Origin of the sequence: Megasphaera sp. SW808 (assembly GCF_012027795.1) — a bacterium.
Classification (GTDB): domain Bacteria; phylum Bacillota; class Negativicutes; order Veillonellales; family Megasphaeraceae; genus Megasphaera; species Megasphaera stantonii.
This window is the reverse complement of the sequence record NZ_SJOT01000011.1, coordinates 1-57,671: the sequence shown is the minus strand read 5'-3', so window position 1 is coordinate 57,671 and position 57,671 is coordinate 1. Positions and strand designations below refer to the sequence as shown.

At 55.1% G+C, this 57,671-nt stretch carries 53 protein-coding genes, 1 tRNA gene and 1 other annotated feature; of the genes, 5 read left to right on the top strand and 49 right to left on the bottom strand.

What is annotated here, in order from left to right:
• Positions 1 to 550: 550 nt before the first annotated feature.
• From E0L13_RS05970 to E0L13_RS05960, 3 genes are all read right to left on the bottom strand, one after another.
• Positions 551 to 736, bottom strand: a complete 186-nt coding sequence (locus E0L13_RS05970) for a hypothetical protein (protein ID WP_168060990.1) — start codon at positions 734 to 736, stop codon at positions 551 to 553.
• 204 nt (positions 737 to 940) lie between these two features.
• A complete protein-coding gene (locus tag E0L13_RS05965) occupies positions 941 to 1,738 on the bottom strand; it encodes an Rpn family recombination-promoting nuclease/putative transposase (RefSeq protein ID WP_168060988.1) in 798 nt (265 codons plus the stop codon).
• A gap of 207 nt (positions 1,739 to 1,945) precedes the next feature.
• Positions 1,946 to 2,929, bottom strand: a complete 984-nt coding sequence (locus E0L13_RS05960; RefSeq protein WP_168060985.1) for a YeiH family protein — start codon at positions 2,927 to 2,929, stop codon at positions 1,946 to 1,948.
• Between the two features lie 110 nt (positions 2,930 to 3,039).
• Between E0L13_RS05960 and E0L13_RS05955 the strand changes: the two genes are divergently transcribed.
• Positions 3,040 to 3,936: a LysR family transcriptional regulator gene (locus E0L13_RS05955; protein WP_240924669.1), complete on the top strand. Its 897-nt coding sequence runs from the start codon at positions 3,040 to 3,042 to the stop codon at positions 3,934 to 3,936.
• Between the two features lie 83 nt (positions 3,937 to 4,019).
• On the opposite strand, the gene leuB is transcribed toward E0L13_RS05955, so the two are convergent.
• The 4 genes from leuB to E0L13_RS05935 form a co-directional block, all read right to left on the bottom strand.
• A complete protein-coding gene (gene leuB, locus E0L13_RS05950; RefSeq protein WP_168060983.1) occupies positions 4,020 to 5,087 on the bottom strand; it encodes a 3-isopropylmalate dehydrogenase in 1,068 nt (355 codons plus the stop codon).
• A gap of 2 nt (positions 5,088 to 5,089) precedes the next feature.
• Positions 5,090 to 5,578 (bottom strand): 3-isopropylmalate dehydratase small subunit, encoded by a 489-nt coding sequence (locus E0L13_RS05945; RefSeq protein ID WP_168060981.1) that lies wholly within the window; start codon positions 5,576 to 5,578, stop codon positions 5,090 to 5,092.
• Position 5,579: 1 nt separating this feature from the next.
• Positions 5,580 to 6,839, bottom strand: coding sequence for a 3-isopropylmalate dehydratase large subunit (gene leuC, locus E0L13_RS05940; RefSeq protein ID WP_168060978.1), 1,260 nt, complete (start codon positions 6,837 to 6,839; stop codon positions 5,580 to 5,582).
• A 70-nt stretch (positions 6,840 to 6,909) separates the two neighbouring features.
• The gene (locus E0L13_RS05935) at positions 6,910 to 8,541 is read right to left on the bottom strand and encodes a 2-isopropylmalate synthase (RefSeq protein WP_240924668.1); all 1,632 of its coding nucleotides are present in this window, start codon (positions 8,539 to 8,541) and stop codon (positions 6,910 to 6,912) included.
• Between the two features lie 187 nt (positions 8,542 to 8,728).
• Positions 8,729 to 8,972, bottom strand: a binding site (T-box leader).
• A 218-nt stretch (positions 8,973 to 9,190) separates the two neighbouring features.
• Here E0L13_RS05935 and E0L13_RS05930 point away from each other — a divergent pair.
• Together E0L13_RS05930 and E0L13_RS05925 are read left to right on the top strand one after the other, a co-directional pair.
• Positions 9,191 to 9,265: transfer RNA gene (locus E0L13_RS05930), tRNA-Arg, on the top strand.
• 63 nt (positions 9,266 to 9,328) lie between these two features.
• The gene (locus tag E0L13_RS05925; protein ID WP_168060976.1) at positions 9,329 to 10,060 is read left to right on the top strand and encodes a type I 3-dehydroquinate dehydratase; all 732 of its coding nucleotides are present in this window, start codon (positions 9,329 to 9,331) and stop codon (positions 10,058 to 10,060) included.
• Between the two features lie 90 nt (positions 10,061 to 10,150).
• On the opposite strand, the gene E0L13_RS05920 is transcribed toward E0L13_RS05925, so the two are convergent.
• From E0L13_RS05920 to secA, 27 genes are all read right to left on the bottom strand, one after another.
• The gene (locus E0L13_RS05920; RefSeq protein ID WP_168060974.1) at positions 10,151 to 10,861 is read right to left on the bottom strand and encodes a TIGR03936 family radical SAM-associated protein; all 711 of its coding nucleotides are present in this window, start codon (positions 10,859 to 10,861) and stop codon (positions 10,151 to 10,153) included.
• Complete coding sequence (locus tag E0L13_RS05915) at positions 10,836 to 12,725, bottom strand: TIGR03960 family B12-binding radical SAM protein (protein ID WP_168060972.1); 1,890 nt, start codon at positions 12,723 to 12,725, stop codon at positions 10,836 to 10,838. The genes E0L13_RS05920 and E0L13_RS05915 overlap by 26 nt, the downstream gene beginning before the upstream one ends.
• A gap of 18 nt (positions 12,726 to 12,743) precedes the next feature.
• The gene (gene rodA, locus E0L13_RS05910; RefSeq protein WP_168060970.1) at positions 12,744 to 13,844 is read right to left on the bottom strand and encodes a rod shape-determining protein RodA; all 1,101 of its coding nucleotides are present in this window, start codon (positions 13,842 to 13,844) and stop codon (positions 12,744 to 12,746) included.
• 12 nt (positions 13,845 to 13,856) lie between these two features.
• Positions 13,857 to 14,861 (bottom strand): AAA family ATPase, encoded by a 1,005-nt coding sequence (locus E0L13_RS05905; protein WP_168060968.1) that lies wholly within the window; start codon positions 14,859 to 14,861, stop codon positions 13,857 to 13,859.
• A 39-nt stretch (positions 14,862 to 14,900) separates the two neighbouring features.
• On the bottom strand, positions 14,901 to 16,772 hold the full coding sequence (mrdA, locus tag E0L13_RS05900) for a penicillin-binding protein 2 (protein WP_168060966.1): 1,872 nt from the start codon (positions 16,770 to 16,772) through the stop codon (positions 14,901 to 14,903).
• Positions 16,773 to 16,788: 16 nt separating this feature from the next.
• A complete protein-coding gene (gene mreD / locus E0L13_RS05895) occupies positions 16,789 to 17,298 on the bottom strand; it encodes a rod shape-determining protein MreD (RefSeq protein WP_168060964.1) in 510 nt (169 codons plus the stop codon).
• A complete protein-coding gene (mreC, locus tag E0L13_RS05890; protein ID WP_168060962.1) occupies positions 17,295 to 18,215 on the bottom strand; it encodes a rod shape-determining protein MreC in 921 nt (306 codons plus the stop codon). Before mreC ends, mreD begins: the two co-directional genes overlap by 4 nt.
• Positions 18,216 to 18,217: 2 nt before the next feature.
• Positions 18,218 to 19,258, bottom strand: a complete 1,041-nt coding sequence (locus E0L13_RS05885; protein ID WP_168060960.1) for a rod shape-determining protein — start codon at positions 19,256 to 19,258, stop codon at positions 18,218 to 18,220.
• A gap of 166 nt (positions 19,259 to 19,424) precedes the next feature.
• Positions 19,425 to 20,291: a S1-like domain-containing RNA-binding protein gene (locus E0L13_RS05880; RefSeq protein ID WP_087477496.1), complete on the bottom strand. Its 867-nt coding sequence runs from the start codon at positions 20,289 to 20,291 to the stop codon at positions 19,425 to 19,427.
• 1 nt (position 20,292) lies between these two features.
• Complete coding sequence (gene rsfS / locus E0L13_RS05875; RefSeq protein WP_087477497.1) at positions 20,293 to 20,670, bottom strand: ribosome silencing factor; 378 nt, start codon at positions 20,668 to 20,670, stop codon at positions 20,293 to 20,295.
• Between the two features lie 27 nt (positions 20,671 to 20,697).
• Positions 20,698 to 21,705, bottom strand: a complete 1,008-nt coding sequence (locus tag E0L13_RS05870; RefSeq protein WP_240924667.1) for an LCP family protein — start codon at positions 21,703 to 21,705, stop codon at positions 20,698 to 20,700.
• The gene (gene yqeK / locus E0L13_RS05865; protein ID WP_168060958.1) at positions 21,698 to 22,300 is read right to left on the bottom strand and encodes a bis(5'-nucleosyl)-tetraphosphatase (symmetrical) YqeK; all 603 of its coding nucleotides are present in this window, start codon (positions 22,298 to 22,300) and stop codon (positions 21,698 to 21,700) included. The genes E0L13_RS05870 and yqeK overlap by 8 nt, the downstream gene beginning before the upstream one ends.
• The gene (gene nadD, locus E0L13_RS05860; protein WP_087477499.1) at positions 22,258 to 22,899 is read right to left on the bottom strand and encodes a nicotinate-nucleotide adenylyltransferase; all 642 of its coding nucleotides are present in this window, start codon (positions 22,897 to 22,899) and stop codon (positions 22,258 to 22,260) included. Before nadD ends, yqeK begins: the two co-directional genes overlap by 43 nt.
• A complete protein-coding gene (locus E0L13_RS05855; protein WP_162860315.1) occupies positions 22,886 to 23,047 on the bottom strand; it encodes a hypothetical protein in 162 nt (53 codons plus the stop codon). Before E0L13_RS05855 ends, nadD begins: the two co-directional genes overlap by 14 nt.
• Positions 23,047 to 24,294, bottom strand: a complete 1,248-nt coding sequence (locus E0L13_RS05850; RefSeq protein WP_168060956.1) for a glutamate-5-semialdehyde dehydrogenase — start codon at positions 24,292 to 24,294, stop codon at positions 23,047 to 23,049. Before E0L13_RS05850 ends, E0L13_RS05855 begins: the two co-directional genes overlap by 1 nt.
• Positions 24,295 to 24,306: 12 nt before the next feature.
• Positions 24,307 to 25,437, bottom strand: coding sequence for a glutamate 5-kinase (gene proB / locus E0L13_RS05845; RefSeq protein ID WP_168060953.1), 1,131 nt, complete (start codon positions 25,435 to 25,437; stop codon positions 24,307 to 24,309).
• Positions 25,438 to 25,449: 12 nt separating this feature from the next.
• Positions 25,450 to 25,743 (bottom strand): YhbY family RNA-binding protein, encoded by a 294-nt coding sequence (locus tag E0L13_RS05840; RefSeq protein WP_107195267.1) that lies wholly within the window; start codon positions 25,741 to 25,743, stop codon positions 25,450 to 25,452.
• Between the two features lie 14 nt (positions 25,744 to 25,757).
• On the bottom strand, positions 25,758 to 27,029 hold the full coding sequence (gene obgE, locus E0L13_RS05835) for a GTPase ObgE (RefSeq protein ID WP_168060951.1): 1,272 nt from the start codon (positions 27,027 to 27,029) through the stop codon (positions 25,758 to 25,760).
• Positions 27,030 to 27,210: 181 nt separating this feature from the next.
• Complete coding sequence (locus E0L13_RS05830; protein ID WP_168060949.1) at positions 27,211 to 28,365, bottom strand: S41 family peptidase; 1,155 nt, start codon at positions 28,363 to 28,365, stop codon at positions 27,211 to 27,213.
• Positions 28,366 to 28,377: 12 nt separating this feature from the next.
• Entirely contained in the window at positions 28,378 to 29,571 is a 1,194-nt protein-coding gene (locus tag E0L13_RS05825) for a M23 family metallopeptidase (protein WP_087477505.1), read from the bottom strand.
• Positions 29,572 to 29,574: 3 nt separating this feature from the next.
• A complete protein-coding gene (gene ftsX, locus E0L13_RS05820) occupies positions 29,575 to 30,462 on the bottom strand; it encodes a permease-like cell division protein FtsX (protein ID WP_087477506.1) in 888 nt (295 codons plus the stop codon).
• Positions 30,452 to 31,138, bottom strand: a complete 687-nt coding sequence (gene ftsE, locus E0L13_RS05815; RefSeq protein ID WP_087477507.1) for a cell division ATP-binding protein FtsE — start codon at positions 31,136 to 31,138, stop codon at positions 30,452 to 30,454. Before ftsE ends, ftsX begins: the two co-directional genes overlap by 11 nt.
• 38 nt (positions 31,139 to 31,176) lie before the next feature.
• Positions 31,177 to 32,313 (bottom strand): polysaccharide pyruvyl transferase CsaB, encoded by a 1,137-nt coding sequence (gene csaB, locus E0L13_RS05810; RefSeq protein WP_168060947.1) that lies wholly within the window; start codon positions 32,311 to 32,313, stop codon positions 31,177 to 31,179.
• Positions 32,306 to 34,363: a DUF5693 family protein gene (locus E0L13_RS05805; protein WP_168060945.1), complete on the bottom strand. Its 2,058-nt coding sequence runs from the start codon at positions 34,361 to 34,363 to the stop codon at positions 32,306 to 32,308. Before E0L13_RS05805 ends, csaB begins: the two co-directional genes overlap by 8 nt.
• A gap of 13 nt (positions 34,364 to 34,376) precedes the next feature.
• Complete coding sequence (locus tag E0L13_RS05800; protein WP_107195274.1) at positions 34,377 to 35,063, bottom strand: LmeA family phospholipid-binding protein; 687 nt, start codon at positions 35,061 to 35,063, stop codon at positions 34,377 to 34,379.
• Positions 35,064 to 36,201, bottom strand: a protein-coding gene (prfB, locus tag E0L13_RS05795) for a peptide chain release factor 2 (protein WP_239478010.1) whose coding sequence is annotated in 2 segments (ribosomal slippage) — positions 35,064 to 36,128 and positions 36,130 to 36,201 — 1,137 coding nt in all. Because the reading frame shifts where the segments join, the coding sequence is not laid out codon by codon here.
• 87 nt (positions 36,202 to 36,288) lie between these two features.
• The gene (gene secA, locus E0L13_RS05790) at positions 36,289 to 38,763 is read right to left on the bottom strand and encodes a preprotein translocase subunit SecA (RefSeq protein WP_087477512.1); all 2,475 of its coding nucleotides are present in this window, start codon (positions 38,761 to 38,763) and stop codon (positions 36,289 to 36,291) included.
• Between the two features lie 250 nt (positions 38,764 to 39,013).
• Between secA and E0L13_RS05785 the strand changes: the two genes are divergently transcribed.
• A complete protein-coding gene (locus E0L13_RS05785; RefSeq protein ID WP_168060943.1) occupies positions 39,014 to 40,570 on the top strand; it encodes a nitrite/sulfite reductase in 1,557 nt (518 codons plus the stop codon).
• A gap of 77 nt (positions 40,571 to 40,647) precedes the next feature.
• Here E0L13_RS05785 and E0L13_RS05780 read toward each other — a convergent pair whose 3' ends face one another.
• The 12 genes from E0L13_RS05780 to E0L13_RS05725 form a co-directional block, all read right to left on the bottom strand.
• Positions 40,648 to 41,763: an alanine racemase gene (locus E0L13_RS05780; protein WP_168060941.1), complete on the bottom strand. Its 1,116-nt coding sequence runs from the start codon at positions 41,761 to 41,763 to the stop codon at positions 40,648 to 40,650.
• Positions 41,764 to 41,784: 21 nt separating this feature from the next.
• A complete protein-coding gene (locus tag E0L13_RS05775; RefSeq protein WP_168060939.1) occupies positions 41,785 to 43,140 on the bottom strand; it encodes a GntP family permease in 1,356 nt (451 codons plus the stop codon).
• A gap of 257 nt (positions 43,141 to 43,397) precedes the next feature.
• Positions 43,398 to 43,799 carry a CGGC domain-containing protein gene (locus E0L13_RS05770; protein WP_168060937.1) on the bottom strand — a complete coding sequence of 134 codons (402 nt, stop codon included), beginning with the start codon at positions 43,797 to 43,799 and terminating at the stop codon, positions 43,398 to 43,400.
• A 31-nt stretch (positions 43,800 to 43,830) separates the two neighbouring features.
• Positions 43,831 to 45,168, bottom strand: a complete 1,338-nt coding sequence (locus tag E0L13_RS05765) for an MATE family efflux transporter (protein WP_168060935.1) — start codon at positions 45,166 to 45,168, stop codon at positions 43,831 to 43,833.
• 127 nt (positions 45,169 to 45,295) lie between these two features.
• On the bottom strand, positions 45,296 to 46,024 hold the full coding sequence (locus E0L13_RS05760) for a DNA repair protein RecO C-terminal domain-containing protein (protein ID WP_107195277.1): 729 nt from the start codon (positions 46,022 to 46,024) through the stop codon (positions 45,296 to 45,298).
• Positions 46,011 to 47,351, bottom strand: coding sequence for a hemolysin family protein (locus tag E0L13_RS05755; protein WP_168061008.1), 1,341 nt, complete (start codon positions 47,349 to 47,351; stop codon positions 46,011 to 46,013). The genes E0L13_RS05760 and E0L13_RS05755 overlap by 14 nt, the downstream gene beginning before the upstream one ends.
• A 12-nt stretch (positions 47,352 to 47,363) precedes the next feature.
• Positions 47,364 to 48,266: a GTPase Era gene (gene era / locus E0L13_RS05750; protein WP_087477518.1), complete on the bottom strand. Its 903-nt coding sequence runs from the start codon at positions 48,264 to 48,266 to the stop codon at positions 47,364 to 47,366.
• 9 nt (positions 48,267 to 48,275) lie between these two features.
• Positions 48,276 to 48,674 (bottom strand): cytidine deaminase, encoded by a 399-nt coding sequence (locus tag E0L13_RS05745; RefSeq protein ID WP_168060933.1) that lies wholly within the window; start codon positions 48,672 to 48,674, stop codon positions 48,276 to 48,278.
• A complete protein-coding gene (gene ybeY / locus E0L13_RS05740) occupies positions 48,674 to 49,147 on the bottom strand; it encodes an rRNA maturation RNase YbeY (protein WP_087477520.1) in 474 nt (157 codons plus the stop codon). Before ybeY ends, E0L13_RS05745 begins: the two co-directional genes overlap by 1 nt.
• 14 nt (positions 49,148 to 49,161) lie before the next feature.
• Positions 49,162 to 50,064 (bottom strand): PhoH family protein, encoded by a 903-nt coding sequence (locus E0L13_RS05735; protein WP_232818723.1) that lies wholly within the window; start codon positions 50,062 to 50,064, stop codon positions 49,162 to 49,164.
• A gap of 77 nt (positions 50,065 to 50,141) precedes the next feature.
• Positions 50,142 to 51,095 (bottom strand): TIGR01212 family radical SAM protein, encoded by a 954-nt coding sequence (locus E0L13_RS05730; protein ID WP_087477522.1) that lies wholly within the window; start codon positions 51,093 to 51,095, stop codon positions 50,142 to 50,144.
• A 3-nt stretch (positions 51,096 to 51,098) separates the two neighbouring features.
• The gene (locus tag E0L13_RS05725; RefSeq protein WP_168060931.1) at positions 51,099 to 52,856 is read right to left on the bottom strand and encodes a B12-binding domain-containing radical SAM protein; all 1,758 of its coding nucleotides are present in this window, start codon (positions 52,854 to 52,856) and stop codon (positions 51,099 to 51,101) included.
• 208 nt (positions 52,857 to 53,064) lie between these two features.
• Here E0L13_RS05725 and nadE point away from each other — a divergent pair, with 208 nt between their 5' ends.
• Positions 53,065 to 54,966, top strand: coding sequence for an NAD(+) synthase (nadE, locus tag E0L13_RS05720; RefSeq protein WP_168060929.1), 1,902 nt, complete (start codon positions 53,065 to 53,067; stop codon positions 54,964 to 54,966).
• Positions 54,967 to 55,183: 217 nt separating this feature from the next.
• On the opposite strand, the gene E0L13_RS05715 is transcribed toward nadE, so the two are convergent.
• From E0L13_RS05715 to E0L13_RS05705, 3 genes are all read right to left on the bottom strand, one after another.
• A complete protein-coding gene (locus tag E0L13_RS05715; protein ID WP_168060923.1) occupies positions 55,184 to 55,327 on the bottom strand; it encodes a hypothetical protein in 144 nt (47 codons plus the stop codon).
• A gap of 348 nt (positions 55,328 to 55,675) precedes the next feature.
• Positions 55,676 to 57,394 carry a phage terminase large subunit gene (gene terL / locus E0L13_RS05710; RefSeq protein WP_168060927.1) on the bottom strand — a complete coding sequence of 573 codons (1,719 nt, stop codon included), beginning with the start codon at positions 57,392 to 57,394 and terminating at the stop codon, positions 55,676 to 55,678.
• Positions 57,363 to 57,569 (bottom strand): hypothetical protein, encoded by a 207-nt coding sequence (locus tag E0L13_RS05705; RefSeq protein WP_168060925.1) that lies wholly within the window; start codon positions 57,567 to 57,569, stop codon positions 57,363 to 57,365. Before E0L13_RS05705 ends, terL begins: the two co-directional genes overlap by 32 nt.
• Between the last annotated feature and the right edge of the window lie 102 nt (positions 57,570 to 57,671).

Below are 57,671 nucleotides of genomic sequence, written 5' to 3'. Positions count from 1 at the left end.
AATACATGATATTTCGCCTGATTTCTATATTTTTCAACACCATCTATGCAGAAAACACATCGTCCTTAATCCTGCACGTTCGTCAGAAGCAAAGGCACTGATGCTTTTTTCTTTTCCATCTCATGCTTAAACATGCGCAATGCATGCATATTATTAAACACATTAGTCCACCCCATAACAATTACCGTATACAGGTATATTTCTATAGATTCAGCAGGTATACTGATGCTGTTTCTTTAGTACGTAAAAGGATAATATACAGTAATTTATTACATGATAAAAAGAATTTCATTTTACATACTGTCGAATCGCCGCACTGTATCTCCCATGCCGTATAAGCAATATGCCCGCCTATAATTCTATGCAGGAGGCTTCTTCCGTACAAAATATGAACGCATGGCTCATCCCTCTTTGTTTAAAAACCTGACAGCTTATATTAAACCGTCATACTGCGCCGCCATACTTCGTCAATTATACGGCTTTATCCCGACTTTCTCTGCGAGATCCACCTATAAAACAAGACGTCTGCTTGCGCAGACGCCTTATACAACTATAACAGATGATTCTTCTTGCCTAGTTCTGTAATATATTCTACTGAAACTCTTGCATATTTTGCTATGGTTTCTTTCGCAACCCCATCTTTCAGCATCGCCAATATCATCTGCAACCGTTCTTCTTCTCTGCCCTCTTCCCGGCCAAATTGTCTTTGTCTCTCTAATTCCATTGCCAGCGTCACATATTCTCGCCTCGTTTCCTTGTGTTCCTTAACTCGTATTACTTCTCTTTCTACGGCCTTTACAAATGCGCCTTCTGCTGCCTTGCCGTCTACGTACCGCAGAAAAGCCCGTACGTCCGGATCCAGCGTATCGTTGTCGCCGCAGCAAAAGAATACGTCATCCTATAAAATAAGACGTCTGCTTACGCAGACGCCTTATATCAGCTACAACAGGTGATTCTTCTTGCCTAGTTCTGTAATATATTCTACTGAAACTCTTGCATACTTTGCTATGGTTTCTTTCGCAACCCCATCTTTCAGCATCGCCAATATCATCTGCAACCGTTCTTCTTCCCGGCCAAATTGTCTTTGTCTCTCTAATTCCATTGCCAGCGTCATATATTCTCGCCTCGTTTCCTTGTGTTCCTTAACTCGTATTACTTCTCTTTCTACGGCCTTTACAAATGCGCCTTCTGCTGCCTTGCCGTCTACGTACCGCAGAAAAGCCCGTACGTCCGGATCCAGCGTATCGCTGTCGCCCTTGCTGTTCAGGAATATCTTCGTTCCCTCGTCGCCCAGCTCCAGCCCTTCGGTTTCAATGCACCGATTTCTAAATGTATACATAGGCAGTCCTGCATCGAAGGCATCAAAGGTACAAATAAATATGATATAAGACGGTCTGAGCTTATTATACACTTCGCCTTTTTTCAGCATATCCATATCTATCATAGCCTGATAATAGCGCGTCCGTTTCGCCAATCCGCTGTCCTGCTCATCAGTACACTGCATTTCAATGTTAAATACCCGTCCTGTATCGTCTTTAACATACACATCCAGGCGTACGCTCTTGCTGTCCAACCGGATATCAATCGCCTTTTCCGTATCGGGATAGGTAATATCGGCTATCTTAATTTGCAGTATTTTCTCAATCAAATACTGACACAAGCGCTTATTGCGCATAACCTTTTGAAATAAGAAATTGTCCTGTATAGTCAGTTCTTCCCAGTTCTTGATCCGCTTCACTTGTAGTATACCAAACAACTGTACGCCTTGGCAATGCATTACCTATGCCAAAATCGCAGTATACCTATATAGAAATATGGTCTGCAGTGCAGCTGCCCGTTTTCCCAGGCAGACAAGCCGGAAGCAGCAAAATATGCTCCTTCTCCCTAGGCTGTATTCTGCAGAGAAAGAGCATATATGAGACGTGTTTGCTGACGATGCCGCGGGCTATATCAGGCCCGTCATGTGCTGCACGATAAGGCTGACGGCCGACACGCTGAACCAACAGACCAGGCCCAGCAATATCGGCCGGATACCGTTTCGGACTAAGGAACGCAGGTTGGTACGCAGGCCGATGGCCGTCATGGCTACGATGATCATGAATTTCCCCAGCTGACCCAGAAAATGAGATACGTCCGCCGGCAGGATACCGATCGTATTGACGACAGAGGCTACGACGAACCAGGCGATAAAGTACGGAAATACTTTTTTCAAGCTGAACGTGCTGCCCTGGGCGTCATCGTGCTTGCGGCGAGCCATGATAACCGCCATGACCAGGCAGACCGGCACGATCATAAGGGCCCTGGTGAGTTTCGTAATGGTTGCCAGACTGCCTGCTGTATCGCTGTACGAATAACCGGCGGCGACAACGGACGACGTGTCGTTGATGGCCGTGCCGGCCCACATGCCGAAGCCGGCGTCGCTCATGCCCATGAGATGCCCCAAAAATGGAAAGATGAACACGGCGGCAATATTGAACAGGAATATAGTTGAAATAGAAAAGACCACGTCCTTTTCCTTCGCCTCAATGACCGGCGCCACGGCGGCAATGGCTGAGCCGCCGCAAATGGCCGTACCGGCGCCGATGAGGGTCGTCGTCTTAAATTCCAGATGAAGAAGCCGGCCGACGACGATAGCCACGAGAAAGGCCGTCGCCAGCGTACAGATCATGACCGACACCGATTTTGCTCCCGTATCCAGCACATGGTATAAGTTCATTTCAAAGCCGAGCAAAATAATCGAATACTGGAGCACCTTCTTGCCCGTATAGGCAATGCCCTCTTCCAGCACGGCAGGCCGCCGGACAGAGGCAAAGACCATCCCCAGCAGAATCCCGAATACGGGCCCGCCGATGATGGGGAAATACTGGCCCAGGAAATAGGCCGGAACAGCAAACACCAAGGTAAAGGCCAAGCCTTTCCATACATTCATGCAGATACACTTCCTTCATATCGTATTTGAAAACGTCATGAAAGAAGTGTATCATGGTATTATGTATATGTAAAATTGTATTATTTTATCGTTTTAATAGGTGATTCATTATGGATATTTCTATGACGCTGCGCCATCTATCCGTCTTTCTCGCCGTCTGCGAGGAAAACAGCATGACCGGCGCGGCCAAGCGGCTGCACATGACTCAGCCCTCAGTCAGTCAGACGATCCGGGAGCTGGAAGACGACTACGAGGTCTGCTTATTTGAACGGCTGGGACGGCGCCTGTACATCACGCCGGCCGGCCAGAGCCTGCTGTCCTATGCCCGGCAAATTCTGTCGCTGACATCCCAGGCCGAGCAGGCCCTCCATTCTTTCAGCCGGACGGCGCCTGTCCGCATCGGCGCCAGCGTGACCATCGGCGAGGTCTTCCTCGTCGAGCTGCTCCAGCATCTCAAGAAAGGCAGCCCTGCCCAGGAAACGCTGTCGGAAATCCACAACACGAGCGAGCTGGAGCAAATGCTCCTGCGTGACGACATCGACCTGGCCCTCGTCGAAGGCGACATTTCGTCGCCCTATTTGCTGTCTTCCCCCTTCATGGTCGACGAGCTGGTCATCGTCGTGCCCCCCGATTGCCCCCTGGCCCAGCGCGCGTCACTGTCGGTACAGGAGCTGCGCAGCCTGACCATGTACCTGCGCGAGGAAGGCAGCGGCACGCGGGATCTCTTTCTTCAGACCATGGAGCAGCATCACGCCGCCGTGCGCATTGCCGGCTCGTTCAACAATACGGAAGCCCTGAAAAAGGTCGTCATGGCCGGCCTGGGCGCTACCATCCTGTCCCGCCGCCTCGTAGACGAAGACATCGCCGCCGGGCGCCTCGCCCTCCTGCCGGTAGACCGCGTCGCCTTCAAGCGCATCTTCAAAATCGTCCGCCACAAGGACAAATTTATCACGCCGCCCCTGCAAGCCGTCATTCAGGCCTGCCAGCAGCACGACCAGTGGTTTTAAGAGGCTTCTTAAGGATATATAAAAAACAAAAGGGAAACGCCTGCGGACAGGTCGTTTCCCTTTTGTCTACTGGGGATGATATATCAGATATATTGACATACGACGTCGGTCATCGTATGGGTATCTGCTTTTTTGAAGCCCTCTTTATACAGGTCGGCTGTACGCCAGCCGTCGGCCAGGGCCTTGTCGACGGCTGCTTCGATAGCGTCGGCAGCGGCGTCTTCGTCTAAGGAATAGCGCAGGAGCATGGCTGCCGACAAAATGGTAGCGCAGGGATTGGCTATGCCCTGGCCGGCAATGTCCGGCGCCGAGCCGTGAATGGGCTCGTACAGGCTGGTAAGCTCGCCGATGGAAGCCGAAGGCATCATGCCGATGGAACCGCCCAATACGGCTGCTTCATCGCTCAGGATGTCGCCGAAGAGGTTACCCGTGACGATGACGTCGAACTGCGTCGGGTTCAGGGCCAGCTGCATGGCGCAGTTGTCGACGTAGTAATGATTCAGGACGATGTCGGGATAGTCCTTGGCTACGTCTATGACGGTGCGCCGCCACAGACGGGACGTAGCCAGGACGTTGGATTTATCGACGGACGTGACCTTGCCGCGCCGTTTCCGCGCCGCTTCCATGGCAAAGCGCGTAATGCGCTGTACTTCGGGTACGCTGTAGTTTTCCAGATCCCAGGCCCGTTCGACGCCGTTGTGGATTTCCGATTCGCATTTATCGCCGAAGTAAATGCCGCCGATGAGCTCGCGGACGATGACGATGTCCGTGCCGGTAACGATGTCCGGCTTCAAGGGCGAATACTCGGCCAGTACGGGAGATACTTTGACGGGACGGAGGTTGACGTACAATCCCAAGGCCTTGCGCAGGCCCAGGACGGCCCGTTCGGGGCGGAGGGACGGTTCGACGTTGTCCCACTGGTCGCCGCCGACGGCTCCGAAGAGGACGGCGTCGGCCTTCTTCGCCGCTTCGACCGTATCGTCGGGCAGTGGCGTGCCGTATTTGTCATAAGCCGTGCCGCCGGCGTCCTTCGTCTCGAAGGTCAGGCCGATATGAAATTTGTCGTCTATTTTCTGCAGCACCTTGACGGCTGCGTCGGTAATTTCCTTGCCTATCCCGTCGCCGGGAATGACTACGATATGCTTAGACATGCTTATTTATACTCCTTCACATAGTTGATTAATCCGCCGGCCTTGGCGATATCCTGGATAAAGCCCGGCAGGGGCGGCGCCTGGAAGACGTCTCCTGTCGTCTTATCGACGATTTTCCCCGTGGACAAGTCGACGTCCAGCACGTCGCCGGCCTTGATTTTCTCCACGTCGTCGCCGATTTCCAGTACGGGCAGGCCGACGTTGATGGCGTTGCGGTAGAAAATGCGGGCGAAGCTGGCGGCAATGACGACGGGCACGCCGGAGGCCTTAATGGCGATGGGCGCGTGTTCCCGCGACGAGCCGCAGCCGAAGTTATGGCCGCCGACCATGATATCCCCTTCCTGAACATTTCCTGCAAAGGTTTCGTCAATGTCCACCATGCAGTGCGACGCCAATTCCTTCGGGTCAAAGCTGTTCAAATACCGGGCCGGGATGATGACGTCCGTATCTATGTTGTCGCCGTAGCGCCAAACCTTTCCTTCTAAACTCATGTTACTGAACCTCCTTCGGTGCGGCTATCTTGCCGAGAATTGCGCTGGCAGCGGCGACCTGCGGCCCTGCCAGATATACTTCGCTGTCGACGTGGCCCATGCGGCCGCGGAAATTGCGGTTCGTCGTGGACACGCATTTTTCGCCGGCGGCGAGGATGCCCATGTAGCCGCCCAGGCAGGGGCCGCACGTCGGCGTAGACACGGCGCAGCCCGCCGTAATGAAGGTTTCGATATAGCCGGCCTTCATAGCGTCCATGTAGACCTGCTGGCTGCCGGGGATGACGATGCAACGGACGCGGGGATGAACCTTGCGTCCCTTCAGGATCGACGCGGCGATTTCCAAATCTTCCAGACGGCCGTTCGTGCAGGAGCCGATGACGACCTGATCGATGGCGATGTCGCCGAAGGTACCGATGACCTTCGTATTGCCCGGCAGATGCGGGAAAGCTACGACAGGCTTCAGTTCGGACAGGTTGATGTCGACGGTCCGGCAGTATTCGGCGTCTTCGTCTGCTGTGACGACGTCGTATTCGTAGGCGATGCGGCCTTTTTCGTAGGCTATCGTCTGTTCATCGACGGGGAACATGCCGTTCTTCGCGCCGGCTTCAATAGCCATATTGGCAATGGTCAGGCGGTCGGTCATGGTGAGGGCCGCCACGCCTTCGCCGGTGAATTCCAGCGATTTGTACAAGGCGCCGTCGACGCCGATCATGCCGATGAGAGTCAGCATAACGTCCTTGCCCGTAATGTCGTCGGGCTTTTGACCCGTCAGATGGACGTTGATGGCTTCGGGTACCTTAAACCACGCTTCGCCCGTCGCCATGGCCACGCCTAAATCGGTCGAGCCGACGCCGGTGGCAAAGCCGCCTAATGCGCCGTACGTACAGGTATGGGAGTCAGCGCCGATGGTCAGCATGCCCGGCCCTACGATGCCCTGTTCGGGCAAGAGGACGTGCTCGATGCCGACGCGGCCCACTTCAAAGTAATGGGTAATTTCGTGTTCTCTGGCAAAATCGCGGACGATTTTCGCCAAACCTGCCGATTTAATGTCCTTGTTCGGCGTAAAGTGGTCCGGCACCAAGGCGATTTTATCTTTGTCGAAAACGGGCCGGCCGATTTTATTGAATTCGGCGATAGCCGGCGGCGCCGTAATGTCGTTGGCCAGTACCATATCTAACTTGCATGTAATCAAATCTCCTGCTTTGACAGAAGGAAGACCGGCATGCTTTGCCAGTATCTTCTGCGTCATCGTCATTCCCATGTGAGTCTATTCCTCCTCTGATAGCAATATAGTGGGCGCGCCGTCGCCGGCGCACCCCTGCGTTGTCGGTTTAGTGTTGTCCTGCAATAGCCTTGAATTCGCTGACCGCTGCCGGGTCGGAAGTCAGGTGGCGGAAGCGGACGCGCTGGGCCATGCCCTCCATGCGGTTGATCGCCGTGATGAAGGCGAAAATCGAAGCGGTCATCGTATCCGTATCGACGCCGGCGCCCCAGGTCGTGCGGCCCTGCTTGTCCGTCAGGCCGAAGTAAGCGATGCCGCGCGAGTCAGAGCCGCGGTCCAAATCATGTTCGCTGTACACGAGGTTGTCGATTTCGATGCCGTAGGCTTCGCAGATGGCGTTGCTGATGGCGTTGAGCTGGCCGTTGCCCCGTCCTTCCAGGATGACCTCTTCTTCGTCGGCCTTGACTAAAATCTTGCCGATCCACTGGCCGCCGAATTTCTGGACGAAGAAGTTTTCCACCTTCAGAGGCCAGCCTGCGTTCAAGTAATGCTGCTCGAATACGTCGTAGATTTCAGCCGGCTTGAGCTCCTGATGCTTGTGATCCGATACGCTCTTGACGAAATAGCTGAAATCTTCGCGCATCTTCTTGGGCATGTCGATGCCGTAGTTCTGCTCCATGATGAAGCCTACGCCGCCCTTGCCGGACTGGCTGTTGATGCGGATGACGTCGGAGTCGTAGGTACGTCCCACGTCGTGGGGATCGATATACAGATACGGGCAGGTCCAGTACTGCTCGTTTCCTTCTTCGCGGAAATGCATGCCCTTGGCGATGGCGTCCTGATGGGAGCCGGAGAAGGCGGCAAAGACCAGCTGGCCTGCGTAGGGCTGTCTGGGATGAACATGCATGCGCGTCACCCGTTCGTACGTGTCGACGAGCTTGGGCATGTTGGAAAAATCCAGCTGCGGGTCGACGCCCAAGGCGAACATGTTCATGGCGACGGTGACGATATCGACGTTGCCCGTCCGTTCGCCGTTGCCGAACAATGTCCCTTCGACGCGGTCCGCCCCGGCCAGGAGGGCCATTTCCGCGTCGGCTACGCCCGTGCCGCGGTCGTTATGCGGATGGACGGACAAGACGACGTTGTCGCGGTATTTCAGGTTCTGCGACATGTAGGCAATCTGGGCGGCGAAGACGTGCGGCATGGACATCTGCACCGTCGACGGCAGGTTGATGATGGCCTTGCGGTCAGCCGTGGGCTTCCATACGTCCAGAACGGCGTTGCACACCTCCAGGGCGTATTCCGGCTCGGTACCGGTGAAGCTTTCCGGCGAATATTCGAAGCGGTAGTCGGCGCCGGCTTCGTCTGTCAGGCGCTGGAGCAATTTCGCGCCGTCGACGGCAATCTGCTTAATTTCTTCCTTGGACATGCGGAAGACCTGCTGCCGCTGGGCGAAGGACGTCGAGTTGTAGACGTGGACGATGGCGTTTTTGACGCCCTGCAGGGCCTCGAAGGTCTTGCGGATAATGTGCTCCCGAGCCTGGGTCAGTACCTGGACGGTCACGTCGTCGGGAATCATGTCGTGCTCGACGAGGTAGCGCAGGAATTCGTATTCCGTTTCCGACGCTGCCGGGAAGCCTACTTCGATTTCCTTAAAGCCCATGGCCACGAGGGTCTTGTAAAATTCGATTTTTTCATCAAGGCTCATAGGAATGATGAGGGCCTGGTTGCCGTCGCGCAAATCGACGCTGCACCATACGGGGGCCTTGTCGGGGGCAATCCTTGTATGCCCATGACATATCGACGACAGGGGGCATGTAATACCCTTTTTTGTAATGTTCTACGTTTCTCATACTTCCATCTCTCCTTGATCATGAAATACATACGGCAAATATAACATAATCAAAATAAAAAAATCTTCCGCCTCGTTAAGAGACGAAAGATATCCTTACGCGTTACCACTCTCATTCATGCCCAAAGGCATGCTCTCTATAGGTACGGACATATCGTCGATACCCTCCTGTTTGTTAACGGCCAGGCCCCGGCTCCACCTACTGTCGTTTCAGCGAGCTGCTTAGAGACGAGTTCACTTCCATTCCGTTGCTGCTTCTCACCATCCAGCAGCTCTCTGCAAACTTTCTGGAACCTACTATTTCTCTTCAACGCATTTTTATTTTGACTTGTTGATGTGTATATTATCACAAGAAAAACGTCTTGGCAAGGGAATTTCTTAAATTTTACAAAAAATTATTAAGTTAAACCTTTTACTGTCGCCAGTATATTAGGAAATATACCGTAAAAATAACGGTTTCAGCAAAAAGCGAATCTATCTCTTGTATTTTCCGGCAAAACGTGGTAGACTAGTAAAGTATTCGCCGAGAGCCATACATGCGCCTATAGCTCAGGGGATAGAGCACCGGTCTCCGGAACCGGGTGCGTAGGTTCGAATCCTACTAGGCGCACCACCTATGAAGCAGCCGTAAAGGCTGCTTTTTGTATATCCCGCCATTTAAAAGGAGGTTATCGTCATGTCTCAATTACCGGGCCTGCACCTGCGCGAGTCCCATCCGCAGCTTTGCCTCACCCTGCGCGGCGAAACGATCGAAGAGCTCAGCGACGCCGTCCGCGCCTTGTCGGAATATCCGGCCGACGTCATCGAATTCAATGCCGCAACCTTTAACGGCGTCAGCAATTTCTCTCAAATCGGCAATGCCCTGCTCCTCATCACCAGTCCGCTCCGCGACCAGCGGGTCGTCTTCTCCTGTCCCATGGCCGAGCTGCCGGAGTATTACCAGACACAGGACGACTACTACGACATCTTGTTTTTCGCCATCCGCACGGGCCTCATCGACGCCGTAGAAATCGAATCGACGCTGGATATAGACAAGATCGACGAGCTGGCCGACGAAGCGACCGAAGCCGACATCATGCCTATTCTCACCATCCGCTGCGACGGCCCTTTCTCGGAATCTGATTTTGCCGACAAGTTGTTCTCCGTCGTATCGGAAGATATTCTCGCCTACCACATTATCTGCTCTCCCCAGTCGGACGAAGAGCTGGCAGAAATCATGGAATGCCTGCACAGCTGTGAAGCCGTCCATGAAGACACGCAGTTCATCATCGAAACGAGAGGCTCGTACGGAAAAGAAGCCCTCAAAAACGGAAACACCTTCTCGTCGCCGATCCTCTACGCCGCGCCGGAAGAAACGGAAGACAGACTGTCCGTCGCCGAACTGCACGACATTCTTCAGGCAAAATAAACTGCAACTGACATACTTATACATGCAAAAGCAAAAAGCGCCTTGCCGCAGCGTATCGGAGCTGCCGGCAGGACGCTTTTTTTCATGAGGTTATATCGTTTCAAAGAGGGACTGGTTTTTGCGGCCCCGGCGGTGGTATATGCCGATGCGGCGGGCCAGCATCATGTCCGCATCCAAGGGGATGCCGAACTGCTTGCCCAGCACCTCCCATACCTGCTGGGGTTTGATAGCTCCTTCATCAGTCTGCAGGATGCCGATGCGCAGGGTCAGCGTTTTGCCGTCAGTCTTTCCGGAAAGAGGTTCGACGACGTGATGCTTCACGTTGATGAGGCGGACCTTGCGTGCATCCTTAGGAGATACCTTTTCGTACATGACGTCGGAGGCATCGTTGAAGGCCTGCAGAGCCTGCTGCAGGGCATCGTCGCCATACCCAGCCTGTATGGGACCGGTCAGGCAATACACGGCGTAATTGGCCATTGCCATGAGCTTAGGTGCTCTGGCATCGACGTATTTGCCGCCCAGGACGACAAAGCCGTCCGGCGACTGAGCGTTCATCTGCTCGACGACGTCTTCTACAGGCAGGCGCTCGCGCAGCTCCATATCCAGATATTCTTCGTCGGCCGTTACGCCGACGCCGAGAGCCGAAGCGAAGCTCAGCTTCATGTGGGGATTAAAGCCTTCGGAATAGGCAATGGGCAGGCGGGCCCGGATGATAACGTAGCGGACGGCCCGGGCAAAATCCAGGTGGGACAAAAATTGCAGCGCCCCGTCCTTTTTAACAGCTAAACGCAGTCTTTCCACGGCCGGCACCTTCCTTTCTGTCGATAATTTCTACGCCTAAATTCGGGCATACGCCGCATCCCGTACAGCTCAGATGACGGCAGTCGTGAGTCAGCTCGCCGCCTACGGCCTTCTGCCATTCCCGCCGGAGAAAGGCCTTGGACGCGCCGTTGCTCAGGTGGTCCCACGGCAGGGGCTCGTTCACATCGCGCTGGCGGGCGGCGAAGTAATCGGGATCGACGCCGGCTCTGTCAAAGGCTTCCATCCACTTGTCGTAGTCAAACAGCTCCGTCCAGCCATCGAATTTGCAGCCCAGCTTCCACGCTTCATAAAGAACCCGGCCCATGCGGCGGTCGCCGCGGGCAAAGGTCGCTTCCAAATACCCCGTTTTGGCGTCGTGATAGTGGTACGAAATGTGCTTGTCCCGGATAAGGCTCTTCAAATAGGCCTGCTTGCGCTGAATTTCTTCAACGGGAAGCTGGCCGAACCACTGGAAGGCCGTATGGGATTTGGGCACGAAGCTCGATACGGACACGGTGACTTTACCATTGTTCTTCTTTGTCACCGTGCGGTACAGGTTCAGCACCTTATAGGCCAGGTCGGCAATACCGGCCAAATCTTCATCCGTTTCCGTCGGCAGGCCCATCATGAAGTACAGCTTGACTGTGGACCAGCCATTTTGGAAAGCGTTTTCGCAAGCCTTCAGGAGATTTTCTTCTGTCACGCCCTTGTTGATGACGTCGCGGAGGCGCTGCGTTCCCGCTTCGGGAGCGAAGGTCAGGCCGCTCTTGCGGACCTGCTGAACCTTCTTGGCAATATCGACGGAAAAGCTGTCGACGCGCAGCGACGGCAGGCTGACGCTGACCTTCTGGTCCTTAAATTCTTCCAGCAGCATGTCGACCAGCTCAGGAAGACAGGAATAATCGGCCGAGCTGAGGCTCATGAGGGAGATTTCATCGTAGCCCGAATTGGCGACGATTTCCTTTGCCAGCTGCACGAGGCGCTGCGGCGACTTTTCCCGGACGGGACGGTACAGCATGCCGGCCTGGCAGAACCGGCAGCCGCGGCTGCAGCCGCGGAATAATTCGAGGACGGCCCGGTTGTGGACGATGTCGATATTCGGCACAAGGGGCTTCGTCGGGAAAAAAGCGTGCTCCATGTCGGCGACGACGCATTTTTCAATGTGTTCCTTCGCTTCCGGCTCCGTCGGCACGAGTCCCAGGAAATTCCCCTGCCCGTCATACTGGACATCGTAAAAGGCCGGCACGTAATTTCCCTGCTGTTGGGCCAGCTGCCTCAGCAGCCCCTTCTTGCCGCCGGGCTTGCCCTGCTCTTTCCAGGCGATAATCGTATCGGCCGTCAGCTGCGTCGACTCTTCCGATTCGCCGAGGAAGAAGACGTCGATGTAATCGGCCAGCGGCTCGGCATTGTAAGCGCAGGGGCCGCCGGCGGCGATAAGGGGCATGTCCTCTCCCCTGTCCTTGGAAAAGAGGGGAATACCGGCTAAATCGAGCATATTCAGGATATTGGTAAAGCTCATTTCATACTGGAGGGTAAAGCCGACCATGTCGAAATCGACGACGGGCGTCTTCGTTTCCAAGGAAAAGAGCGGATAGCCCTTCTGGCGCATGACCTCTTCCATGTCGGGCCACGGCGCGTAGACGCGCTCGGCCGCCACGTCGTCCCGCTCGTTGAGCAGGGCGTAGAGAATGCGCAGGCCTAAATGGCTCATGGCCACTTCGTACACATCGGGAAAACAATAGGCAACAGTCAGCTTTACGTCGTCGTGGTTCTTGACGACGCTGTTCCATTCGCCGCCGACGTAGCGGGCCGGCTTGCTGACCTTGCTGAGCAAAATCGGATCTATCGAAACAGTACGGGACACTGGATTTCCTCCTAATCGCTAAAAAATCATAGTCTGCTGATGCATGTACACGCTGAGCAAAATACCCAGGCCTACCATATTGGTCGTCAAGGCGCTGACGCCGTAGCTCATAAAGGGCAGCGGAATCCCCGTAACCGGCATGATGCCGCAGGTCATGCCGACGTTGACCAGAATCTGGAACGTCCACATGGAAATGACGCCTGTAGCCAAAAGCATGCCGAAGGGTTCCTTGCACTCTTTGGCAATCATGAGACCGCGATAAATGAGCACGAAATACAAAAACAGCAGAAATACGCAGCCTAAAAAGCCCAGTTCTTCGCCGATGACGGAAAAGATGAAGTCCGTATGGTTTTCCGGCAGGAAGTTCAGCTGGCTCTGGGAGCCCTGAAACAGGCCCTTGCCGAAAAGCATGCCCGAGCCGATGGCAATTTTAGACTGGATGATATGATAGCCCGCGCCGAAGGGGTCGGCGTTGGGGTCCAAAAATACGGTAATGCGGGCCTTCTGGTAATCCTTCAGGAAGTGCCAGCCAATAGGCGCCAGGATAACGCCGACGGCGGCGATATTGCGCAGCAGGGACAGCTTGATGCGCGATACAAATACCATTCCCAAACCGATGGCCAAAAAGACGAGGCTCGTCCCCAAGTCGGGCTGCTTCAATACGAGCAGGAAGGGGATGCCGATGAATAAGCCGACAGGCAGGACGCTGCGGAACGTATTGAGCTGGCCGACCCGTTCCGACAGCAGGGCCGCCGTGCAGACAATCATGATGATCTTGGCAAATTCCGACGGCTGCACCGTAATCGGCCCGATCTGAATCCATCGCTGGGCCCCTAAGGCCGACGTGCCGACAAACATGACGGCCAGCAGCATGAGCAGGTTGACGACGTACAAGGGCTTGGCGAAGCGCTTGAGCCGCGTGTAATCGTAGTGGCAGAAAAACAGGACCAGGGCTAAATTGATGATAAACCCTATGCCCTGGCGGATGACGAAATCGTAATTGATGATTCCTTTGTTAATGTGCGTGGCGCTGCCGATAATGCATAAGCTGACACCTATGATGAGGAAGCTTATGACGAGCAGCACTTTATCTAAATTTTTCCATTCTCTTTTCAACATATACGGAAACTCCTATCGGCGATAATGTCGCCAAGCTGCAGACTGGTCGCGCCGCCGCCGCAGGGACAGGCCCCTGGGCCGGCGAGGGATAGACTCGTCTGCCCCGTCTTCTTCTGGTTCTTCCTCAGGCCCGGCCGCCGTGCCGTTCAGAATAGCCGCCGCTTTCTGCAGCTCTGCTGCGGCCAGGGCCTTCATGCAGCCGAGAGATTCTTTTTCTTCCTCGTCAGCGACGGGCAAGCATTCTTTTTCCTCGACGCCTGCTCCTTCCGCCGTCGGCAGCAGGACCGTCAGGCTGCCTATGTCCGGAGCCGCCGCCCCTTCGACGTAAGCCGCCGTCTGAGCCAGGGCCTTTATAAAGGGGCTCTCCGCCGCATGCAGGAGGCAGCCCTCGTGGGCAGCCCGATGCACCGCCGGGTCGTGAGGCAGAATGCCGGCGACGGTTTCGGGATTTAACATCTGCAGCATATCCTGCACCGGCACGTAGCCGGGCACGCCGCTGTAAAAATTATTGAACAGCACGTCGTAATTGAAGCGCTTGCGCTTATTGCAAAACTGCATGACCCGGGCGGCGTCGCGCATAGACGACCACGTCGGCTCGACGACGAAGAAAATGCGGTCGGCAATAGCCGTGGCATCCTTGTAGGCCCGCCCTCGTCCGGGCGGACAGTCGATGAGGGTATAGTCATAATCTTTAGACAAGGTTTCAACGATATAATGATATGTCGGCGCATCGACCTTTTCCCACGTATGCTTCTGGCTGGCCGCTAAAAAGTCCAGCTTGCCGGCGACGGTCATGACGGCTTCGCCGGCGCGGCAGCGTCCCTTGATGACGTCGCCGATATCGTACAGGACATCGTCCTGCATGCCAAACATGAGGTCTAAGTTGCGCAGGCCCATATCGGCGTCGACGGCCAATACGGAATGGCCGCGGCGCTGCAGGGCGATAGCCAGGGAGGCCGTGACCAGCGTCTTGCCGACGCCGCCCTTACCTGAGGCGATAGCGATGATGGTTGACATGAGAACGACTCCTTTCTGTGCAATACGAAATTACGGCTCCTATTCTGCCGGCTTGGCATCCTGAGCCGCCGCTCCGTCGGCGTTTGCCTTCTTGTCCTTATCTTCGTCCTTCGGCACGCCGGCGGCGTACTTGCCGACGTGGAAAAATTCTTCCAGCATTTCTTTGACAATCGGCGCAGACGCGCTGGAACCATACCCGCCCTGTTCGACGAGAACGGCGATGACGATGCGCGGATGGTCGAAGGGCGCGTAAGCCACGAACCAGCCGTGGTCCTGACCGCTGTAGTTTTCAGCCGTGCCGGTCTTGCCGGCGACCTGGATGGGGAAATCGGCGAAGATATATCCCGCCGTCCCCTCTTCCGTAACGTTGCGCATGCCTTCGCGTATCAAATCGAGGGTCGACCGGGAAATGGACAGCGTGCCGATTTGCTCCGGCGCAAAAATCTTGTAAGGCGTGCCGTCGAGATTGTCTATGCGGCTTACCAAGAAGGGACGGTACTGGATGCCGCCGTTGGCCACTTCACTGACGATCATGGCCGCCTGAAGGGGCGTGACGAGCTGGAAGCCCTGGCCGATAGCCGAGTTGAACGTATCGCCCAGATACCAGTCTTCGTCAAAGGTATCCATCTTGTATTTCTCGCTGGCAATGAGGCCTGAAGACTCGCCGCGCAGGTCGATGCCCGTCTTCTTGCCCATGCCGAACATGGCCGCGTATTCCGCCAGCTTGTCGATGCCGACGCGCCGGCCCATTTCATAGAAATATACGTTGTCCGACTTGGACAAGGCTTCAGTAAAGTTAATCCAGCCCAAGGCTTCGCCGCCGGCGTTGCGCATGTCTACGAGCCAGTGGCGGCCGCTGTCGAAGATCAATTCGTCAGGCGTAACCTTTTTCAGCTCCAGGGCGGCGGCGCCGGTAATGATCTTAAAGGGCGAGCCCGGCGGATATTCGCCGGCGATGGCCCGGTTTTCCATGGGATGATAGGGATTGTCGTTGATCTGAGACCATTCGGCTTCCGTAATCCCCCGGGTAAACCAGTTCGGATTATACGACGGGCGGCTGGCCATAGCCAGCACAGCTCCCGTATTAGGGTCTAAGGCAACCATAGCAATGCCTGCCGTGCCGATGCCGTTGGCAATCTGGGCATCCATAGCCTTTTCTGCTGCCTGCTGCAGGTTCAGGTCGATAGTCAAATGGATGTTGTGGCCGGCTACGGGATTCTTTCGTTCCATTTCCTTGACCGGACTGCCCGTAGCGTCGACTTCGACCTGCCGGCCGCCGTCCTTGCCGCGGAGCAGGTCGTCGTAGTACGCTTCCAGACCAGCCCGGCCGATCTGGGTGATATTGGACACGCCCTCCTGTCCTTCGAGACGCTTCTGGTCGTCCTCGTCTATCTGTCCGACGTAGCCGAAAATCTGAGCGGCCATTTCGTTGTACGGATAGTAGCGGATAGGCTGGACGTCGATGGAAATCCCCGGCAGCTCGTTGCGCCGTTCTTCAATTTTAGTGACAATATCCTGAGTCAGGTCGTTGGCCAGGACCGTCGGGATATAGGAGCTCTTTACTTTTTCTATTTTTTCCTGCAGCTTAGCTTCCGGGATATTCAGCAGCTGCGACAATTCGCTCAGCTCCGCGTCGGACATGCCGTCCTTTGTCGGCACGTAGGTCACCATGAAGCTGGGCCGCGAGCCGACGAGAATCTGGCCGTTGCGGTCGTACATGACGCCGCGCATGGCCGCGATGGGGACGGCCCGCAGCCGGTTCCCTTCGGCCAGAGAGTGATAATACTCCCCTTCTACGAGCTGCAAATAGGCCAGCCGGCAGACCAGTATGGCGAAGATAGCGATGATGACCCAATACAAATACCGGAAGCGGCCGTCATCGCTCTTTTTTTTCATTAACGCTTCAAGCATCTGCGCGTTCCTCCATCTACCAACGATATCCCATGTGGCCGTAGTACAACTCGTCGCGGCGCAGCCGCCAGACGACGCGGTCTACCGGCAGGGCCAGTATGCCGTGGTATGCCAGCATGGGAATACTGAATTCAAACAAATAGGACGCCCCGTTGATGAACTGGCCGGAAATAAACAGGACGGCGCAGGTCAGAATCAGACAGCACTCCGTCGCTCCCAGGACGACGAGCTCCGTCAGAATCCACTGGTCCTTGTCGATGCCGCGGCCTATGTAGCTGCAGGCAAAGGCGATGACGAGATACGGCAGCAGGTGGACGCCCAAGAAATTGCCAATCACCACATCCTGGCAGATGCCGCCTATCAGGGCCGTAACGACGCCGACGCGCTGGCCGTGATGAAGGGCTATAAGGACGACGAAGAGAAACACGAGGTTCGGCTGGGTAATGCCGTCGCATAAAAACGGCAGGACGGAGCTTTGCAGGATGAAGACGATAAACGCCGTCATGAGGCAACTCAGCTTTTTCATAAGGCTGCCGCTCCTTTGATTCCTTCTACTTTATCGCGGTTCGTCTGGGGAACGAGCTTCGGCGCGACGCCGGGCTTGTCGTACGAACCGGTATCAGATGATTTCAAGATAACGAATACTTCTTCCAGTTTGGAAAAATCGACGCTGGGACGAATGACGGCGTATTTGACGAAATCGTTGTCGTTCTGGTGAATCGACACGATGGTGCCAATATACAATCCCTTGGGATAAATGGAGCCGAAGCCCGACGTGACGAGGGTATCGCCTTCGAGAATATCCGCGTCTTTGGCGATATTGACAAACTGCGGTTCCGACGGCACGTTGCCGTTGCCGCGGACGACAGACGATACGCGCGATTCAGGCCGCTGTACGATAGCGCCGATGCTGGTGCGCGGGTCCGTCAGGAGCTGGACGCGGGCCGAATGGGGATAGGCCTCGCTGATGAAGCCGACGACGCCGCTCGGCGTAATGACGGGCATGTCCTTGGCTACGCCTTCATTCGTGCCGGCGTCGATGATCATCGTGTTGCTCCACGTACCGTAATCACGGGAAATGACGACTGCGGCAACCATCTGGTATTGGCCGTGGGATGCGCGGAAGTCGAGGAGCTGACGCAGGCGGTCGTTTTCGGCCACCAGCTCGTCGTAGTCGACAGTGCGGCTCTTGAGCTCGGCGTTTTCCCGTTCCAGCGCTTCCCATTCAATGCGGTTTTTTAAACTAATATCGACGATGTGAAAAGCCGACGCCAAGGAATTCATGATACGGCTCGCCCCGTATTCAAAGGGGGCCGCAGCCATCTGTAGCGGCTTGGCTACGAAGGGCAGCGATTCGCGCTGCCGCCAGGCCCAGCCGACGACGGCGATGAGGACAAAGAGTATCAGCACGATGACGACGCTTTTTTTACCTAACGAAAACAATTTTAAAATCTCCTCCTATAAATGCGCTGCGCTCCTTCAATGACCGGGGCCAGCTTTTCCCGTTCCGCCACGGCGACGCCGATGCCCCGGACGACGGCCAGCTCCGGATCAGCAGCCAGGACGACGGGCACGCCCAGTTCCTGAGAAAAGAGCTGTTCCATGCCCTTGAGCTTGGCGCCGCCGCCGGTCAGCACGACGCCGTGCTCCATAATATCGGCCGACAACTCCGGCGGCGTTTCCTGAAGGGCCGACCGCACCAAGTCGAGTATTTTCATGAGGGGCCTGCCGATGACCTGATAGAGCTCGCTGGCCTGGACGGCGCATTCCTTCTGCAGTCCGTCGTCGAGGCCCCGGCCTGTGAAGTAATAGCCCCGGTCTTCCAGAGGCAGTACAGCCGAGCCGTTGGTAATCTTCATCTCTTCAATGGTCATGTCGTCGGTGACGATATCGTATTGGCCGCGCAGGTAATCTTTAATCGCTTCATTGAAATCGAGGCTGCCCAGGTGAATGGACTTGGACACGACGATGCCGCCCAAGGAAAGGATAGCCACATTCGTCGTGCCGCCGCCGATGTTAACGACCATGTTGCCTACGGGATCGTATACGGGCATGTTGACGCCCATGGCCGCGGCAACGGCCGTGTCGACGAGGTAGGCTTCCTTGGCTCCGGCCTGATAGACGGCTTCCATGACGGCCCTCTTTTCGACGTTGGACGCCGCAGCCGGCACGCCGACCATGATGCGCAGGCGCTGGACGCTGCGGACGCATTTGCTGAGGATATAGCCCAGCATCGTCCGCGTCACGCCGTAGTCGGCGACGACGCCGTTCAGCAGGGGCCGATGGATCTTCACCGTTTCCGGCGACTTCGACAGCATGCTTTCCGCCCCGTTGCCGATGGCTACGAGCTTGCGGTTCCGCTCGTCCGTCGCCACGATGGAAGGCTCGGAAAAGACGACGCCCCGCCCTTCTACGTAGACCTGGGTCGTGCACGTTCCCAAGTCAATACCTATATTTTTAGTTAATGGAGAAAAAATCGAAGCCATGCCAAAACCCTTTCCTATACTATGTAATCATCTTCATATTTTAGCACACCAAGGCGATTTTCGCACTATATTTTCATCAAAATCACCGACGGCTGCGCAGGCTAAAACAAAGGCGGCGTCGAAAGCCTTCCCTCTGCCGGGTCCGGTTTCAGCGCCGCGCCGCGTCTTATTCTTCCGTATCTTCTTTTAAGTACGTCCAGCCTTCTTGCTGGTAGATCTTCTGTTCCTTCATGAGATGGCCCAGAGCCCGCTTGAATGCAGCCTTGCTCAGGCCGAACTTTGTCTTGATGACCGCCGGCGCCGTCTTGTCGCCGTATGGCATCTTTCCCTTCCGCTGCTTAAGGAAGGCCAGGATTTTTTCGCTGTCCGGGTTGATGGCGTTTTCCTTGGTCTGGCGCAGGGAAATGTTGATGCGGCCGTCTTCGCGCAAGTACGTGATGCGCCCCTTGACCATCTGGCCGATGAGGATGGGGCCGCTGAATTCGCTGCGGTGCAGAAAGGCGATCCACCGTTCCCGCGTCATGAGGTAGGCTCCCTGGTCGGTCATGTTGTAGACCGCCCCTTCGACCCAGTCGCCGACCTTGGCGTCCGTCGCCGCCCTGGAGGCCCGGCGCATTTCGTCTTCTACTTCCATCGATACGGCCAGGCGATGGGACTTGTCTTCATACAGCTTGACCCATACGTATTCCCCTTCCTTGGGGCGTCCCTTCATTTCGGCAAAGGGCATGAAGATACCTCGTTCCGTACCGACGTCGACGAAGGCGCCGAAGCGCGTCGTGTTGATGACCGGCGCATAGCCGATCTGGCCGACCTTGATTTTCGGCAGGCGCATACTGGCCGTCAGGCGGCCCGACGGGTCATGATACAAGAAGACCGTAACCTTGTCGCCGACATGGACCTCTTCGGTCTGCTGATTTTTATGGAGCAGTATGTCGTCGTTCGTATTGCCCGTGCCGCCGTTTAAAAATACGCCCATGTCGCTGGCGCGCAATACTTCCAGCGTGGCGATGCTGTTTTCCTGCAGTACCTGCATCTTACTCACCTTCGAACGGAATCCGTTCGGCGTCGCACCACAAGTTTTCCAAATCATAGTAGCTGCGGTCCTGTTCGACAAATACGTGAGCCACGACTTCGCCGGCGTCGATGAGTATCCACTTACCTTCTCGGTAGCCTTCGACGTGGCGCACGTCGTAGCCGTGCTTTTCCATTTCTTCTTCAATGTTGTCGGCAATGCTCTGGGCCTGCTTGTTGTTGCGGGCGCTGCAGATGACGAAGTAATCGGCCATCATGGACGACTGTTCCATGTCGAGGATGACGATGTTCCAGCTCTTTTTGTCGCTGGCAGCCTGGGCCGCAATTTCATAGCTTTTCAGTTCTCTTTCTTCTTTCGTTGTCTTTATAGTAATTGGCATTCTGTGTTCTCCTTCTCTGACTCTGCCTTACGGCGTGTTGCTGGGCGGTTCGGGCGCCGGCGCGATGGCGTTGTTCGTCGCGCCGATGATCTTCTGCCCTTCTACGGGGTCGTAGCTCCACAGCGTCTTGCCGCCTGTCGCCCCGTCGTTGGTATTTTCGCCGGGCAAAATATAAAAATGAATGTCTTCAGCCGGCACGTGGCGGAAGCTGAAGGCCAGGGCCGCTATATCCTTCGCGGAAATATTCGAATCTACATTGTTCCAGAAGCGGTATAAAAACAGCATGTTGGAAATACCGAAGCGCTGCTGCCGGTCGGCGTAAAACAGCTTGACCAGCCGTTCCTGCCGCTGGGTTCGCGACAGGTAGCCGTCTTCGTCGATGTAGCGCATGTAACCCGCCGCTTCCTGCCCTGTCAGTGTCTGATACCCCTGGAACAGGTTGATATCCGTCGCGCCCGTTTCGTCGGCGTGGTACATGTTTTCTTCCACATACATGGGCAGGCCGCCGCTCATGTCAATCATCTTCACGAAGGTATCTTCAGAAAATTCGACATAAAAAGGAACGGGAATGTGGAACATATCTTCCACGACGGCCTGAACGAGCGTCCGGCCGCCTTCAGTATACACGTCCTGAAGCTCCTGAATCCCCTTTTCCTTGCGGCCTTCAATCTTCGTATTGTCCGGCAGCATGATGAAATCGATGTGCTTCTTTTCCTTATTGACCGCCGCCAGGCCGACGAAGTTGACCTGCTGCGGCGTGTTGCCGTCGCGGCCGATGACCAGTACGTACAGTGGCGTATCGGGGCTGATCTGCTCAAAGGAGCCTGACGCGCCGTTCTGCACGGCGTCGAGGCGATTCTGAAACTGCTCGGCCCGGGACGTCTGGTAGTGCCGCCACGCCGTCACGGACAAGAGCAGGACGGCTGCGACGGCGACGATGCCCGCCAGCAGGTGCAGCAGCTTTTTGCGCCGCTCCCGTTCGCCCGGCATGGCATGCTTTTTCTTCGGACGGTGAAACCATTTCTTCTTATCCATGATGGGTCCGATCCTTCTTCATCGACAAAATATGGGCATTCCGATTGGTCACCGTGCCGACGTAAATCGTCTTGCCCTGCTCTAATAGATGAAATATGGTCGAATCGTAGCCGGCCAGCACGGCTTTATCCAGGTCTTCCGCAGCCAGGCGGCGCAGCTTGTCCACGCCGTCGAAATCGCGGTTGACCTCGATATAATCGGCCATAAAAATAATTTTTTCCAAGAGGCTCATATGCTCGGCCCCCGTCGTATGATGGGCCAGGGACGCCAGGAGGTCAGCGTCGTCAATGCCGTACTGCTCCCGGGCTATGGTCACGGCGGCGTAGCCGTGAAGCAGACTGCCGATAGAGACGATCGTATCGGGCAAGGTGCTGCCGAAGCTCCGCCAGGCCAGCTTCTGCATAGCCGGCAGGTCCATCTGCTTGGCCGCGTCGTGCAGCAGGCCGGCGACCTCGGCCTGATCGACGTCGCCGCCGTACTTCTCGGCCAGCTGGCGCGCCGCCTGGGCTACGCCCAGCACGTGCTGGTACCGGTGCGGGCTCAGCGTCTCTTTTAAATGTTCTTTAATGGTTGTCTTGAGTTCTTCGCTGTACATTGATATACTCCATGTTTTTCGATATATTCTATAACGACTTTGGGCATCATGTATCGGACGGACAGTCCGCTGCGTATACGGTGCCGCAGTTCAGTCGAAGAGATTTGCATAGTCGGCACGGTCAGCTTTAAAATGTGCTTTCCCAGCTCGCCGAAATGCTCGACGACCTGGCCGATGGACTGCGTGCCGTCAGGCCGCGTCGCGCCGACAAACTGGCACAGCGAGAGGATTTCCTCCGGCTTGTACCACTGCGGCAGATCCTGTATCGTATCGGTTCCCGATATGAAATACAAAATATACGACGGGCCGTAAAATTCCTTTAAAAACCGCAGCGTATCGATGGTGTACGACCGTCCCTTGCGGCGTATTTCTAAATCGCTGACGGCAAAATAGGGATTATCGGCCGTCGCCAGCCTGGTCATGGCCAGGCGCTGTTCCGCCGTCGCGCCGTCTATATTTTTATTGGGCGTTATGTACGAAGGGATGAACAACACCCTGTCGAGATGAAAGGTCTGCCGCGCTTCTTCGGCAATCATCAGGTGTCCCAGATGAATGGGATTAAAAGTTCCCCCCATGATCCCCAGCCTAGTGATTTCCATGGTACAGATAAATTCCTCCCCACACCAGCGCCAGCGTCAGGCCGTATAACAACAGCCAGATGGCGTAGTGCTTGTATTCGTAGCGAGTCTTCGGCGCTGACAGGTACTGCCGCAGCGTCCGCATGTAGGCCTGCACGACGCGCTTCATTACCGGATCTGGCCCTGACCGCGGACGACGTATTTATAAGATACGAGGGCTTCCAGCCCCATGGGGCCGCGGACGTGCAGCTTCTGCGTGCTGATGCCGATTTCCGCGCCGAAGCCGAATTCAAAGCCGTCGGTAAACCGCGTCGATGCGTTGACATACACTGCCGCCGAATCGACGCTGCGCAGAAAGGCTTCGGCCGTTTCCGGATTGTCCGTCACGATGGCTTCGGAATGATGCGTACTGTAGCGGCGGATGTGCTCCAGCGCTTCGTCCAGGGACGACACGGTCCGGATAGACATGACGAGGGCGTTGTATTCCGTTTCCCAGTCGGCTTCTTCTGCGGCGAGGACGGCGCTGTCGACGCTGCGCGCCAAGTCGTCGCCGCGCATTTCGACGCAGTCCTGCTTCATGACCGGCACGAGCTTTTTCATCAGCGGGGCCAATACGCTTTCATGAACCAGCAGCGTTTCCATGGCGTTGCACGTAGACGGCCGGGACACCTTGGCGTTTTCGATGATGCGGACGGCCATGTCCAGGTCGGCGTCCTTGTCGACGTAGACGTGGCAGACGCCGCTTCCCGTTTCGACGCAGGGAACCGTCGCCGTTTCGACGACCATGCGGATGAGGCCGGCTCCGCCGCGGGGAATGGCCAGATCTATGTACTGACGCAGGGTCAGCAGTTCCTTTACCAAGGCCCGGTCCGTATTTTCCAGCAGTCCTACGACGTCGGGATTGAGGTCCGCCGCTTTGAGAGCCTCCTTGATAACGGCGACCAAAGCCGTGTTGGAATGAATGGCCTCGCTGCCGCCGCGGAGGACGCAGGCGTTGCCCGACTTGATGCACAGGGCCGCGGCGTCGACGGTGACGTTGGGCCGCGATTCGTAAATGATGGCGATGACGCCCAAGGGCACCGTCACCTTGCAGATATGCAGCCCGTTGGGCCGGTCCCATTCTGCCAGACAGCGGCCGACCGGGTCGGGAAGCTCGATGACCTGGCGCACGCCGGCAGCCATATCGTGAATCCGCTGTTCTGTAAGCTTCAAACGATCCAGCATGGCTTCGCTCATGCCGTTGTTCCGTGCCGCGGCAATATCAAGATGATTGGCTTCTATAATATAGGCGGCCTGCCGTTCCAGCTCGTCGGCTAAATACGCCAGGGCTTTGTTTTTCGTATCCGTACCGACCAGGGCCAGCTCCTGGGCCCCGGCCTTAGCCGCTCTGGCTTTGACTAATACTTCTGATTCCATAGCAATCCCTCCTCACTGCATGACGACGAGGTTGTCGCGGTGAATGACTTCTTCATATACGCCTTCGTGGCCGAGAATCTTGGTGATGTCGTCGGTCTTATGGCGCTTGATGGCTTCGACGCTTTCGCTGTTGTAGTTGACGATGCCCTTGGCAATGACGAGGCCTTCGTACATGACGTTGACGATGTCTCCTTCGTGGAACTCACCCTCTACAGCAGCGATGCCTACGGGCAGCAGGCTGGAGCCGTGCTCGACGAGGGCGTTGCGGCAGCCGCCGTCTACGATAAGGCTGCCCCGGGCCTTGCCTCCCGACAGGAGCCAGCGCTTTTTCGTATGCAGGTTCGAATCCTTGGCCGTAAACCAAGTGCCGACGTCCTCGCCCTGGCAGATGCGGCGCAGGACGCCGTCTTCGCTGCCCGAGGCGATGACCATGTCGACGCCCGACGAGGTGGCGATGGATGCGGCCTGTATCTTCGTGTACATGCCGCCCGTGCCGATAGACGAGCCGGCTCCGCCGGCAATATCGTAAACGTGCTTGTCTACCTCCGTCACGACGGGAATGATGCGGGCCTCGGGATGGGTCTGCGGATTGGCCGTATACAAGCCGTCTACGTCGGAGAGGATGATAAGCAAATCGGCTTCGATGAAATTGCTAACCATAGCCGACAAGGTATCGTTGTCGCCGATTTTAAACTCATCGATAGCTACGACATCGTTTTCGTTGATGATGGGGATGACGCCCATCTGCAGCATCGTCAGCAAGGTATTGCGAGAATTCATAAATTTCTTACGGTCCTGGGCATCCATGCGCGTCAGCAGTACCTGACCGACGTTCTGCCCGTATTCGCGGAACATCTTTTCATAAGTATGCATGAGGACGCCCTGCCCAACGGCGGCGACGGCCTGCTTTTCGCGGATCGTCTTGGGCCGCGCCGACAGCCCCAGCGGCCCCATGCCGGCGCTGACGGCGCCTGACGACACGAGGACCATTTCCTTCCCCTGATTTGCCAAATCGGCGATTTCCATTGCCAGCCGCTCGATGCGGTGGTAGTTGAGCTTTCCCGTCTCGTGGGTCAGGGTGCTCGACCCTACCTTGACGACAATGCGATTTTTCTTTTGCAGCAATTCCCGGTTACCGGCCATGTTATCCCAACCTTACATCGTAATAAAATCGAAGTGTGATTTTTCGTCTTTTTTCTTGAACAATACGCCGTAGTGGCCGATGACCTGCACCAGCTCGGCGCCCAGCATATCGGCCAGGTCTTCCATCGTCTCCCGCGTGTCCAGATTGGCGTTGTTCAGGACGTGGGCTTTGATGAGCTCCCGCGCCGTAATGGCCGCTCTGGCGCTGTCGATGACGGCGTCGCTCAGCCCTTCCTTGCCGATCTGCACGACCGACGGCATGAGACTGGCCATAGCTTTTAATTTTTTCTTATCTTTATTGTTCACTCTCGTTGCTCCTTTTATTCGTGATATTCAAATTCCATTTCGCAGATGCGGACGGTATTGCCGTCGCAAATGCCCTTTTCCTTCAGCAGCTTATCCAGCTCCATGTAGCGCCAGATACGCTGGAAACGGCGCAGGGACTGGTCGTCGTCGAAGTTCGTCATGGCTACGAGGTTTTCAATGCGGGGCCCTGTAATGACGAAGGCTCCGTCGTCGGCCCGCTTGACTTCGAAGTCCGGCTTATCCTGAGCCTTGTAGACGACTTCTTCGGCGATTTCTTCCGGCTCTTCGACATACGTTTCCAGCAGATCCCACAGCCGTTCGAGAAGGACTTCCAGCCCTTCGCCAGTCATGGCGCAGATAGGGTATACTTCCTGTCCCCGTTCGTCCATATAGGCCTGCAGCCGTTCCAGATTGTCCGAATCGCCGAGCATGTCGATTTTATTCGCCGCAATGATCTGCTTTTTCCGCGACAGCTTTTCACTGTATTTGCGCAGCTCTTCGTTGATCTTTTCGTAATCCTCGATGGGGTCGCGGCCTTCCATGCCCGACACGTCGAGGACGTGGACCAGTATCTTCGTCCGCTCGATGTGGCGGAGGAAATCGTGGCCCAGGCCTACGCCTTCGCTGGCTCCTTCAATGAGGCCGGGAATGTCGGCCATGACGAAGCTGCGGTGGTCGCTCAGGTCGACGACGCCGAGAATGGGGTTAAGCGTCGTAAAGTGATAGGCCGCTACTTCCGGCTGAGCCGCCGATACCTTGCGCAGGATACTCGACTTGCCGACGCTGGGATAGCCTAACAGGCCGATGTCGGCCAATACCTTCAGTTCCAGGCGGAGCCACCGTTCTTCGCCCGGTTCGCCCCGTTCGGCAAAGGTCGGCGTGCGGTTGGAGCTGGAACGGAAATGCCAGTTGCCCCGGCCGCCGCGGCCGCCTTTGGCTACGATGGCCTGCTGGCCGTCATGGCTCAGGTCGGCAATGATCTGACCCGATTCTTCGTCTTTTACGATCGTCCCCAAGGGAACCGTAATGAGCAGGTCTTCGGCGTTGCGGCCGTAGCAGTTCGCCCCCTGACCCTTGCCGCCAGGCTTGGCCTTGAACAGGCGGCGGAAGCGGAAGTCGACGAGGGTGTTGACATTGCGGTCGGCTACGAGGACGACGTTGCCGCCGTGACCGCCGTCGCCGCCGTCAGGACCGCCCTTGGGGACAAATTTTTCGCGGCGGAAGCTGCTCATGCCGTCGCCGCCTTTTCCGGACTGTACAAAAATTCTGGCTCTATCGATAAACATATTTCACCTCATTGAATACGAAATGTCTGAAAAGGACGCTATATACAGAAAGAGACACAGCATACATATACCATGTCTCCTGTCTATCTGTCCTGCTATATACACTTAAAAAGGTACTGTTCAAATTTTAAAGCAAAACGGCTCGTCTGTAAAGTCATTTTGCGCAAGAAATTCAATTCGTTTACGGCTTCTGCAATAGTTCCATCGCTTTTTCCAGCTGATAGTCGACGGGATCGTTCGGCTGCAGGGGCACGATGACGTCGGGCTCGATGCCCTTGCCTTCGACTTCCCGCCCCTTCGTCGTCCGATACTTGGCTACAGTAACCTTTACGGCGTCGTCCTTCGTAACGGGATAGACGCCCTGGACGGTTCCCTTGCCGAAGGTGCGGACGCCGACGATGGGTCCCAGCTGCAGGTCCTGCACGTCGCCGGCGACGATTTCCGACGCGCTGGCTGAATTTTCATTGACCAGCACGACGAGGGGAATGACCTCGTCCGTCCCGTCGGCGACGAACTGCTCTTCCTGGCCGTCGCTGCTCGTATAGGACACGATGACGCTGTTCTTCGGCACGAAGTTGCTGGCTACCAGCGTCGCCTGGTCGACCAGCCCGCCGGGATTGTTGCGCAGGTCGAGGATCATCTTTTTCATGCCCTGAGCCCGCAGGGACTGATAGGCTTCGGTAAATTCCCGTCCCGTGTCCTCGCTGAACAAGGCGATGCGGACGTAGCCGATATCCGTCCCTTCGATCATCTCGCCGGCTGTCGTCTGCATGTGGATATTGCGGCGTATCAAGGTCATGTCCCTGTCGGCGCCGTCGCGGCGAATCGTCAGGACGACGGACGTATTTTCCGGGCCGCGGATGGACAGGGATACGTCTTCCAGTTCCATCCCCGCCGTCGGCTGGCCGTCGATAGCCATGATGACGTCGCCCCGCTGCAGCCCCGCCTCGCTGGCCGGACTGCCGTCGATGACGCCGGCAATAAACACGCCCTCGTCGGCCTTACTGATGTACACGCCGATGCCGGCATAGGAGCCAGTCATCTGCTCCGTAAACATCTTGAATTCGTCGCCGGTCAAATACGTCGAATGCTTGTCGCCCAGAGTGTCTACGACGCCCTTCATGGCCCCGTCGAGCAGGGCCTTCTTGTCGATGTCGCCGGCATAATGGTCCTCTACGACGGCAATGGTGCGGAAGAATTTAAAAATTCCCATATAATCGCCCGTCAGTTCGTACGACAAGGCAGCCAGCAAAAGCAGGACCGAGGCGACGACCGTCGTAATCCACTGGAAAAAGGGCCTTGCTTCTTGAAAAAAACGCTTTATAGACTCTTTCATCACAACGCCGCCTTATAAGTAGGCCATGGGGTCTACAGGGTCCCCGTTGGAACGCACTTCAAAGTGAACGTGCGGCCCCGTCGAATTGCCCGTCGAGCCGGCATAGGCGATGGTCTGCCCTTTAGAGACAGACTGGCCGGCCGATACGGCCAGGGATTCGTTGTGGCCGTACAAGGTTGACAGGCCGTTGCCGTGATCGATGATAACGGCGTAGCCGTAGCCGCTGATCCAGCCGGCTTCCACGACGTAGCCGCTGTCGGCCGCCGCAACAGGCGTGCCGTAATCGACGCCGATATCCATGCCGCTGTGATAAATAGTCGAGCCGAAAATAGGATGGACGCGGTAGCCGTATTCGGACGTAATGACGCCGTTGACCGGCCACATCATAGCGCCGGATCCGCTGACGGGCTGATAGCTCGTGTATCCGCCTCCTCCCGACGACTGCTGGGCCGCCGCGGCCGCTGCCGCTGCCGCCCGTTCGGCCGCGCGCTGGCGGAGCATTTCGCCGATGGCTGCTGAAGACGCTTCCAATTCGCGGTACGCCGCTTCTGCCGTGGCCTTATCGTTTTCAGCCTGATACAGAATAGCTTGCTGTTCCTTCTTATGTTCTTCAATTTCAGCCTTCTTCTGTTCCGCTTCGGCCTTCAGCTGTACCTGATGCTGCCGTTCCGCTTCCAGTTCCTGCCGGGCCTGATGGATGATATCCCGCTGTTCCCGAATGGACGAAATCAGCTCCATGTCGGCGGCGACGACTCGGCGCAGCAGTTCGACGCGGTTGGCAAAGTCATTGAAGTCCTTGGCTCCCAAAATGACGTCGAGATAATTGAGCTGGCCGTGCATATAAATATCGCGGATGCGGACGCTGAACACGTCGAGGCGCTTGTCGAGCTTAGCCTGTTCGGCCGCCAGCCGGGCTTCCGTATCCCTGATTTTGGCTTCCGTCTGGGCCAGCTGGTCGGAAATCGACTTGTATTCCGCTTCGGCGGCGTCGAGGTTTTCCTGGATGACCCGCAGCTTTTCAAAGACGCTGCCGATGACCGCTTCGGCTTCATTCTTCTTTTGTTCCTGTTCCGCCATCTGCTGCTGCACGTCGGCCAGCTGGTTCTGCAAATCCTCGTCTTCGGCGAAGGACGCGAAGCACGGGCTCAGCAAGGCCGATATGACCATGGCGGCTACGTATTTTTTCTGTTTCGTAAACGTAACCATACCTTACACCTTCATATACCGCTTCAACGAAATCGTACTGCCGATAGCCCCGATGACCATGCTGATGAGCAGGAGGACGCCCCCCATTTGATACATGAAGGGGTACATGCCGACCATGGGCAGGAACGCCAGAGTACGGTGAATCGTCACCGTAATGAATTCATAGAACTGCAGCAGGGCCAGGTCGGCGATGACGCCGCCGATAAAGCCCAGGAACAGGCCTTCCAGCAGGAAGGGCCAGCGGATAAACCAGTTCGTCGCGCCGACGTATTTCATGATGCCGATTTCCTTGCGGCGGGCAAATACGGTCAGGCGAATCGTATTGGAAATGATGAACAGCGTCGCAAAGGTCAAGAGAATGATCAAGGCGATGCCGCCCCAGCGGACGACGGCCGTAATCTGAAACAGCTGCTCGATGATTTCCTGGCCGTAATGGGAGCTTTCGACTTCCGGATATTCAGCGACAATAGCCGCCGTCTTTTTAACGGCTTCCGGATTGGTGAAGGTCAGCTCGTACGAGCTGGGCAGAGGGTTCTTCCCTTCCAGAGCGTTCAGGATGCCCGGCTGGTCCTTCATCCGTTCCTTCAGCTTTTCCATGGCCTGATCTTTATTGGTAAAGCTGAGTTCCTTGACATCAGGCAGAGCTTTCAGCCGGCGGCCGACGCTCATGACCTGGTCCGTCGTCAAGTCGTCCTTTAAATAGATGCTGATCTGCACCTGGCTCTCCAGATTTTCTGCAAAGTGATCCAAATTGGCGACGATAATCGTAAATACACCTAAGATGAAAAAGGACAAGGCGACCGTCGCAATGGACGCGATGGTCATGAAGCTGTTGCGCCAAAAAGACTTGACCGCTTCGGACACGAAGTAGCGCATCGTTCTAATCTTCATCGCCGTATCCTCCCTTCTGTTCGTCGCGGACTACTTTGCCGTCGACGATTTCGATGACCCGCTTGTTCATCAAGTCGACCATCTGCTTATCATGAGTAACCATGAGGACTGTCGTGCCCATATGGTTGATTTTCTTAAACGTTTCCATAATGTCCCTAGACGTGTCCGGGTCCAGGTTGCCCGTCGGTTCGTCGGCAATGAGCAGCAGGGGGCGGTTTACGATTGCCCGGGCGATAGCCACGCGCTGCTGCTCGCCGCCGCTCAGATTCTGCGGCAGGTCGTCGGCCTTGCTCAGCAAGCCGACCAAGTCTAGGACCGTCCGCACCCGCTCTTTAATGACCTTGCGCGGCGATTCGATAACTTCCATGGCGAAGGCCACGTTTTCCGCAGCCGTCTTATTGGGCAGGAGGCGGAAATCCTGGAAGACGATCCCCATTTTGCGCCGCAGATAAGGCACGCGGCTCTTAGGCAGCTTATTGACCTCTATCCCGTCGACGAAGACCGAGCCCTGGCTGGGCAGTTCTTCGTGGGACAGCATCTTGATAAACGTCGATTTGCCGGCGCCGCTGGCGCCGACGACAAATACAAATTCGCCCTTGCCAATGTGCAGCGACACATGGCTCAAGGCTACGGAACCATTTTCATATACTTTTGATACGTCTTTGAAATCAATCATGGGAAACCTCTTTCCAAGTATCTATGCAAACTGCGGCCCTAACGGCCGTCCGTATTTCGGGTCTTCAGACGGGCCCGCAGGCTGTCTTTTCCTTCGATAATCCGCAGGGCCAAATAAGCGTTGCGCAGCGACTGGCGGCGCAGGTGATTAAGCCGCGCCTTCACGTCCGGCGCAATGCCTCCGGCAGCCAGCTTCTTCGTTACGTCGGCGACGAGATCCTCAGCGGCGACCGTCTCGACGGTGCCGCAGAGCTCTTCTCCGATGAGCTGGATAAAGCTGTCTATCTTCGGGTCGTAGGAAATAGCCGTCACGGGCACCTCCATGAGGGAAGCGAACACCAGGGCGTGCAGGCGGTTGGCAATGACGGCGTCCATGCAGCCGATGAGGGACATGAATTCCACCGTATTATAGCCTTCCCGCAGGACGACGGCTTCCGTTTCCATCATGGCGGCAATATCCTCGCCGGCCTTGACGTCGGCGGGATACTGCATGGGAATGAAGATGATGCGGGCGTCCAGACGGCGCTGCAGCTCGTCGGCGGCCTTGGCAATTTCTTCTTTGTACCCCGTCATCCCTTGCCAGTCGCGGACGGCGATGCCGACGCGGGTCCGGATGCCTGTGACACCGGCTTTTTTCAGCAAGTAAAAGCCGATTTTTTTATCGACGGGATGCATGGAAAGGACGGCGTCGGCCGTGACGTGAACCGGCGGAACCGTCACGCCCAACGCCTCCAGCTCCCGCTTCGATTCGCTGTCGCGGACGCCGATGACCGTCGCCTGCTGCAGCACCTGCCGCACGGCCTGCCGGGCCTTCTCGCCCCGCACGGGACCTATGCCCTGGGCATAAAGCATGACGGGCTTATGGAAAAACAAAGCGATGCGCATGACCAGCAGATAATAGTAGAGGCTGCGCGTGCTGGTCACGTCCTGGAGCAGGCTGCCGCCGCCGCTAATAAGAATATCACAGCGGCGAATAGCCGCTGCGATAGCTAAAAAGTTCATGCGGTGAACTGTATGTACGTTGTGATGTTTCCGGGTCATCTGGCAGTTGCCCGTAATGACCGTGATCTCCACGTGGGGCATGATGTCTCGCAGGGAGCCGATAATAGCCGACAGCATGGCCTCGTCGCCGGCGTTGGCAAATCCGTAATAGCCGGAAATAACGACCTTACTCACGGGGCTTCACCCGCTTTCCCAGCCAATTCGTAATGTACTCGAGGAAGGCGACGCCGCAGACGCCGATGATGCCTAAGGGCAGGCCCAGCAGCCAGCCGTCGATGCCCCGGATAAAGGACATGAGGAAGGGCGTGCGGATGTGGGCGAACGTTTCGACCATAGAGCCGACGCCTATCGTCGCAGCCAGCACCAACAGGAAATGCAGTATCTGCGGCCATTTGCGGTACATGGCGGCGACCATGAGGAAGAAGGCCGGATGGCCGACGAGAAATTCCTTTTCCCGCGGACGGGCGTACATGGCATTTTCCAGAAACCGGCGCAGCGCCACTTCAAAATCAGGCACGGGAACGCCTGCCGTATGGCCGCTCCGCCCGACGAAAATGAAAGCTACCATAGCCAGCATGCCCAACAGGATGAGCGTCCCCATCTTGATGGGAATATTGAGGAAGTCCTTCGCAAAAGCCGCAAAATCCTGCGGCGAGGCGATCGTCCGGCCCCACAGGGGGAAGCGGAGCAAATAGCCTGCGGCTACCAATAGGATGGGCAGCACGAAGGTCAGCTTGACGCCGCGGTAAAAATCAAATTCCATAAAGAAACGGATATTGCCAAGCATGGCCGCAATATACAAGCCGCCGATCATGGCGATGGCCACGGCGCAGGTCAGGCCGACGGCGCCGTCGCGGACGACTCGTCCGTACCCCAGGGGCGCGTCTATCGGCTTCTTTCTCCACCAATCCAGCAGGAGGAGCATAGCCGCTGTCGGCGACGCGACAGCACAGCCGATAGCCATGAGCTGCAGGAACAGGGCGCTATGAAACAGAGCCGTTCCCCCGGCTCCGCCGACGACTGCCAGCGCCAGGAGAATATAATTTACCTTTTCCGATAAGGGAATGAACAGGTTCAGCACGAAGACAAACCCGCAGGCCGCGGCCGCGGCCGTCACGGCCAGCAGCAGGGCGTTGGGATAATACCCTTCCATAATAGAGGCCCTGCCCAGCGCATAGCCCCGGTCTTTCAATTTCCGGGACGTTTCCTGAATATAGGACAGATTCGTCTCCGTCAGGTTCATGCCGTGAAGGGGCTTTTTATACAGGGGATACAAATTGACGCGGACGTTGCGCTCCAAATCGCTGATGTAAAAGCGCATGGCCGCTTCTTCCGGCGTAATCTTTTCCAGCTCTTCCTTGGACATGGCGTAAATACGCACCGTCTGATAATCGAGAAGGTCGGCCAAATCGTACATGCCGTCCTGACGGTCGTACTGCAGCTGGTTAGCCGCTTCGATCATGTAAAAGGGCAGGCCCTGGGCCTTCATATGCTCCGCCGTCACGGCCAGCATCGCTTTGCGCTGTTCCTTGTCCGGCGTATAGCCCAGCACTTCCTTGCCGACGAACATGATGCCCGACACGTCGGGAATATCCGCGGCCCGCTGGAAAAACTGATCAATCTGCTCTTTCGATACGTTGCTGTAATTCGTCGGCCGCAGGATGACGTGGAACCCGCGGGCCGCAATGGCCTTGGCGTCGGCCGACAAGATTCCCAGATTCGTATCACCCAACGCCGGCATGGAGCCGCGCAGGCCTAAGATGCGGTATTGGGAATTGGCAATGACGCTGACGCTGTCCGCGCCGAGGCGGGTCTTCAGGTCTGCCGCAATTTCGTCGAAGTACGGGTCTTCCTTGTCCTTAGGCTGGCCGACGACGTAATAATCATAAGACAAATCGCCGATCTGCAGCTGCGGATAATACAGCTGGAAGCCCAGCCGCGTAATGAGCGATATGTCGCCCCGCTGGGTCAGCTTGTTCAGCGTCGTGTCGTATATGGTAAAGCTCGTAATGCCGGCCTGCCGGAATTTTTCCAGCGCCTCGCCGACGTCATAGCCGTCGTTGCGGACCATGCTGACGACGGCGTCGTAATCCATAGCCTGCTCGATCGTCATCGTCCGTTCTTCCACGGCGTAGCGCTGGACGCACATGTATATGGAGCAAAGGAGGCCGATGAGCACGGCGGCGATCATCAGCATGTTGCTGTAGCGATGTTGTTTTTCCATGTTTCCACCTTACTTAATGAGCGGCCGTCTGGCCGTGTATAGTCAGCACGTCGCCGTGCATCGTCACGCTGTCCGGTACGATTCCCAGGGGAAATTCGCTGAAATCGTACACTTCGGCGCTGCCCAGACCGCGGGCGCGGTACTTCATGCCGAAACCCTCGACGGTGACGTCGTCGGGAATGAACATGAGCTTTTTCTCATCCATGCCGAAGCGGCCGTGAATGACCGCCCGGGCGTTCAGCAGGCCGCCCAGCTTGGCCGAGCCGCTGACTTCAATCGTATCGCCCAGAAAGACGACCGATACGTCCTTCAGGCCGTCTACCTTTTCCACTAAAAAATTGCGCAGCTCATTGCTGCTGACAGACGCCGACATTTCGCCGTGCGCGGCGGAAGCCAGAGTCATCTGCTGATCCAGCAAGGCGTCCATCGGACTGAATTTCACGCCCTGCAGGTCGCAGTCAAAGCTGTCGAACATCAGGCCGCCGACGCGGAAGGCCTTGCCGTGGACGCTGACCGCATCTAGCTCGCCGAGGAGCACCTTCATGCCCGGCGAGGCCTCGACGCGCACGTCTTCCGGTTTGAGGTCCATCTTCTGGGACAAGGCGTAATGAAGAGCCACTTCCGCCGTCTTCGGGCCGAAGGCGTTGACGCCGACGAGAACCGCCGCCGCGATGATCAAAAGTGTGATTAGCTTTTTCATTTATATATCCTGTCTTGAAATCTTCTTATCCTTTTCCTGCTGCAGATAGCCTTCGATGAAGATATCTAAATCGCCGTCCATAACGGCCTGGATATTGCCCGTTTCCACGCCGGTGCGGTGATCCTTGACCAGGTTGTAGGGATGGAATACGTACGAGCGTATCTGGCTCCCCCATTCGATGGCCTGATGGACGCCGCCGATTTCGGCTTTCAGTTTTTCCTGCTTTTCCCGTTCCAATTCAAAGAGCTTGGCCCGCAGGTACTTCAAGCACATTTCCTTGTTCTGGAGCTGGGACCGTTCGTTCTGGCACTGGACGACGATGCCCGTCGGCATATGGGTCATGCGGACGGCCGAGCTGGTCTTGTTGACGTGCTGGCCGCCGGCGCCGGAGGCGCGGAAGTAGTCGACGCGGACGTCGTCCATGTTGATTTCTACGTCTACGTCGTCAGGCAGCTCGGGCATGACGTCTACGGCCGTAAAGGACGTATGGCGGCGCGCCGCCGCGTCGAAGGGGGAAATACGGACCAGGCGGTGCACCCCTTTTTCCGACTTCAAATACCCGTAGGCATATTCGCCTTCAATCGTAAAGGCTGCGCTCTTGATGCCCGCTTCATCGCCGGGCTGCATATCCATGACATTGATGCGGTATCCGTTGCGTTCGGCCCAGCGCATGTACATGCGGATGAGCATCTGCGCCCAGTCCTGGGCTTCGGTGCCGCCGGCGCCGGCATGGAAGGTGACGATGGCGTTGCACGTATCGTATTCATCGGAAAGAAGCAGGAGGATTTCCCTCTTTTCTACGTCTTTTACCAGTTCCTTATACTGCTTTTCGATTTCGCCGGCCAAATCGGCATCGCCTTCTTCCATGGCCAGCTCCAGGTAGTCGCAGGCATCCTGCACCCGCTGTACCAGCTCTTTATGGCCTTCGACTTCGGCTTTCAGCTGCGTCGCTTCCTGGGAAATGGCCTTGGCCTTTTCCGGGTCGTTCCAAAAGTCCGGATCGCTCATCTGCATATCCAGATTCATAATTCGTTCTTCTTTTCGAGGTAAGCTAAAGTGAATCCCCGATTTCTTGTATTCTATTCTGCAAATCTTCCAAAGGCTTACGCAATTCTTCTAATAGCACAAGTATCACCATCTTTCATATATCAACATTAATTACCGATTATATCACAGGCATTCTCTTTTTTACAGAGAATTTACTTTCTTTTTCTGCATTTCAGCCTTAGTCCTGCTGCTGTTGCTTTCTCTGTTCTTCCCGTTCGATATCCTCGCGGCTGACGGGCTTGCTTTCTTCGTGCACTTCCGTCGCGCCCTGGAGCCGGTCTTCCGCCTTGGGCACGGGCTTGCTGTACGTTACCTGAATGTGATAGAGGAAGGTAATGACCGTCCGCTTGATGGAATCGATCATTTCTTCAAACATTTCATAGGCTTCGAATTTGTATTCGACCAGAGGATTCTTCTGGCCGTACGCCCGCAGGTTGATGCCTTCCTTCAAGGCGTCCATGGCGTCGAGATGATCCATCCACTTGCTGTCGACGACGCGGAGCATAATGGCTTTTTCCAGCTCGCGCATCGTTTCAGCGCTGATTTCCTTTTCCCGTTCGTCGTACAAGGCGACGGCAATGTCTTTGAGTTTTTCCTGCACTTCGATGCGGCTGAGGTTTTCCAGTTCTTCTACGGTTACAGTTCCCTTGGGCACGAAGTACTGTTCCATCTGAGCCAGGAGGCCGGCAAAATCCCATTCTTCCGGATAGAGCTTTTCGTCGGCGTACCGGTCCAGGCCGTCGAGAATAATATCATCGACCATGCCGAGGATCGTGTCGCGCAGCGATTCGGCGACGAGGACCTTGCGGCGCTGCCCGTACAGGACCTCGCGCTGCTGGTTCATGACGTCGTCGTATTCAAGGACGTACTTACGGATTTCAAAGTTGTGGCTTTCGACCTTCTTCTGAGCCTTTTCGATGGAGCGGGTAATCATGGAATGGGTAATCGGTTCGTCTTCGTCCATGCCCAGCTTGTCCATGAATTTAGAAATGTTTTCCGAGCCGAAAATACGCATGAGGTCGTCTTCCAGAGACAGGAAGAACTGCGTCGTGCCCGGGTCGCCCTGACGGCCTGCGCGGCCCCGGAGCTGGTTGTCGATGCGGCGGCTTTCGTGCCGTTCCGTACCGATGATCATCAAGCCGCCCAGCTCGGCTACACCCTTGCCGAGCTTGATGTCCGTGCCGCGGCCGGCCATGTTGGTCGCGATGGTGACCATGTTCATCTGGCCGGCGTCTTTGATGATTTCCGCTTCCTTTTCATGATACTTGGCGTTCAGCACGTTGTGGACGATATTTTCTTTTTTCAGAAGCTGGCTGATGATTTCCGACTGGCTGATAGACGTCGTGCCGACGAGGATCGGCTGGCCCGTTTCGTGGCGCTTCTTGACTTCCCGGACGACGGCCCGGTATTTGGCGTGCTTCGTCTTGTAGATGACGTCGGGCAGGTCCTTGCGGATAGCCGGCTTGTTCGTCGGAATGACGTAGACGTCCAGCTTGTAAATCTTGTTGAATTCGTCTTCTTCCGTCTTAGCCGTACCGGTCATGCCGGCCAGCTTGTCGTACATGCGGAAGTAGTTCTGGAAGGTAATCGTCGCCAAGGTCTTGCTTTCGCCCTGTACCTTGACGTTTTCCTTCGCTTCGATGGACTGGTGGAGCCCGTCGCTGTAGCGGCGGCCGAACATGAGGCGGCCCGTAAATTCGTCGACGATGACGATTTCGCCGTCTTTGACGACATAGTCCTTGTCGCGGTGCATCATGAAGCGGGCCCGCAAAGCCTGGATGACCAAATGGTTCAAATCAAGGTGGTCATTATCGAACATATTCTTAATGCCCAGCATCTTTTCGACCTTGGCGACACCGCTTTCCGTCGGCGCGATGGTCTTCTGCTTTTCGTCCATCGTGTAGTCTTCTTTTTCAAAGGTCTTGACGATATGAGCCAGCGTATAGTACAAATCTGTCGATTTTTCGCCCGGGCCGGAAATGATGAGCGGCGTGCGGGCTTCGTCGATGAGAATGGAGTCCACTTCGTCGACGATGCAGTAGTTCAGGGGACGCTGTACCATCTGATCCTTGCTGATGACCATGTTGTCGCGCAGGTAGTCGAAGCCGAATTCGTTGTTCGTGCCGTACGTAATATCGGAATTATAGGCACGACGGCGCTGTTCATACGTCAGGTCGTGGACGATAAGGCCGACGGACAATCCCAGGAACTTATAAATCTGCCCCATTTCCTCACTGTCGCGCGTAGCCAGGTAGTCGTTGACCGTGACGACGTGGACGCCTTTGCCGGTCAGGGCGTTCAAGTAGACGGGCAGCGTCGCGACAAGGGTCTTGCCTTCGCCTGTACGCATTTCTGCAATGTCGCCGCGGTGCAGGACGATACCACCCAGAAGCTGTACGTCAAAATGGCGCATGCCGAGGACGCGGCGCGACGCTTCGCGCACGACGGCAAACGCTTCGGGCAGAATATCGTCCAGCGTTTCCCCTTCGGCCAGGCGGCGCTTGAATTCAAAGGTCTTCTCCTGCAGCGAAGAATCGCTCAAGGCCGTAAGCTTCGGTTCTAAGTCGTTAATATGGTGGACGATAGGCCACATCTTCTTTAATTCGCGTTCGGTATTATTGCCGAGCAGTCTCTGCATTATTTTATTAAACACGTAATAAGCCCTCCAATTGCAACTAAGTTATTGATACATATTTATATTCAATTATACATTGTATCAAAACAGGCCCTAAATGACAATACATTCTGCCCTTCCCCCCTCTCATCGGTCCCTCTGCGCCTCATCTTTTTACATTTTTTACTTATTCTATACATGATTTTCTGGTACAATATATGTGTACTCATATCACCTGCATCGAATTTATGTGGATATGACTATTTATCTCTTAGAAAGAAGGGTATATATGATAACCATTTCTGAAGAAACAAAAAAGACCTTTCAAGACAGATATCCCGAATTTGAAAACGCCTGTCAGGCTTTTTTCCGCCAGGAGCTTCCGGCAGGCCAATATAAGGGCATTTCCGGCAAATACGGCAGCTACGCCGAACGGGGCGGCAAAAGCGGCATGCTGCGCATGCGGTTCTCCGGCGGCCGCGTCACAAAGGACCAGATCGCATTTTTAGCCTGGGCCATCGATACGTACCACGTACAGCTGGCTCATTTCACGACGGCTCAGGCCATTCAGTATCACAAGATGAACGGCCCCTCTATTTTATCCTTATATAAGGAATGCCTGGACCACGGCATTTACTGTATCGGAGGCGGCGGCGACAACCCCCGCAACATCACGGCCAGCCCGCTCCGCGGCGTAGACCCGAAGGAATTCTTCGACGTATCTCCCTACGTCGACGCAGCAGCTTCGTACGTCCTCACTATCATTCCGGAACTGCACCTGCCGCGGAAATATAAAATCGCCTTTTCCAACGGCACGGACAACGAAAGCCACGCCACCTTCAAGGATTTGGGCTTCTTAGCCAAAAAGAACGGTACCTTTGACGTCTATGCTGCCGGCGGCCTGGGGGCCGCCAATCCCCGCCTGGGCGTCAAAGTAGGCGAAGACGTCGCGCCGACAAAGATTTTGTATTATATCGACGCCTTCGCCCAAATGTTCATGGCCCACGGCGACTATAAGAACAGAGCCAGAGCCCGGTCCCGCTTCATGCCGGTCAATCTCGGCGACGAAAAATTCTGCAAGACCTTCCAGACCTTTTTAGAAAAATCACAGGAAAAAGACCTCTCCTTTATCCCCCAAGAATACGTCGTAGCCAAGAAGGCCCCGTCCTCGGCCAAGCCGAACATCGCCCGTATCCACAGCCAGAAGCAGGACAACCTCTACTACGTAGAATACCATCCCCTCGGCGGCACGCCGGACATGGCCGTATTCAAGAAGGCCCTGCAGTTCCTGGCTGACGTTGAAGATGCAGAACTCCGCCTGAACACGGACGAATCGCTCTACGCCGTCAACCTGACCGCGGAAGAAGCCATCGCCTTCGCCGCCATCACCGAAGAGGACACGGCGAAAAATACCTTTGAAAAATCGGTCTGCTGCATCGGCGCGGCCATCTGCCAGCAAGGCCTGCGCGATTCCCACGGCATGTGGCTGCGCACAGTCAAGGCCCTGCGCGGCAGCGGCGTCGACACGTCGTACCTGCCCAAGCTGCATATTTCCGGCTGCCCCTCGTCGTGCGCGGCCCAGCAGATCGGCGCCATCGGCCTGCGCGGCGCAGCTAAAAAAGTGGACGGCGATATGAAGCCGGCCTTTACGGTCTTTGCCGGCGGCACCTATGCGACGCCGACACAGGAACGCTTCGGCGCGCAAATCGGCGTCATTACGGAAGACAACATCCCTGCCTTCCTGACGGCCTTGGCCGAAACACTGAAAACCAAGGGCCAAACCTTTGACGAATGGTACGGAGCCCATACCGATGAGTTTGCGTCGCTGGTTTCTTCCTTCGAATAAACTATCCAAACGGCCAAAAGCCGGGAGAACCCAAACGAATGGGCTCTCCCGGCTTCTTTATATTGCCTTCGGCATGATTATTTTACATTCTTTTTCGTCGCGTTGCTGCGGATATCCACTTCGACGAGCCGTTCTACCTCATCGCCGCGGACGCCGATGAAGTAATTGGTAAAGTTCGCCGTCGAGCAGGAGTGATTCGGAATGATGCAGATCTTATCGCCGACCTTCAAATCAGTTTTTCCATTGACGTGAATTTTCCCTACTTCTTCTGACAGCCCGTCTACGCACAACTCCGGATGGCCCTTGACCGTGCCGTATCCTACGATAGACGTATTGCCATGGGCTCCCTGATCCAATCCCAGGCATTTCGTGCCGGCGTCGCAGATAAACAGGTCTTCCGACGGATGGGACACGACGGATGCCAGTACGTACAGCGCGCATTCTTCTTCCGAAGCCGTCTGCGTAGACAACTGAATCGTATCGTTGAAGATGTAGTTGCCCGGATGATAGATGGAAATGTGCTCGTCGGCAATATTCTGAACAAAGGTAGGCGTAGAGCCGCTGGAAATGATGTCCACCGTATAGCCTGCCTTCTGCAGCGCTTCTGCTGCCGCTGCCATGCTGCGGGCTTCATCTTCGCAATAGCCGGCCAGGTCGTCATGACTGCATGCGCCGTATACATGGCCCGGATGGGTAGAAATCCCCTTAAATACCAGATGGTCGCAGGCTTTCAACGCGTCGGCCAAGGGAACGACCTTATCGGGAGCCACACCGAAGCGGTGAAGGCCGCTGTCTACAATAATCGTGTACTGCACGGAAACGCCCTGTTTAGCCGCCTGTTCCTGAATTGCCTTAGCCGCGTCTTCCCCGTCAATGCGGATGATAAAATTGCACTTCTGCGACAAGGCGATGACCCGATCGATAGACACGTTCGTCGCTACGGGATAGGCATACATGATATTTTGGATGCCTGCGGCGCACAAGGCTTCCGCTTCGTCCAGCGTGCCGCACAAAAATCCCGTGCAACCATATTGCTGCTGCAATAACGCCAGTTCCGTGCTCTTATGCGTCTTGACCATCGGCCAAATCTGCTTTCCATGCGCCGCAGCCAAGTCAGCGTACTTCTTCAGGTTATGTTCCATATAATCCAAATTCAACAAAATAGCCGGCGTATACACTTGATCAATTTTCATATTCACATATCTCCCTTCTTCTTATACAAATAAAATCCAAAGAATATAAACGCAAATTAAAGAGGTAATAGCCTGCATCACGCTGATAATCGGAATAACTTTATACGCAACGTCGGCAGGCATTCCCGACGTAGTCGTGACGACCCAGAAGAAGTCGTCATTCCCATGCCAAACCATGAACGCGCCGGAAGCGCAGGCCATCATGGCAATAACCAAGCCAATAGGCGTATTGAATCCTAATACATCGACAAGAGGAAGCAGCATCGAAGCCGCCGTAATCATGCCTACCGTACCAGAACCGATAGCAGTTCTAAAAACGGCTCCAATAGCAAAGGGCACTAAAAGGCCGGCAGAAATACCCGAAAAATAGGTCATAACAATCGTCTGCAAATCAGACATTTTCAAAACCGTAGCAAATGCACCGCCAGCACCGACAATTAATACAATTTGACCGGCAACTTTTAAGGATTCGCCAAATTCGCCTTCAAAGGTCCAAACTTCCCTATCGTGTGGCCGAATATGCATATACGATACGAAGGCAATGACTAACCCAATCATGAGAGCTACGACGGTGTTCCCAAGAGAAAAGAGCACATCATACAGTATCTCATCCCCAAAGGGCTGCGAATCTAAAGACGCAACGGTACGCAAAAGCATTAAAACGATTGGCAAAAGAATAGGCATAAACGCTGCAATAGCCCCGGGCCGCTTTCTGTCGCCTTCAGGCGCAACCTCTTCAGCCAGTTCTTCCGGCAAGAAGTAAAACTTTTTCCCAACAAACTTTCCAGCAGCATGAGCAACCAAAACGACAGGAATAGATACCAGCATTCCCAGAAGAATAACCATGCCCAAATCGGCTCCCAAAATCCCCGTAACCGCTAAAGGACCCGGCGTAGGCGGAACTAACATATGCGTAGCATGCAACCCCATCGCTAAAGCAATAGCCATCGTCGTCATGCTGACAGCCGTATCTCTAGACATTCTTTTCGCTAAAGGCGATAACAAGACGTATGCTGAATCACAAAACACAGGAATCGAGACAAAATATCCCGTAGCCGTTAAGCCCAAAGAAGCGTGCTTCTTTCCGGTAATACGTAAAATAGTTTGCGCCATCGTCTCTACAGCGCCGCTCTTTTCAAGCAATGCGCCCATAACCGTCCCTATGGCAATGACAATACCAATTCCCGAAATAGTACCGCCCAATCCAGTGGAATAACTCGTCATTATATCATTGATGTTATGCCCTGTCATCAGGCCAAAAGAAATCGCTGCAATAGTAAGCGCAAAAAATGGATGAAGCTTAACTTTAATCGTTAAGAAAATCAAGATCAAAACGGCAATGATAATGCACGAAATAATTAGCATTGTACTACTCATACGTGTATCCTCCTTATGATGTTGTCGTTTTTTGCGCAAAAATAGCCGGCATTAGACACCGGCATTATTATCTGAAGCAGCTTCACGATGACTTTAATTGCGTTTTATTTATGTTAATTATACTAAACATACATACATTTGTCAATCAAATATTAATAATTATTGAATTTTATTAAATATAATTTATTATAGATACATAAAAAATAGAGAACCAATAGAGCTTAGTATCTATTAGTTCCCCACAAAATTCAATCATATTAAAACGTTTTATAAATCCCAGCTTCCCGCTTTCTCGTTGCTGCGTTCGATATATACGAGCCCAGGACGACGGAATAGCCTTTGCGCTCTGCGATTTGCCGCATGTAATCCAAATGGGGGCAAGGCGGCCGATGGGAGTTGTCGGAACAGACGCACGAGGCGAAATGGACGACGACGTCTTCCTTTCGTTCGCCACGGCGCTTCAAATGCTTCGTCAGATTTTCCAGCTTGGCCGCTACTTCGGCGCCGCAGCAGCCGCCGCAGGTGACAGGCATATAGCGGACGTCTTCTTCATAGGACGCAAAAGCGCCTTCGCGCTTGTAAAAGGCATCCATACAGGGATAGCCGCTGCAGCGGTTCATGACCAAATGACATTGAATGACGACGACGAGCTTGCTCATATCCATTCCTCCTCATAAAACGAATACATAACTACCTTCTGATCTTCCGCATCGTGTGCTGTACGTAGAAGTAACTTCCCGCCGTAAACAGGCAGGCTGCGACCCAGCAGATCGGGCTGGCACAGCAGATGCCGAAAAATCCCCACATGCCGGCCAAGACGAAGGCCGACAAGCCGCGGAACACCAGCTCGATGATGCTGCTGATGAGCGGCACGCTGGAAATCCCCATGCCCTGCAAGGCGTTGCGGTAGACAAAAATTTGCCCGAGAAAAATATAAAAGGGCACAGACGTGTGCAAGTACAGCATGGCCTGCTGCAGGAGCAGGTCGTCGTGCTCCGCCGTAAAGACAGAAATGAGCTCCTGCCCGTAAAACAACATGGCCCCAATGGCAAACAGGCAGAAGCCCAGCGACACGAGGGAACACTGGCGGACGCCTTTGCGGATGCGGTCGTATTTCTGAGCGCCGTAATTCTGTGCTGAGTAAACGGCCATGGCGATACCGAAGGAAATCATAGGCTGCAGCGCCAGCTGTTCAATCCGCGTCGCCGAAACGAAGCCCGCAATGGTTTCAGGGCCAAAGGTATTGCAGACCGACTGAATCGCTAAAATTCCCAGGGAAATAATCATGAACTGTATGGCCATGGGCAGGCCCAGGCGCAGGTGCTGCCATGCAAATTCCCTGTCGAAGGCCCAGTCGCTGCGGCTCAGTCGCAGCATGGGGAAGCGGCGGCGCATATAACAGAAGCACAGCAAGGCCGACACACCCTGAGCAATGACCAAGGCGATAGCCGAACCGGGCACGCCCCAGCCGAACTGCATGATAAATACCAGAGCCAGGACGACGTTCAGGACAGACGACAAGATGAGAAAATACAAGGGCGTACGGCTGTCGCCTAAGGCCCGGCAGATACAAGCCAGGAGATTGTACATCATCATGGCGACGATGCCGTACGTAATGATGATGATATAACTGTACGAATCGGCGTAGAGCTCGTCGGAAATATTCATGAGCTCCATGAGCAGAGGCATCTGCCAGGCCGCAATCGTCGTCAGCAAAACCGTCAATCCGACGGCCAGCATAGCCGACATGGCGACGGAACGGCGCACGCCTTCATCATCGTTTGCTCCGAACCGCTGGCCCGTAACGACGGAAAATCCCGACGTCAGGCCGATAGTCAGGCCCAGCAGAGCCATGAACAACGGTCCCGACGCTCCGACTGCCGCCAGGGCATGGACACCGATGGTCCGTCCGACGATGATGATGTCGGCAATATTATAAAATTGCTGAAATACGTTCCCAATCAGCAGGGGAACGGTAAAAGACAAGATCAGGCGTATGGGGCTGCCTGCCGTCATATTTTTGACCATATGCCCTCCTTTATCTTTCGCCATGATAGGCGTATAAAAAAATAATAGCCTTATTATACCATAGGCCGGCTAAAAGACAAGAAAAACAAAAAGAACGGCGTCGAAAGAGTATTCTTTCTCACCGTTCTTACGGACGCGCCAGCAATACTAACGATTGCAGCTTTTTTTCACTGCATTGCTCGACGTAGCTGTACAGCAACCGTTCCAGTGCCGCTAAGCCCTTCGCGCTGAAGCGCAGCGTCTCCTCCCGCTCCCAGCGGTATTGCAGCAGGCGCTTCCAAAGCTGCCGGATCTCCGGCGTCAGCTTCTCTTCCCGCATGTCCGCCAGTCCTTCGTCGCCGAAGTAATAGCCCTCCTGACCATAGGGAGACGAAAACACGCGCACCGTATCGACGTCGGGATAAAACCCAGCCAGTCCGGCCAGCTGCCAGCCGGCGATAATCGTCAGGACCCGCGGATCCTTGGCCGCCAACAGGCGGCTGTAGCGCAGGAGCAGGCCGTACACGCCGCCGTCGACCTGCCGGTACGGTATGAGGTGCAGGACCATTTCGACGAAGATCTGCGAATACACGTAGTGATCCCACGTCAGGTTCATCATGGCCTCGTTTCCCCGGCATTCGTATTCCCGCAGGGATAGGATATCGCCTTGCTCGGCCGCATCAAAGGTAATCTCCCCCAAAGGCATAAAAGCCCCGGAGCCGCTGCGGCCGCGGCTCCGCTCGGATACAAACAGCCGCAGCACCCCTTCCTGCCGGGTAAAGACAGACAAGATCCGCTGCTTTCCCCGCTTCTGAACTTGAAGGATTAGTCCGTCGTACGGCCGGACCGGGCGGAATATATGGTTACTCCTTGTCATGGTCCCCTTCCCCCTCTGGCGGCGGCAATTCTTCCGGCGGTATGGGCACGGCCTTGAGGCGGGCAATGCGGAACCGCTGCATTTCCAATACGACAAAGCGATAGGTCCCGATAATGGCCTCTTCCTTGACGACAGGCGTATGGCCCAGCACGTTGAACACATAGCCGCCGATAGTATCCGTGCCGACGTCCTCTTCGACAGGTATGTGGAGCAGCTCTTCCACGTCCTCCAGCAATACGGTGCCGGCAAACTCATAGGCGCCGTTGGCCAGAGGCTGGATTTCTTCTTTTTCCATGCTGTGCTCGTTTTTAATGTTGCCGACCAGCTCTTCCAGAATATCTTCCAGCCCGATGAGGCCGACGGTACTGCCGTACTCGTCGACAACCATAGCCAGATAGGTCCGCCGGGCCCGCATGAGCTGCAGGAGCTTGGACGCCGGCATGATTTCCGGAACCATCAGGATAGGCCGCTTGATTTGGCGGAGGTTGGTCTGCTTGTGCATGTACAAATCCATCAAATCCTTGATGTGTATCAGCCCTAAAATATGGTCCTTGTCTTCTTCGCACAAGGGGTACCGCGTATGGCGGGACTGGCGTATCGTCGCGATGTGCTGGCTCATCGTATCTTCCAGGTACAGGCAGACGATATTCTGCCGGGGAATCATGATTTCCCGGGCCAGCCGGTCGGCAAAATCAAAGACGTTGCCGATGAGCTCGCTTTCTACCTGGTCGATCTTCCCTTCCTTGTGGCTGGCCGTGACGAGCATGCGGATTTCATCTTCCGAGTGAGCCATGTCGATTTCATTAGTCACCTCGAGGTCGCGGCCGCGGAGAATGGCCTTGCCCAGCCAGTTGCCCAGGCTGATGAGCGGGTAAAGCAGCCGGCTCCACGGCTGTATCAGCGGCCGGATCGTTTTCAGGCTCCGTTCTGCCCGCTGCAGGCCGATGGATTTAGGAATGAGCTCGCCAAACACCCAGGAGATGCCGCACAGGACGACGCAGACAACGGCGTAGGCCGCCCAGACAATCCACGCTTCGCCGGCGTACTGCACAAACTGGCCGTATCCGTTATACAAGGCGAAATAGATCGTCGCGCCGCCGACGAGGCCGAAGAGGGCCATGCCCAGCTGGGCCGTGCCTAAAAACAAGGTCGGGTTATCGTACAGCTTGAGCAGGGGCTTAGCGCTTTCGTCGCCGTCTTCCACCAACTCTTCGATGTATTCGCGGCGCAGCTGAGCGAAGGCAAACTTCCCCGTAACGCAGACGGCGCTGCAAAGGACGCATACGCAGTAAATCACAAAACATTCCAGCAATAGTTGCGGTTCAATAAGTCATCTCTCCTATTCGTTCTTATAGCCTAGCTCGCTGAGGGCCGACGCCTTATTGCGCCAGTCGTGCTTTACTTTAACCCAAATATCCAAAAATACGGACGACCCCAGCAGGTTTTCGATTTCCCGGCGAGCCTGCTCGCCCACTTCCTTCAAAACCGAGCCGTTCTTGCCGATGACGATGCGCTTCTGCGAATCCCGTTCGACGTAAATCGTCAGGCGGATGTACACCTTGTTCCTGCCGCGGGGCTTCATCTCTTCCACGTAGGCGGCGATGGCGTGGGGCACTTCGTCGCGCGTGCAGCGGAACAGCTTTTCCCGGACGATTTCCGCGACGAGAAGCCGTTCAGGCTGGTCCGTAATCATGTCGTCGGGGAAATACTTCGGCCCTTCCTGCAGTATCTTTTTCAGCTCGTCCAGTACGGCGTCCACGTTGTCGCCGTTCAGCGCCGATATGGGGATAATCTGTTCAAAGGGATACAGGGCGTTGTATTCCGTAATTTTTTGGAAAATCTCTTCCTTGCTCATCAAATCGACCTTGTTGATGATGAGGAATACGGGAACGCCGGCGTCCTTGACCTTGTCAAGAACGAACATGTCGCCGGGGCCCTTCTTTTCGTTGCCCGAAATGAGAAACAGCACGGCGTCGATGTCCTTGAGGGACTGGTAAGCCGCTTCATCCATGAACTGGCCCAGCTTGTGCTTCGGCTTGTGGATGCCCGGCGTGTCGAGAAACACGATCTGGCAGTCTTCGTCGGTATGAATGCATAAAATGCGGTTGCGCGTCGTCTGAGCCTTATCGGACACGATAGATACCTTCTGCTTGATAATGCGGTTGATAAGCGTCGACTTGCCGACGTTCGGTCGACCTACGACGGCGACGAATCCCGATTTAAACGTAGTTTTTTCTTCCATATATACTCCTTATTCCGTTTCTTCCTGTAGTGTAAAGGCAAAGGGCAGCAAATCCTCAAGGGCCAGTACCCGGTAGGCGCCGTCGGCGCGGGTCGCGACGACGTAAGACACGCCGAATTCGGCCATGACCTGCCGGCACGCGCCGCAGGGCATCGTATCATCAGCGCTGCCGACAATGGCAACGGCTTCAAACTTCCGGCAGCCGGCGGCGACGCCGCGGAATATGGCGTTCCGCTCGGCGCAGCACGACAAGCCGTACGAGCTGTTTTCTACGTTGCAGCCCGCATATATAACGCCGTCTTCTCCCAGAGCCGCCGCGCCGACGTAAAACTGGGAGTACGGGGCATAAGCCCTTTCCCTGGCCTTTTTCGCCGCTTCGATGAGCAGGCGGACGGTTTCCCCGTCCATTATAATTCTTCTCCCTGACGGACGTAACCCAGGCGGTGGAGGATAAATTCCTCTTCCTTGCGCATTTCCGCTTTGTCGTCAGGCTCCATGTGGTCGTAGCCGAGGATGTGCAGCATGCCGTGAATCGTCAAATAGGCCAGCTCCCGTTCGAAGGAATGGCCGTATTCTTCGGCCTGCTCCTGCACCTTTTCCAGGGAAATGACGATGTCGCCCAAAAGGGCCGCGTCGGGGCCGTCGTAGCCGTCGTCTTCCCCTTCGTTCAGGGCAAAGGACAGGACGTCTGTAGGACGGTCAATCTGGCGGTACTGCTTGTTCAGCTCGTGGATGTATTCGTTGTGGCACAAGAGAACGCTGATTTCTGCGTTAGGCCCCAAGCCGTACACGAGTGCCGCTTCCTGGCATACCTGCTCGATTACCTGTTCGTACGTGTCGTTCTGGAACGACGGGTCTTCGTAGTTGATGTTGATATTCATACTGGTCCACCTTTCTATTCTTTTTTATAGAAATCTTCATATGCCCGTATGATCCGCCCGACCATGTCGTGACGGACGACGTCTTCGTCGGTAAAGTACACCATGCCCAGTCCGCGGACGTTCTGCAGAACCTTCTGGGCTTCGATGAGGCCGGACATCTTGCGGTCTACTAAGTCTATCTGCGTGACGTCGCCGTTGACGACGACGCGGGAATGGTTGCCCATACGGGTCAGGAACATCTTCATCTGCTCCTTCGTCGTATTCTGCGCTTCGTCGAGGATGATAAACGATTCCTCCAGCGTCCGGCCGCGCATGTAGGCCAGCGGCGCTACCTCGATGATATTGCGGGTCACCATCTTCTGAAACTGGTCGTAGCCGAACATATCCGCCAAAGCGTCGTAAAGGGGCCGCAGGTACGGGTCGATCTTCTCCTGCAAATCGCCGGGCAAAAAGCCCAGCTTTTCGCCGGCTTCTACGGCCGGGCGAGTCAGGATAATCCGCTCTACTTCGCGGTTCTTCAAATAATACGACGCCAAGGCTACGGCCAAATAGGTCTTGCCCGTGCCGGCCGGGCCGATGCCGAAGGTCACGAGATTTTTCCGTATGGAATCGACGTACTGCTTCTGTCCCGCCGTCTTGGGCTTGATGAGCCGTCCCCGGGCCGAAATGCTGACCGTGTCGCCGTAAATAGACTGGAGCAGGTCTTCCTTTCCCTGCTTGATCAGCGACGACGAGTAGCGCACGTGCTGCGTCGTCATGTATGTATTTTCCCGGTACAGGTACCGCAGCGTGCGCAGCACCGTCTCCACCTGGCTGACGCCGGGCTCGCCGCCGACGATAATCACTTCGTCGCCGCGGGAGGCAATGCGGCAGTCAGGAAATTCCTTCTGTATGGTCTTTAAAAATTCGTCCTTCATGCCCAGCACGGCTTTGGCCTCGGACAAGTCCGAAAAGATAAATCGTTTTTCCATAGGCAATGGTCATGTCCCCTTTGTTAGTAATCTGTAAATTTCCGCACGGCTTTTCCGTGAAGGTACGTGCATTTCGCTCCTTGACGGGTGTCGCGCCGCGCGAGCTCAGCGTCGATCATATCGCGGATTTTCCACCAGCCCATGCCCCAGTTGGCAAATTCCGTCGCTTCCTTCGGCGCCCGGCCGATGAGCCGCTGGAACACGATGTCCGGCCGCGTGTATTCCAAAAAGGTCACGACGCGATCTACGTATTCCTCGGCGGAAATAAGCTGTATCTCCCCGGCCTTGTACCAGTCGGCCATGACGGTATTCTTGATGATGTACAGGGCGTGGAGCTTGATTTCGTGCGTCGGCAGGGCGGAAATAATCTTGGCCGTCTCGACGACGTCTTCCATCGTATCCCAGGGCAAGTCCAATATGACGTGGGTGCAGTTGCGGAAGGGATAGGCCTGTATCATCATCATGGCGTCGATGTATTCGGCCAGCGTGTGGCCCCGGTTGATTTTCTGCAGCGTCTTGTAGTTGACCGTCTGCAAGCCGAACTCGACGAGAATATCTACGCCGTAGGTCTCCTTGATTTCCGCCATAATATCAAAATACGTCGTATTGACGCAGTCCGGCCGCGTCGCGACGGCGATGCCGACGATGTCGGGCCGGCAGGCTTCGATGAGGTATTGGCGGAACACGTCGGGCCGGATATAGGTATTGGTGAAATTTTGGAAATAGGCGATGAATTTATTGGCCTTATACTTAGGCTGGATATGGGCGATATTGGCCTCTATCTGCCGCTGTATGGTCATGTCGGCCGGCAGGTTTTCATACCCTGCGCCGATGGAGCCGCAGAAGGCGCAGCCTCGCGTGCCCAGCGTGCCGTCGCGGTTCGGGCACGTATCGGGAATGCTGATGGGCAGCTTATATACTTTTTCGCCGTACCGTTCTTTCAAATACGTCGAATATACATTATATCGTTCGTTCATATCTTATAATTCCCCTGTACTGTGTTTAGGCGGCACGACCTGCCACGATACGCCGCCCTTTCGTTTTTCTGCCAGAACATAGGCTCCTCCTTCGGGAACGGCCGTATAGCGCCGCAGCTCGTCCAGCGTATCCCTGCCGACGGGCCAGACGCGGCAGCGCATCTTGACGTCGCGCCAGCTCGTGAAAACGTAATCGGGTACATACTGGCGCAGCCATTCCTCGTCGCGGAACATAGCGTCCGTCTCTTCGCGAGGCGCTTCCTGCCAGCCCAAAAAGCCGGCATGATAGCGGAACTGGAAGCATACCTGCATATCCAGGGCCAGCAAATCCGCCGCGACGGCCTGCTGTTCTTCCGTCAGGCCCAGCCTGTCCCGGCAGCAATGCCACAAGAACTGGCAGAGCCCCTCGTCCGACAGGGCCTGTTCGTCGTACCCCAGGGCCAGCCATTCGTCGGTCAGGCCTTCGTACAAAGCAAAATAATCCCGGGCGTAGATTCGGGATACATAGGACAAAAGACAGGTAAATTTTCCCGAATTATAGGTTCGTTCAAAGACGTCCTCAAAGACCTTCATGTACCGCACCCGTTCATAAGGCAGCCACGTCGTTTCCAGCACTTCGTAAGGCCCCTGCGGGTCATAGCGGTAGTCGCCGCCGTAATCGCGGCGGATGCCCGAGCCCTTGAGGAGCTTCAAAAAACCAATCTGCAGCTTGTGGGGCCTGAGAGCGTATATATCGTTAAACGACTGGCGCAGGCGGCCGAAATCCTCATAAGGAAGACCGACAATCAAATCCAGATGCAGGTGGATGTTTCCGCATGCCAAGAGCCGTTCCATAATATGCTCGATGCGCGGCCAGTCGTTGTGCCGCCGGATAGCCCGCAGCGTCGGCTCGTGGGTCGACTGAATGCCCATCTCCAGCTGGATGCGCCCTTTAGGAGCCGCTGCCAGCAGCTCCAGGTCTTCGTCCATGAGCAGGCCCGGCTCGATTTCCAAATGGAAGTTGATATCTTCGATCACGCCAATCATATAGCGCAGCAGCGGCCGGTAGTGGGCCGGATTGCAGTTGAAGGTCCTGTCGACGAATTTGACCTGATGCACGCCGGCTGCGACGAACTGTTCCAGCTCCTGCAGCACGAGGGGCACGGAGCGGAAGCGGACGGCGTCGTTCATGCCCGACAGGCAGTATTGGCAGTGAAACGGGCAGCCGCGGGAGCTTTCGTAATACATGATCTTATGGTCGAGCAGGGAAAAATCCTGCCCCTCATAGGGAAAGGGCAGACGGTCCAGCTCGGCCACTTCCTGATAGGCATCACTGCCCTGAATCTGGCCTCCGACTCGTCCCATGACGCCCGGTACAGCCGTCCCGTCTTCGCCTCGCGCTAAGGCCTGCAGAAAGGCCGGCACCATATCTTCTCCCTCACCTTGAAGTACGTAATCAATGTCGGGATGGTCCCGCAATATCTCCTCTGCCGTATAGGACACTTCCGGCCCGCCGACAAAGACGATCGTCTGCGGCCGCACCTGCTTGATGAGGGAAATGATATGGCAGGTCATTTCGATATTCCATATATAACAGGAAAAGCCGATGATATCGGCGTCGAACTTGGAAATGCGGCGCAGAATGTCATAGGCATGCTGATTGATCGTATATTCCGCCGTCTTCACCGCGACGCCCTGCCGGCGGCACGCCGTATAAAGGCAGCGCAGCGCCAGGGAGGAATGGATGAACTTGGCGTTTAAGATAGTCAATAAAGTGTTCATGTAAGTCTTCTTTCCTTCAGTCAGAAAGTAATATCACTACAATTATACTACATGCCGCTCCTTTTCGCACCCTATGAGGCTATGCGATTTTGCACAGTCGCCTTAGACCTGTCGGGCATACGCGGCGTATCTTCCGCCCTCTCTATTCACAATGGCGCCTATGGAGTATAATAATAAGTATGAAATTATTTATCAGGGAGGCATATCTATGCTGAAAATTGCTCTCGCCCAGCTTGATATACATGCCGGCGACCCGCGCTTCAATACCGCCGCCATGAAAAAAGCCATCTCCAAGGCTAAGCAGCAGGGCTGCGACATGATTATCTTCCCGGAACTTTCGATTCCGGGCTATTTTATCGGCGACGTCTGGGATCAGCCCGACTTCATCGACGACTGCGTCCGCTTCGGCGAAGAAATCCAGGCCGCTTCAGAAGGAATTACCGTCGTCTACGGCAACGTAGCCAAGGAACCGGGCCGGGTCAACTTAGACGGCCGGACCCGCAAGTACAACGCCATGTTCATCGCCAGCGACGGCAAGCTCCTGTCGCCGGAACGGTCGCCCTATCCGTTTTACATCAAGACGCTCCTTCCCAACTACCGGGAGTTCAGCGACATCCGCTATTTCACATCCCTCATGGAAGTGGCCCAGGAGCGGCGCGCCTTTCCGGAAGACTTCTTGTCGCCCGTTCACATCGCCTTCGCCGACGGACGGAAGCTCTGCGTAGGCCCGCTCATCTGCGAAGACAGCTGGGACGACAACTATCCCTTCAAGCCCATGTCGTACTTAGGCAATACATACGACATCGACCTGTTCGTCAACATTTCCAGCTCTCCCTTTACGCAGGGCAAGACGGAACGGCGTCACCGCCTGTTCGGCAAGACCATCGGCGAAATCGGCAAGCCCGCCGTATACGTCAACTGCACGGGCATCCAGAACAACGGCAAAAACGTCTACACCTTCGACGGTTCCAGCAGCGCCTACGACAAGGACGGCCGCCTTCACTACGAATGCGCCGCCTTCGGCGAAGAGCTGGCCATCGTCGAATACGACGAACAGAACCACGTCTTCACGTCGCCGGTCCACGTCAACGAACAGCACGGCAACACGGCCGATATCTACGCCAGCCTGCATTACGGCCTGAAATCCTTTATGGGCTCCCTCGGCCTGGATCACGTCGTCATCGGCGTATCGGGCGGCATCGACTCGGCCGTCAACGCCGCCTTATACGCCACAGTCCTTCCGCCGGAACACATCCTCTTAGTCAACATGCCCAGCTGCTACAACTCGGAAATGACTAAGGGACTGGCTAAGGAGTTAGCCGACAACCTGGGCTGCCTGTATACGGTCATTCCCGTACAGGACAGCCTGGAATTGACGCGCCGCCAATTCAGCGACGCCGTATTATATAAAAACGACGTCGAAGCAGGCCGTCTGGAGCTGACCAGCTTCATTGAAGAAAACATCCAGGCCCGGGACCGTTCCAGCCGTATTCTGGCCGCGGCGGCAGCCGCCTTCGGCGGCGTCTTCACCTGCAACGCCAACAAGGCCGAATCATCTGTCGGCTACGCTACGCTGTACGGCGACAGCGCCGGCTTCTTGGCCGCGACGGCCGACTTGTGGAAGCATCAGGTCTACGACCTGGCCCGGTACTTGAACGCCGAAGTGTTCAAACGGGAAGTCATTCCCCGCGGCTCTATCGACATCGTCCCCAGCGCCGAGCTGTCTTCCAATCAGGATATCACCAAAGGCCAGGGCGACCCCTTGGTATATCCCTATCACGACTACCTCTTCGCCGCCTTCATCGAACGGTGGCAGCGGGCGACGCCGGAGTCGATTCTCCAATGGTATGCCGACGGCACGCTGGAAGAACACATCGGCTGCCCCATCAAGGTGCGCGACCTCTTTCCCGACGCGGCGTCCTTCATCGCCGACTTGGAAAAATGGTGGCGCCTCATCGCCGGCTTTGCCGTCGCCAAGCGCATTCAATGCCCGCCAATCTTATCCGTCAGCCGCCGTTCCTTCGGCAACGACCTGCGGGAATCGCAGCTCAAGCCGTATTATACGACGCGCTATTTGGAATTGAAAGAAAAACTGCTGCAAGGCAGATAACTGCATATACGACGCATACAGCCGCATCGCAGCGATGCGGCTTTTGTCGTACACGGTATTGAGCATACAGAAAAGGAGTTCTCACGGGAACATACCCACGAGAACTCCTTTTCTGCGCCTTCAGCCAACGGTGCTGCACAAGGCAACACCGCTGAGCCAAAAACGTAAATCCAGTATCGCCCTTCCAGTCAAAAGGGAAGGTACAGATACAATACTCTTACATATCACCTAATCTGCCGATGGTCTGTTTCTTCTTCACCGGCTGATGGCCGATTTTTTCAACGAGGATGAACAGCATCGGAATGAGGAATACGCCCAAAATCGTCGCCATAGAGGTACCGAAGACGACGACGATACCCATGGTGACGGACGGGCGTTCCCGAAAATGGCTTAGTATTGCGGGGTGAGAGGTATAATAGTAAGTAGTAGGTGTCATAATAGGGAGGTATAGTAGGTAGTTGTCCCAGTAAGTAATTCCATAAGGCGTTCCCATGAGTGCCTATGAGTTCCGTTAGGGTTACTTTCTATCCTGAAGTTCTTTATCCTTCAGTGTACGAAAGGATTCCTAACTGAATACATAGTAATCCATAGGTACTATAGAATCCTTTATATACTTTAGTTTCCTTTGTTTCCTCTCCTTCCTTCTATAACATGGGACAATTAAATCTTAGGTTTTATGGGACAATTACCTCTGACTACTACCTTCTATCTACCATTTTTTATTCATTATATTTGCATTTTTATTACTACCTTCATCTATCTTATATAGCATGGAAAAGATACCCCTATCCTCATCCATAGCTGCTGCTAACCATTCTTCCATTTGCTCATCCATGCCTGTCTGGGCGTCTCTGTCCATGACTTCAAGCCAGTAAGACACAGCCATTGTCAGGGAATCCAAACGGTCATCGTGAGCCAAGGAACCCTTATCCCTACTGAGGCGGGTCATCTGATATATCAGCGAATATTCCTTTCCTTTGTCTTCGTATATACGGTAATCCTCTTTGATTACGGAGACAGGAATAATCAGCTTATGTCTCATCATAACCGGCTCCAAAGTGTCTATGATACGGGCTTCTTTCTGCTTCGTATTCTTCACTTCCTGAATCGCACAGGGGTGAATCTTGTTCAGTACAGGCTTGAATAGCTGTGTGAACATGCCGTCTCCGAAGTTGGCTTCCACGACAATCTCATTGACTCCATATACTTTCGCTTTATTGGCAAGCTGTGTCAGTACGGAATCGGAGTAACCTTCTGAGAATCCTCCAATATCCACGGCGAATAGGTAGCCGTTGAGATACTTTACGATCGCATACGCCGTTTCGTCTTTCCCTCTGCCGGATGGGTCTATTGCCATGACAGTCCCCGTGTATTTAGCAACCTCACTACTCCTGCTCAACTCCCTGTGAAAGTAGTCGCCTTTGATAGCAACACAGGGCAACTGATTCAGCCGATATTCATAACTGCTTGCCCACGCCCACTTCAAGGAAGTTTCGTCTAAGTCCACATCAGATATGATTAAGTCTTGCACCTTCAACGGGAACTTCTCGTAGTCAGACAAATTGGTATTGAGTTTAAACTGCAAGGAAAAGCCAGCCTTACCGTAGGACAGCTTACGTTCCTCTATTTCCTCTTCAGGGAACCGTCGAGGGTCAGTAGGCTTCCCTGCCCATACTGCCGGACTTTTATCATATCGTTTAGCCAGATAAGGAGCCAGCCGGTCTCCGTAGAAGTCCCGCTCTTCCGGGGTTTCCGGGTAGACAATCGGGAAGATATATGTCTCGTACCCACGGTTTTGCAGTTCGGAGTACAGGGACATTTCGTTTTGGGGAGTGCCTAAGTAGATAATCTTGCTGCTTTCCCCCGGCTTGATAATAGCGTCGAACTCTTTTACATCTTCAAACAGTTTGTCTCTCCGTACCTGCGTACTGGAATTATTCGGGATTTCTACGTCGTCTGCTACCAAAATATCTGCACGGGAGCCTGTAATCTGCCCGGTAATCCCTACCGACTTTACGGAAGGGGAAATATCCGGGATAGCCAAGCCTACGTCGAATAGGTTTTGTGTATTTCTTTGTCCATCTCTAGGACGTAAATCAGACAAAAAGTCTAGTAAGTAAAGTATGCGCCGGATAAACACGGCGTTCGCATCTGCTCTATCCTTACTGGCAGACACGATCAAGATTTTTAGCTGGGGATTATTCCAAAGACTCCAAACGACATATGCACAGGTAATGAAGGATTTCGCTACACCTCGAAAGCCTTCTATGATAAATCGTTTGTAAGGACAAGTCATCAGCAAGGTAGCCATGGCATACTGGATTTCCGTAGGTTCCGGGAGAGCTATCTCATCCCAAAGAATAAATAGGAACTTACGGAAATCCTTTCTAGCGGCCTCAATTTGCTCTGAAGTCCACTGGGTCGTCATCTGTATCTTCCGTAGTGAAGTCCGGCAGCTCCTTCGTTATCTGCTGAACTAAAGGCTTTGTTGTTTCTGGTGTAGTCTTCAAATCGTTTTCCTTTAAAAACTGGCGCACTTTTGCGAGGAACTGAGGATTCCTGCGCAACTCTTCGTCCTGTATGCCTTCCAGAAGAGCCTTCACTTCTTCCTCCGCCAGTTTGTCTAATAATTCTGGTTTAATCTTTACGATGGTTCATCATCCTTTCTCTATCAATCGCAGCAATCATCGGATAGCAGCCTGTAT

What these genes read in the sequence shown, in the direction of transcription:
- E0L13_RS05830 (WP_168060949.1), bottom strand. Translation starts at nt 28,365, where the DNA reads ATGAAAGAGTCTATAAAGCGTTTTTTTCAAGAAGCAAGGCCCTTTTTC.
- rodA (WP_168060970.1), bottom strand. Translation starts at nt 13,844, where the DNA reads ATGTTGAAAAGAGAATGGAAAAATTTAGATAAAGTGCTGCTCGTCATA.
- E0L13_RS05850 (WP_168060956.1), bottom strand. Translation starts at nt 24,294, where the DNA reads ATGGAATCAGAAGTATTAGTCAAAGCCAGAGCGGCTAAGGCCGGGGCC.
- E0L13_RS05955 (WP_240924669.1), top strand. Translation starts at nt 3,040, where the DNA reads ATGGATATTTCTATGACGCTGCGCCATCTATCCGTCTTTCTCGCCGTC.
- mrdA (WP_168060966.1), bottom strand. Translation starts at nt 16,772, where the DNA reads ATGCTTGAAGCGTTAATGAAAAAAAAGAGCGATGACGGCCGCTTCCGG.
- E0L13_RS05825 (WP_087477505.1), bottom strand. Translation starts at nt 29,571, where the DNA reads ATGGTTACGTTTACGAAACAGAAAAAATACGTAGCCGCCATGGTCATA.
- ftsX (WP_087477506.1), bottom strand. Translation starts at nt 30,462, where the DNA reads ATGAAGATTAGAACGATGCGCTACTTCGTGTCCGAAGCGGTCAAGTCT.
- yqeK (WP_168060958.1), bottom strand. Translation starts at nt 22,300, where the DNA reads ATGTACAGCGAAGAACTCAAGACAACCATTAAAGAACATTTAAAAGAG.
- E0L13_RS05780 (WP_168060941.1), bottom strand. Translation starts at nt 41,763, where the DNA reads ATGAAAATTGATCAAGTGTATACGCCGGCTATTTTGTTGAATTTGGAT.
- E0L13_RS05735 (WP_232818723.1), bottom strand. Translation starts at nt 50,064, where the DNA reads ATGAAGGACGAATTTTTAAAGACCATACAGAAGGAATTTCCTGACTGC.
- leuC (WP_168060978.1), bottom strand. Translation starts at nt 6,839, where the DNA reads ATGGGAATGACGATGACGCAGAAGATACTGGCAAAGCATGCCGGTCTT.
- E0L13_RS05760 (WP_107195277.1), bottom strand. Translation starts at nt 46,024, where the DNA reads ATGACAAGGAGTAACCATATATTCCGCCCGGTCCGGCCGTACGACGGA.
- E0L13_RS05785 (WP_168060943.1), top strand. Translation starts at nt 39,014, where the DNA reads ATGATAACCATTTCTGAAGAAACAAAAAAGACCTTTCAAGACAGATAT.
- ybeY (WP_087477520.1), bottom strand. Translation starts at nt 49,147, where the DNA reads ATGAATATCAACATCAACTACGAAGACCCGTCGTTCCAGAACGACACG.
- obgE (WP_168060951.1), bottom strand. Translation starts at nt 27,029, where the DNA reads ATGTTTATCGATAGAGCCAGAATTTTTGTACAGTCCGGAAAAGGCGGC.
- E0L13_RS05905 (WP_168060968.1), bottom strand. Translation starts at nt 14,861, where the DNA reads ATGTCAACCATCATCGCTATCGCCTCAGGTAAGGGCGGCGTCGGCAAG.
- E0L13_RS05870 (WP_240924667.1), bottom strand. Translation starts at nt 21,705, where the DNA reads ATGGATAAGAAGAAATGGTTTCACCGTCCGAAGAAAAAGCATGCCATG.
- E0L13_RS05715 (WP_168060923.1), bottom strand. Translation starts at nt 55,327, where the DNA reads ATGGGTATCGTCGTCGTCTTCGGTACCTCTATGGCGACGATTTTGGGC.
- E0L13_RS05765 (WP_168060935.1), bottom strand. Translation starts at nt 45,168, where the DNA reads ATGGTCAAAAATATGACGGCAGGCAGCCCCATACGCCTGATCTTGTCT.
- E0L13_RS05725 (WP_168060931.1), bottom strand. Translation starts at nt 52,856, where the DNA reads ATGAACACTTTATTGACTATCTTAAACGCCAAGTTCATCCATTCCTCC.
- E0L13_RS05730 (WP_087477522.1), bottom strand. Translation starts at nt 51,095, where the DNA reads ATGAACGAACGATATAATGTATATTCGACGTATTTGAAAGAACGGTAC.
- E0L13_RS05945 (WP_168060981.1), bottom strand. Translation starts at nt 5,578, where the DNA reads ATGAGTTTAGAAGGAAAGGTTTGGCGCTACGGCGACAACATAGATACG.
- mreD (WP_168060964.1), bottom strand. Translation starts at nt 17,298, where the DNA reads ATGAAAAAGCTGAGTTGCCTCATGACGGCGTTTATCGTCTTCATCCTG.
- E0L13_RS05880 (WP_087477496.1), bottom strand. Translation starts at nt 20,291, where the DNA reads ATGCAGGTACTGCAGGAAAACAGCATCGCCACGCTGGAAGTATTGCGC.
- leuB (WP_168060983.1), bottom strand. Translation starts at nt 5,087, where the DNA reads ATGTCTAAGCATATCGTAGTCATTCCCGGCGACGGGATAGGCAAGGAA.
- E0L13_RS05745 (WP_168060933.1), bottom strand. Translation starts at nt 48,674, where the DNA reads ATGGACGGGGAAACCGTCCGCCTGCTCATCGAAGCGGCGAAAAAGGCC.
- proB (WP_168060953.1), bottom strand. Translation starts at nt 25,437, where the DNA reads ATGGCCGGTAACCGGGAATTGCTGCAAAAGAAAAATCGCATTGTCGTC.
- ftsE (WP_087477507.1), bottom strand. Translation starts at nt 31,138, where the DNA reads ATGATTGATTTCAAAGACGTATCAAAAGTATATGAAAATGGTTCCGTA.
- nadE (WP_168060929.1), top strand. Translation starts at nt 53,065, where the DNA reads ATGCTGAAAATTGCTCTCGCCCAGCTTGATATACATGCCGGCGACCCG.
- E0L13_RS05775 (WP_168060939.1), bottom strand. Translation starts at nt 43,140, where the DNA reads ATGAGTAGTACAATGCTAATTATTTCGTGCATTATCATTGCCGTTTTG.
- E0L13_RS05960 (WP_168060985.1), bottom strand. Translation starts at nt 2,929, where the DNA reads ATGAATGTATGGAAAGGCTTGGCCTTTACCTTGGTGTTTGCTGTTCCG.
- E0L13_RS05800 (WP_107195274.1), bottom strand. Translation starts at nt 35,063, where the DNA reads ATGAAAAAGCTAATCACACTTTTGATCATCGCGGCGGCGGTTCTCGTC.
- E0L13_RS05855 (WP_162860315.1), bottom strand. Translation starts at nt 23,047, where the DNA reads ATGAAGCGCGTCGTGCAGGCCTACATGCGGACGCTGCGGCAGTACCTG.
- rsfS (WP_087477497.1), bottom strand. Translation starts at nt 20,670, where the DNA reads ATGCCAATTACTATAAAGACAACGAAAGAAGAAAGAGAACTGAAAAGC.
- E0L13_RS05805 (WP_168060945.1), bottom strand. Translation starts at nt 34,363, where the DNA reads ATGGAAAAACAACATCGCTACAGCAACATGCTGATGATCGCCGCCGTG.
- E0L13_RS05770 (WP_168060937.1), bottom strand. Translation starts at nt 43,799, where the DNA reads ATGAGCAAGCTCGTCGTCGTCATTCAATGTCATTTGGTCATGAACCGC.
- nadD (WP_087477499.1), bottom strand. Translation starts at nt 22,899, where the DNA reads ATGGAAATCACTAGGCTGGGGATCATGGGGGGAACTTTTAATCCCATT.
- terL (WP_168060927.1), bottom strand. Translation starts at nt 57,394, where the DNA reads ATGACGACCCAGTGGACTTCAGAGCAAATTGAGGCCGCTAGAAAGGAT.
- E0L13_RS05925 (WP_168060976.1), top strand. Translation starts at nt 9,329, where the DNA reads ATGTCTCAATTACCGGGCCTGCACCTGCGCGAGTCCCATCCGCAGCTT.
- E0L13_RS05885 (WP_168060960.1), bottom strand. Translation starts at nt 19,258, where the DNA reads ATGGCTTCGATTTTTTCTCCATTAACTAAAAATATAGGTATTGACTTG.
- era (WP_087477518.1), bottom strand. Translation starts at nt 48,266, where the DNA reads ATGGAAGAAAAAACTACGTTTAAATCGGGATTCGTCGCCGTCGTAGGT.